The following is a 57,671-nucleotide window of genomic DNA, read 5'->3' as shown; positions in this document are numbered from 1 at the left end:
CCGAAGCCATCATGACAATGAATGCCAGCGCTCCGGGCAGTTGCAAGGTGAATTTCGAGACATATCCCTGCCAACTGGAAAAAAGAACAATGAGCCAATGAAGCATCGGATGATCATAGCTGATTTCACCGGAAGGCATCTTAGGAAGTACCCATTCACCGGATTTCAACATGGCTTCGGCTACGGCAGCATCCGCCGAGTTGGCCGTACTGCCTAATTCACTTAATCCTAACCAAGGTAATACAGAAATAATACAGATGAGAATGATCATCGTGATCGGTTTCTGCAAATACAAATATTGTAAAGTTGGTGTACGCATAAATTTCTCCTAATTTATAAATAGTACAAAGAAACACTTTTTTGGCGACATAATTGGCCTTTTAGTGAACTTTTACATGCCCAATGATGCTTTTATCGCATGACGGATAACGTCTGCTTCGGCTTTATTCTCCCGTAAAATAGAAAGGACAAAGTCCAGATAATGTTCTTTGGTGCTGATCCCACATAATTGGCATACACGGCTTTGCGGTAACATGCCTTTCTGATTATATACCCGAAGAATATTGTTGTAATCGGCCGTTTCAATATACATCTGAAACGAAGTCTTGATTTGGCTATAAATATCTTCTACTCGAATACGTTCATGGATCTCTTCCACCTGGTCGTTCAACTGTTCGAACGAATGGATCTTACAGTTCAATGCCATTTCCAGTTTCTTTTTTACCTGATGCTTGGCATGAAGAATGACCTGATCTTCCAAGTCTTTCTCAAAAAGACGGATGACATTCTCTTTTACCTGTCGGAAGATTTCATCCGGATTCTTCATCAACCGGCCGGCAACCGATTTGATGACGTCTTCCAGCATCAGCAAGTTTTCTACCTCTGCCACACTGGGAACAAAGATATGTTGTTCGTTCAGGTAACGTATCTCGCCTTCTGTCCGGCGGTCACGGTCAACGATACCCATACTTTCCAGCATATGAAAGTCTTTTAACTGACCGAAAGCCTTGGTCGTTTCGATTACCTTCTGGCATCCGCCCATCGGTTTCACCATATAATCTGGAAAAACAAGCGAATACAACCGGTTGTCGATACTGTTATTGTCGGTTCCTTCGATAAAAAGAATCGGCTTACGGCTGCCCAATACTTCCATGTAAAGTTCTTCCGGCAGACTTTTATTGTTTTCGATCAATTCGTAGTCCCATATCTGATGATCCGCGTCGTACGAACGAATCCATAGTCGCTTGCAGGAACGACGGGCCAAGGCGAAATCTATATCATGTGTCAGATAGACAAACGTACAGTCGGGCCTCAGTTCTTCAATCTTATCCCACAAAAGGTTCTTGATGGAGCTATGCAACAAGGTTTCGGGCTCTTCAATAACCAACAAGGCATTAGCCGGAGCATACAGACCTGCCGCAATCAGATAAAAGACCAGTTTCTCACTATCACTCATCCGGCCGGCCGTATAAGAATTACAACTGCGTTCGGCCGAAGTCAGTTCGATAAAACCAGACTTACGTACCAGCCGGTTGTGCGGAAACATCTGTTCCCAAATCTGCTGGATGACATCAATCTTGGTAGCAGGAGGCTCCAGTCCGGCATTCAGCTTGCAGGCTTCCTTATAATTGACGGCCGCCTCAAACTCTTCCCGCTGTAACCGAAGGATCATCTTCTCGTATTCTGTGATCCTAGGCAATAGCAAACGCTCCTTTATCAGCATCTGCAATTGCATCCATTCGTCCGACGGAGTATGTTCATCGGGCTGTCCCGTAATAAAAAGGGCATGCAACCCGGATATCTTCAAGGCCCGATCAGCATAACGGGTCAACAAAGCCCGGCCAAAAGAAGACTTTCCCGCGCCGTTCGTACCAATCACCACCAACGAATTGGCCGAAATGACCGGTTCTTCCTTATTTATATTGAGAGGTAATTGAATTTCCATAGTCTAAATTCATTGAATACCCTACAAAGTTATAATTTTCCCTGCATGTCAAAGCATATTCATCTGCAAAAATCACCCTGACGGTTTCTTCATACCCCCTATTTTATTTTGTTCGGCCAGCCTGCCAAAAACAGAAGTCCTGCCGATATATTCTTTAGTTCACGACGCGGATTACTTAGTTCACGTCGTGGATTACTTAGTTCACGCCGTGGATTAAGTAGTTCCCGACGTGAACTAAAGAATTAGCCGTTTATTTTTTATTTTATGAACCAGGAGAAACAAGTTTTGGGAAGCAGAGATGCAGAAAATCCCCCAATGATACCAAACCGGACATGATAAGAGCTCTTTTGACAAATATGCCATCGAACAATTCAATAGAGTAAGCGGTTTATTAATCGGAATGAAGTTAGCATGAAACCGCGGGGAACAATAAAATCATTTTTGACGCTTTATTTTTACTATTAAAAAGTAATTGGAGTTTCAAAAAAATACTAACTTTGGACCAGACAAGTAACAAATTTGTAATGTACATAAATTATATAAAAGGAACATGGATACAAAAATTCAAGAATTAACCGAAAAAATCTACCAAGAAGGTGTAGAGAAAGGTAACGAGGAAGCTGCTCGTATCATAGCGGAAGCCGAAGCTCGTAAAAAAGTTCTGATAGAAGAAGCTGAAGCAAAAGCAAAGGAAATTGTAGCCAGTGCAGAAAAACAAGCTAACGAGCTTAAGAAAAACACAGAAGCCGAGTTGAAATTGTTTGCTACCCAATCTATTGAAGCTTTGAAAAGTGAAGTAACCAACCTGATTACCGGTAAGATTGTTGGTGATAACATCAAGGCGGTTGTTACAGATGCCACTTTTATGCAAAAGGTTATTCTGGAGTTAGTCAAATCTTGGCCTAGCAATGAAAACCTGGTAATACAGTCGGCCGATGCAGAAAATCTACAAAAGTATTTTCTGGCGAATGCCAAAGACTTATTGAACAAAGGTGTAACGATCGAACAAGTTAATGGCAAGAAAGCTTCTTTCTCTATCATGCCCGCCGACGGTTCATACAAGGTTTCATTTGGAGAAGAAGAATTTGTTGAATTTTTCAAAGAGTTCTTGCGCCCACAGTTGGTTGAAGCTCTTTTCTAACAAATCAGCACAATGAGTAAATATTATTGCTTAATAGCAGGTCTCCCTGACATTACGCTCGACGATAGCAGACTCACCTACTCGGTTGCTGATTTCAGGAATGAATTAAGCGATATACTGACGCGCAAGGATCAAAAGCTGATCGATCTGTTCTTCTTGAAGTTTGACAACAAGAACCTGATCAACCAGCTGAAGAATCCGGATCAGGACATGGATCCGCGGGGAAGTATTACATACGATGAATCACATGCCTTATATCAGGCCTTGAAAGAAGAAGAAGCAATCCCCAAGAACAAGCATATTCCTTCTTATTTCATAGATTTCTTCCGTATGTACCTGGAAAGCGAAGCCAAAGGTGATGTCGCTACCATTTCGTGGGAAGACCGCCTCGCTGCATTATATTATGCTTATGCCATGAAATGCGGGAATCAGTTCGTAGCAGACTGGTTTGAGTTGAACCTTAACATTAATAATATGTTAACCGCCATTACCTGCCGTAAACACGGATTAGACAAATCCCAATATATCGTAGGAGACAATGAAGTGGCTGAAGCATTGCGTACATCGAATGCCCGTGATTTTGGTCTGGGTAACGATGTAGAATATCTACCTGCCTTGCAACACATAGCGGAAGAATCCGATCTGATGCTCCGGGAAAAGAAAATAGACACGCTGAAATGGAACTGGCTGGAAGAACAAACCTTCTTCAAGACGTTCGACATTGAAAGTGTCTTTGCTTATCTGCTCAAACTGGAAATGATTGAACGATGGGTAAGCCTCGATAAAGAAACCGGCGAAAAGACGTTCCGTGAGATTGTAGGTGCAATGAAAAAAGGCAGCGAAAATGCCTTGGAGGAATTTAAAAGAAATAACGAAAAATAATTATGGCAACGAAAGGAATTGTAAGAGGAATCGTTTCGAACTTGGTAACCGTTGAGGTTGACGGACCGGTTTCTCAGAATGAAATCTGTTACATTTCGGTTGGCGGTGTCAAACTGATGGCCGAAGTTATCAAGGTAATAGGTAAGAATGCCTTTGTGCAGGTATTCGAAAGTACACGTGGTATGCGTGTAGGCGATAGTGCCGAATTCCAAGGACACATGTTGGAAGTAACATTAGGTCCGGGTATGCTGTCGCGCAATTACGATGGTCTGCAAAATGACTTGGATAAAATGGAAGGTGTATTCCTGAAACGTGGCGAATATACATTCCCTTTGGATGAAAATAAGAAATGGGCTTTCAAGCCGCTGGCTCAGGCAGGTGAAAAAGCCATTGCCGGTACTTGGTTGGGCGAAGTGGATGAAAACTCGCAGCCGCATAAGATTATGGTGCCTTTCACTTTCAAGGGAGAATATACCATCAAAAGTGTAGCCGCTGAAGGTGAATATACAATCAACGATACGATTGCCGTATTGACAGACGCAGAAGGCAACGAAGTGAAAGTAACCATGGTTCAGAAATGGCCGGTTAAGAAAGCCATCACTTGCTACAAAGAAAAACCGCGTCCATTCAAATTGTTGGAAACCGGTGTTCGTACCATTGATACAGTCAATCCGATTGTTGAAGGCGGTACTGGCTTTATCCCGGGTCCGTTCGGTACCGGAAAGACCGTTTTGCAGCACGCCATTTCTAAACAGGCAGAAGCGGATATCGTGATTATCGCTGCCTGCGGTGAACGTGCCAACGAGGTTGTGGAAATCTTTACGGAATTCCCGGAATTGGTCGATCCGCATACAGGACGTAAGCTGATGGAAAGAACCATTATCATTGCCAATACGTCAAACATGCCGGTGGCTGCCCGTGAAGCTTCTGTTTATACAGCCATGACCATTGCTGAATATTACCGCAGTATGGGATTGAAGGTTCTGCTGATGGCCGACTCTACTTCTCGTTGGGCTCAGGCATTGCGTGAAATGTCTAACCGTTTGGAAGAATTGCCGGGTCCGGATGCATTCCCGATGGACTTGTCTGCCATTGTAGCCAACTTCTACGCCCGTGCCGGCTATGTCGTGCTGAATAATGGTTCTACAGGTTCGGTTACTTTCATCGGAACCGTATCACCGGCCGGTGGTAACCTGAAAGAGCCGGTTACAGAAAACACGAAAAAGGTAGCCCGCTGTTTCTATGCCTTGGAGCAGGAACGTGCCGACCGCAAACGTTATCCGGCTGTTAATCCGATTGACAGTTACTCTAAATATCTGGAATATCCCGAATTCCAGGAATACATTGCCCAGCATATCTCTCCGAGCTGGATTGAAAAGGTAAACGAAATCAAGACCCGTATGTTGCGTGGTAAGGAAATTGCCGAGCAGATCAACATCTTGGGTGACGATGGTGTTCCGGTAGATTACCACGTTACGTTCTGGAAGTCTGAACTGATCGACTTCGTGATCTTGCAACAAGATGCCTTCGATGCTATCGATGCCGTCACACCTCTGCCCCGTCAGGAGTTTATGCTGGATAAAGTTGTTTCCATCTGCCGTACCGACTTCAAGTTCGATACCTTCCTCGAAGTAATGGACTACTTCAAGAAGATGATCAATATCTTCAAGCAGATGAACTACTCTGAGTATGAAAGTGAACAATTCAAGAAGTTTAATCAGGAATTGGATGCTTTGTTAAAAGAAAGAATGTAATAAAGAATAGCAGTATGGCAACAAAAGCATTTCAGAAAATATATACAAAGATTACCCAGATCACCAAAGCGACTTGTTCGCTGAAAGCAACCGGTGTCGGGTACGACGAGCTGGCTTCTGTAGATGGAAAACTGGCTCAGGTAGTAAAGATTATTGGAGATGAAGTAACCTTGCAGGTATTCTCCGGAACAGAAGGAATCCGCACCAATGCTGAAGTAGTATTCATGGGCAAAGCTCCTTCGTTAAAAGTAGGCGATCAGCTGGCCGGTCGTTTCTTCAATGCGTATGGAGAACCGATCGACGGCGGTCCTGTTCCTGAAGGTAAAGAAGTAGAAATCGGCGGTCCGTCAGTAAATCCCGTTCGTCGTAAACAGCCTTCTGAATTGATCGCTACGGGTATTGCCGGTATCGACTTGAACAACACGTTGGTTACCGGACAGAAGATTCCGTTCTTCGCCGACCCGGACCAGCCTTTCAACCAGGTAATGGCTTTGGTAGCCATGCGTGCCAAATCAGATAAGATTATCTTGGGCGGTATGGGTATGACCAACGACGACTATCTGTTCTTCAAGAATACATTTAGCAACGCAGGTGCACTGGACCGTATCGTAAGTTTCATCAATACAACCGAAGACCCGTCAGTTGAGCGTATCCTGATTCCGGATATGGCATTGTGTGCTGCCGAGTATTTCGCCGTAGAAAAGCATGAAAAGGTATTGGTATTGCTGACTGATATGACCAACTACGCCGATGCCTTGGCCATTGTATCTAACCGTATGGACCAGATCCCGTCTAAAGATTCTATGCCGGGTTCATTGTATTCAGACTTGGCCAAGATTTATGAAAAGGCTGTTCAGTTCCCGGACGGCGGATCTATTACGATTATTGCCGTAACTACTTTGTCGGGTGGCGATATCACACACGCTGTTCCTGATAATACCGGATATATCACAGAAGGACAGTTGTATCTGCGTCGAGACAGTGATGTCGGCAAAGTAATCGTCGATCCGTTCCGTAGTTTGTCTCGTCTGAAACAGTTGGTAACCGGTAAGAAGACGCGTGAAGATCATCCGCAGGTAATGAATGCTGCCGTTCGTTTGTATGCAGATGCAGCCAATGCAAAGACGAAGATGGAAAATGGTTTTGACCTGACCGATTATGACAACCGTGCTTTGGCCTTTGCGAAAGACTATTCATCGAAGTTATTGGCTATCGACGTAAATCTGGATACAACCGAAATGCTGGATGTAGCATGGGGCTTGTTCGGAAAATACTTCCAGCCGGCTGAAGTCAACATCAAACAGGCATTGGTTGATAAGTATTGGAAGAAATAAGAGAGGTTATGTTACCTGATACAGGCATCAGGCTTCAGGTAACATCAAATCAAATGCGAATTATACATTAATAAAATGGCGATTAAGTTTCAATATAACAAAACATCACTTCAGCAACTGGAAAAGCAACTGAAGATGCGTGAACGCTCGCTTCCTACCATCAAAAGTAAGGAAAGTGCGTTGCGTATTGAGGTGAAGCGTACCAAAGACGAAGTGAATCAATTGGAACTTCAGCTTGAACAGGAGATCCAGAGCTACGAAAGCATGGTGGCTTTGTGGAATGAGTTCAATCCGTCGCTGATAGCGGTTAAGGATGTTTCTCTTTCCACCAAGAAGATTGCCGGTGTGATCGTTCCGGTTCTGGATGAAATTGAGTTTGAGATAGGCCGTTACAGCCTGTTTAATACTCCGGCTTGGTTTACTGATGGCATCGGGTTGCTCAAGAAGCTGGCCCGCACAGGTATCGAAGCCGAATTCTCCGGAATGAAGCTGGAGTTATTGGAGCATGCCAGGAAGAAAACGACTCAAAAGGTAAACCTGTTTGAGAAAGTTCAGATTCCGGGATACAAAGATGCTATCCGCAAAGTGAAACGCTTTATGGAAGATGAGGAAAGTCTGTCAAAGTCTTCTCAGAAGATTATGCGGGCTAATCAGGAGAAACGGAAAGCTAAAGAAGAGGAGGTTGGCGTATGATTGTAAAAATGAACAAACTTACATTCCTGATTTATCATAAGGAATACGAAGCCTTTCTGGAAAAGCTCCGTGCATTGGGTGTTGTACATGTCGAAATCCGTCAGAGTGGCGAAGTGGACGAATCGCTTCAGAAGCTCTTACAGAAGCATACGTCGTACAAGACACTGCTGAAGGAAATGACGTCGTGGGCCAATCAGGCTGAAGGACAAGTGGAAACGGCAGCAGCTTCACAGGCATCCATTGAAAAGACGTTTGAAGGTTATAATGCCAAGCAGCAAAGTATTCAGTTGCTTTCCCAGCAGATTCCTGTACTGGAGAGAGAAATTGCCCAGATGGAAGTTTGGGGAGAATTTGACTGGAATCTTATCGACAAACTGAAAGATAACGGCTGGATCATCCAATTCTTCAATTGTCCGGAAAAGAGTTTCGACGAGAACTGGCAAGACGAATATCATGCTCAGGTAATCTCCCGAAAAGGCGGACAGTGTTATTTCATTACAGTCAATACGGTTCCCGTTGAACTGGAAGCAGAAGCTGTCCGGTTGCCTAAACACAAGTTGTCGGAACTGATCAATCAGCATCAGGAACTGAATAAAGATCTGGATGAAGCCAAAAGACAACTCGCCCGTTTCTGTGCAGCTCATCTGCCAGTAGTAGAAACGGCAATCAATCAGTTGCAGAGTGATATCGAACTGCTTGAAGTCAAATTAGGCGGAGAGAAAATGGCTGATGGTTCGGTTGTATTATTGGAAGGCTGGGTTCCGGTTGATAATACGGAAGAAGTACGCAATATGCTGGAAGCAGAGGGTATCTATTATGAGATACGTCCAGCCGAGAAAGAAGACAATGCTCCGATCAAGCTAAAGAATAATTTCGTCACTCGTCTCTTTGAAGTGCTGACCAAAATGTATGGCTTGCCTGATTATGGTGAGTTCGATCCGACACCGATGCTGGCTCCTTTCTATGCTTTGTTCTTCGGACTTTGCGTAGGTGATGCCGGATACGGTTTGTTATTGGTAGCATTGGGCTTTTATCTGAAGAAGAAAGTCGGCCAGTCCATGCAGGGAATCATGAACCTGCTTATTACATTGGGAGCAGCAACAACCATTGTCGGAGCTTTGGTTGGAACCTTCTTCGGTGTTGAACTGGTAAAACTGGATCTTCCGGAATGGATCAAGAACACAATGATCACAGGCAAGTATGGCGATACAGGCTACGACAAGACCATGATCTTCGCCTTAATGGTAGGTATGTTCCACATTTGCTTTGCCATGGTTGTCAAAGCGGTTTGCGCTACAGCCCGTTACGGATTCAAGAATTCACTCTCTGCCTGGGGATGGCTTCTGTTCGTTGGTGGTTCCGTAACCATTGGAACATTGAATTACCTAGGTGTTATTACCATGGACGCTTCCAAGATGGCTTTCATCGTAATTGCTGCCGTTTCGGCTATTGGTATTTATCTGTTGAATAATATCCGCCGTAACGTCCTGATCAATGTGGGAGCAGGTTTGTGGGATACATACAACATGGCTACTGGTTTGATGGGCGACTTGCTATCTTACCTCCGACTATATGCCTTAGGCTTGGCAGGCGGTATGTTGGGCGGCGTATTCAATAATTTGGGAATGCAGTTGCACGACAGCATGGCTGATTTCCTTTGGGGCATTCCGGGCTGGATTTGCTTCGGTTTAATCTTCGTATTCGGACACGGACTGAACATTGCTCTTTCTTGCTTGAGCGGTTATGTACACTCCATCCGTCTTACATTTGTAGAATATTTCAAGAATTCAGGTTATGAAGGAAAAGGTTCGGCTTACAAACCTTTCTCTTCGATTAAAGACAAAGAATAAACAAAGATTTAATAACAATTTAATTTTATAATCATTATGGACGTAACATTATTATTAGGCTATTTGGGCTTAGGCTTAATGCTGGCCCTGGCAGGTATCGGAAGCTGCTATGGAACAACAATCGCAGCAAATGCAGCAGAAGGCGCATTGAAGAAAGATCCTTCTAAATCAGCAGGCTATATGATTCTTTCAGCCATGCCTGCTTCTCAGGGTTTGTATGGTTTCGTTGCTTTTATGACAGCTGGTGAAATCACTCCTGAAAATGCGCTGTTGAAGTTTGGTATGGGATTAAGCGTTGGTCTGGTATTCTTAATCTCTGCCGTTCGTCAGGGACAGCTTTGTGCTAATGGTATCACAGGAATGGCTCAAGGTCATGATGTTCAGACTAACACCATGATTTATGCCGCTCTTCCTGAATTCTATGCTATCTTGGCACTGGTAGGTACGTTCTTGGTATAAGACAAGGCTTACATTCAGGAATATTCTTATTACGGCATCCGTAACCTAGCTATTACGGATGCCGTAACTTTACTAGTACGCCTGATGACCATCAGAGGACAATTCTGACGACCTTCAGTGAGTGATCCTGACGACCATCAGGGAACAACTCTGATGACCAGCAAGCGTTATAACAGGATAAATAGGTGAGTTTATCAACTCAAATCGAAAGAACTGAATAGTTATTGAAACGATCTAACACCAGAAAGAAAATGAATCGGAAACTATTTACTTTACTATGTTGTGCAGGCTTTATGCTTGTTCCGCATTTACAGGCTCAGACTTACGATCGCCTTCCGGGTTACGTGCAGGCTGAGAAATTTACCAAAGACAAACTTTCCAAGATGCTGTTCTCGACAACTGTTGATCCGCACTGGTTCCAACAGGGAAATTGCTTCTGGTATGAATACAAAACAAGCAAAGGCAATGTATGGTATGTTGTTGATCCGGCAGCGCGGACTAAAAAGACGTTGTTTGACCAGGATAAAATAGCGGCTCAGCTGACTGAGATCGTAAAAGATCCGTTTACAGCCCAGCAATTGCCGATCCAGAAACTGGAAGCACAACCCGACGGACGTACTTTTACGTTCCAAATCACTTCTACCCAAGATGCTCCTAAAGATACGACCGACAAGAAGAAGAACAAGAAGCAGGTATTTTATTTCTCCTACGATTATCCGACACAAAAGCTGACTTGGCTGGAAGATAAAAAGGAAGACACGAAGTATCCGGAATGGGCTTCTTTTTCTCCGGATGGCCAAACGGTTGTCTATGCCAAGGACTTGAATCTGTATCGTATGTCAAGGGCCGATTACGAAAAGCTGAAAGAGAACGAAAAAGACAGTACCGTCGTAGATGTCCAGCTGACAACTTTCGGCGAAAAGGATTTCGGCTTTGGTCAGCCTTACAGTCTGCTGAATACGGATACGCTTTGCAACGGCAAACGGAAACGTGTCTATGGAATTGTCTGGTCGCCTGATTCCCGTTACTTTGCTGTGACGGCAACAGACGAAAGAAAGGTAAAAGACTTGTGGGTGATTAATTCAATGGCTTCTCCCCGACCGACTTTGGAATCCTACAAATACCAGATGCCGGGCGAGAAAGAAGCTCCCGAAGAACACTTGTATCTGTTCGATATGCAGAACAATACGTATAAGGAAATCAAGACTTCGGCTTATAAGAACCAGACAATCAACCTGGCCCGTAAGCCACGCTTGCAGAAACAACGCGATATGCACGAAGTCCCGGTAGAATGGTTAGGCGACAGCAATCATTTTTACCTGACACGCTCCAGCCGCGACTTGCATCGCATTGACATTTGTTCTTATACCATCGGACAAGATACTATTCGTCCGCTGATAGAAGAACGGATGAATACTTATCAGGAAGTGCGTCCGCTGGCAACTATCCAGAACGGGAAAGAACTGATTCATTGGAGCGAGCGTGACGGTTGGGCACATTTGTATCTGTATGATGGCGAAGGAAACCTGAAGAACCGCATTACTTCCGGTCCGTGGCATGTGGATCAGATTGTGAAAGTGGACGAAAGCCGCCGGGTAGTTTACTTCCTGGCTAACGGAAAAGAAGAAGGTGAAAATCCGTATTATGAGCATCTCTATCGGGCTAATCTGGATGGTTCGGGTGTGCAGTTGGTTACCAAAGGGAATTTCTTCCATACAGTAGCGATGGACGACCAGGCTCAGTTTGTGGTGAACAATTATTCGCGCGTCAATACCGTTCCGAAGACGGATCTGGTAGATAATACAGGTAAAACGATCATGTCGCTCGAAGAAAGTGACTTCTCTCAGCTGTTTGCTGCCGGATATCAGTTCCCGGAACCGTTCCAGGTGAAGGCTGCCGATGGCGTAACCGACTTATACGGAGTTATGTATAAGCCATTCGACTTTGATTCCACCATGGTTTATCCGGTGATTGATTATGTGTATCCGGGTCCGCAGGTAGAAGCTACCGTTTATCCGTTTACACGTATGAGCGTCCGGACCGATCGTTTGGCACAAGCCGGCTTCATCGTTATCACCGTAGGTAACCGAGGCGGACACCCAAGCCGTTCGAAGTGGTATCATAATTATGGTTACGGCAATCTGCGCGATTACGGATTGGCCGACCAGAAAGCCGCTATCGAGCAACTGGCCAACCGCTACTCGTTCATCGATATCAACCGTGTAGGTATTCATGGGCATTCGGGAGGCGGATTCATGTCAACGGCTGCGATCCTGCAATATCCGGATTTCTTCAAGGTAGCCGTTTCGTGTGCAGGAAACCACGACAACCGTATCTACAACCGCTGGTGGAGTGAGACACATCACGGCGTGAAAGAAGAGATTACCGAAAAAGGTGATACAACTTTCATCTACAACATCAAGACGAACGAAGAGATTGCCCATCAGCTGAAAGGTCATCTGATGCTGGTACACGGAGACATTGACAACAATGTCCATCCGGGCAATACGTTGCGTGTGGTAGATGCATTGATCCGCGCCGGAAAACGCTTCGACATGCTGTTGTTACCACAACAGCGCCACGGCTTTGGCGATATGGATGAATACTTCTACTGGCGAATGGTAGATTATTTCTCTAACCATTTGTTGGGAGAACAGGAAACATCTGTCGATATTCCGAAACGATAAAGAACAGTACAAGAAGAGCCACGGCTGTCGGAAGGAATCATTTCCGAAAAGCCGTGGCTCTTTTTATGCCTTGACCACAGAAAGAACTGCAATCGTCTCTCCTATTTCTTATCGGCAGTTTTGGCTGCTGCCTGCTGCAAATACAACGTCTTCAACCGGCATTCTTTTGACTGCCCTGCCCGATTGGTCAGGCGGAAAGCAGTCACTTCCTTTCCTTCCAGTTTTACACGATAAACAGATTCCCACAAATTGGCCAGTTGCACTTCTGTCCAGTTGCCATCTGCCTGTTGTATTTCCACTTTGATCCAATCCAATTGTTTGTCGCCCAAGTCCAGACGCAATTCAGTAGCCGGAACGGTTCCGCCCAGTGCTAACGTCAGCTGTCCGCCGTCCTGCCACTTCAAAACTTCATTCAGCGGAGAAACCGTTATTTTCGTCTTGTTCCGCAGAAATACCGGCAGGTTTTTAAGCTGCTCAACATTACTTTCCAACTTATAAGCCGAGTAGTTCAACGTAGTTGGCAACTCTGCCTGGAACCGGTGGTTGTATTCATCCGTCAAGTGCGTAAACAACTTATCAATAAACGGCTTCAGCACCTTTGATCCGGTCTTGATGCCCGGTTGCTGTACTTCCTGGTTCATGGTCATATCATATTTATACCACGCATGCTGCAAGGCCCGCAAATGACGATAACTCTTCAGAAAGGCTTCCTGATATTGTTCCTGCCAGGCTTTATACAGGTTCATGACCTCGATACCCATTTCTCCCAGTGTCTTAAACTGATGGAACCAAGGATCGATCTCGGCCGTCAGGTACGGATTATCTTCATTCGCCATCAAAAGATCTGCGGCATACACGATATTCTCGAACTCGGTGCGCACTTCGTCTTCCTTAAAAGTAGCCGTATGCTGAAGGACTTGCTGCAAAAACTCATCCAGAACAGGTTTTATCCGTACAGATTCATCTCTTTCGAAATGATGCACATTCGTACCCGGATCGGCATTGTGTTCAGCAAAGAGCTTGAAAGCATCGGCATCCGTTGGCATCAGCTCTTTCAACACCAGGTTCCACGACTTCTCACCGTCGAATGCTTCCATGTTCCAGCAATAATCAGCAATACCGAAAACGGCTACTTTCGATGCTTCGGCATGCTCCATCGGATTGGAGACAAAGCCCGACATCTTGTCGGCAATATGCAGGCTGTTTCCGTAAACCGGACCAAGCAGCAGATGATCCATAACGTAATCGTTCACCGGATAATTCCACCAGATAAAAGCTTTCCGTTTGATCCGTTCATTGATCCAGTCCATATCTTCCTGCTGGATATTGCAGATCACCGAATTACCCGTCCACATAATCGCGATGTCCGGATTTAGTTTCGATCCCAGTGTTTCAAGATACTGATTCTTCGGATCGGTCCATTCCCGGTTATATTCCGTCGGACACATGATCAACGGCTTCACATCCGGCTTCTGATGGATAAAGTGCTCATTGATATAATTCAGCAGCTCCACCTGTTTATCGGCCTTGGCTCCTTCGCCGCTGATATCATCAAAGAAGACGGCAAATGCCCGGACTCCCAGCTGATACATCGACTCGAACTTCAGAATCACCGAATCACGGTCGGCCTGATTCCAGCGAATATCCTTTCCCGGATGAATGGCCCATACGAAATCCAGTCCGTTGTTGCGCGCCACACGAGCCATTTCCCGTATTTCCTGTGCTTCCTTTTCCGGATAAGGCTGCCGCCAATGCGGCGAACTGTGATACGGATCGTCTTTTGGTCCGTACAAATAGATATTCATCTTGTTCGCCCCATAATAACCAAACATCCGCAAATGAGTTTCGAAATCCATGGGTTTCCCGTAATAACCTTCCACGATTCCACGGAAAGGCACATCCGGATAATCCGTAATCTCCAGCTCCGGGATAGACGGCTGCTGCAACAGTTGCTTCAACGTCTGAAGTCCGTAAAATGTTCCACGCTCGTCTCTGCCGGCAACAATAATCTCATGGTCTCTGACCCGCAGATAATATCCTTCACTTTGTTGCGGAACCCGTTTCCGAACAGAACGGACGGAGCGGTCACCGGCTTCGCCAACAATTAACTTCCAATATTTCCCTTGTTCCTTTTGTTTCGGCAACAGATTCTCGGCAAACCGTTGGTTGACAGTATCCGTCTCATTCAAGCCTTTGAAAAGAAAAATGCTTGGCTTTTGGTACTTGTCTTTTCCCAAGACACACGACTGAGGTGTTGGTGAAAGTTCTGGTACCTGTCCTATTGCCACTGTTGCAAACAGCAAACATGCTGTTGTAATCCACGTCTTTTTCATATATCTTTCAATAAGAACCACTTTTTTCATCTACATTCACAAAGATACGAAGTTCATTTGGATATTTTTTTATTCCGCCCATTTTATAAAAGAAACTTTTTTTGAATTTTTCTTCTCAAGAATTTGGAATATTCAAAATAATCCGTACCTTTGCACTCGCAATACGGAACTAGCTCAGTTGGTAGAGCACTGGTCTCCAAAACCAGGTGTCGGGAGTTCGAGCCTCTCGTTCCGTGCCAACAAAAGCTTTTCGGTCTGACACCGGAAAGCTTTTTCTTTTAGTAACCATTCCTTCCCTTTGAAGAACAAAATGTCCAAATTCCTTCGTTTCTACTAACACAACTTTGATATAATTAGGCATAAATAATTGACTTCAAAGCCTTAAAAGATGATTTTCGAGACTTTCAAACCCGTTTTTAAGGAGTTTTGCAGACAAATCCTACCGGTTTTTTAGAAAAAGACCTTACCTTTTCAACATTTCATGCCTACCTTTTTCATAAAACATAGGCATGAATTTTCGAAAAGATGCCTAGGAGTTGACGAAAAAGATGGATTTATTCCCTGTTTTCAGATGATAATTCGTTTTTTACCCTTCGTTTTAGTATCCAAAGGCTATTTTATTCAAAAAAATGGCTCAAAAACAAAACCTAGAAATTTCAGCATATTTCATTGTAAATAAATTAATTAAGCCATAAAAACCGTTTTTTAACCCCTTCAAAACTCGAAAATTTTCGACCCACCTGTACTTTGCATCGAAATACGCCCGTTTTGAGAGGGTTCATTTGACAAATTGCTAATCCATGACAAATAGACAAATCGGACCCAAACAAGAAAACAAACAGAATAAACGACCGCTTATTCATTTTTTTCTTTTCCGCCCGGAAGAAGAAAAACAATTCTATATCAGCATATTCAGTAAATATGAAATAGAAGAATGAAAAATAATTTGCATTTTTTCGATCAAAAGTATTGCAAATTCAAAAATAAGTCCTACCTTTGCACCGCATTTGAGAAATAAACATTCTCAATGACAAAAACAAACAATGCCTCTTTAGCTCAGTTGGCCAGAGCACGTGATTTGTAATCTCGGGGTCGTTGGTTCGAATCCGACAAGAGGCTCAAAACAATTGAAAATTGATAATGGAAAATTGAAAATTAATTCTTTATTTTTCAACCTTTACTTTTCAATTATCAATTTTAATTAGGGCAGTTACCAGAGTGGCCAAATGGGGCTGACTGTAACTCAGCTGGCTTACGCCTTCGGTGGTTCGAATCCATCACTGCCCACTTTCTTTGAAATATGATTTGCCTCTTTAGCTCAGTTGGCCAGAGCACGTGATTTGTAATCTCGGGGTCGTTGGTTCGAATCCGACAAGAGGCTCAAAATAATTGAAAATTGATAATAGAGAATTGGCAATTTACAATAAAATAAATTGTCAATTTTTAATTTTCAAGTCTCAATTGATTAGGGCAGTTACCAGAGTGGCCAAATGGGGCTGACTGTAACTCAGCTGGCTTACGCCTTCGGTGGTTCGAATCCATCACTGCCCACATCTCCTTCTCCTATTCATATTCACAACAATCATTTTCCCAAATACAATATTTCGGATGCGAATGTATTCATTGCGTCTAGAATATTTTTTCTGTCTAAGAATTGACAGAATCCGCTTTGATTTTCTAAAATACTTTCCTTACTTTTGGAATAAATTCTGAAAAGTATCTTATGAAGCGGATTTCAATTGTTATCAGTTTCTTTTTTATACTCATAAACTCCCTGCAAGCACAGCGAGTCGGATTGGTATTAAGCGGCGGTGGTGCCAAAGGCGCAGCCCATATAGGCGTTATTAAAGCCTTCGAAGAGAATGAAATTCCTATCGATTACATTACAGGTACGTCCATCGGAGCAATCATTGGCAGTTTGTACGCCATGGGTTACACGCCCGATGAAATGCTTCAACTGATGCTATCGAAAGAATTTGGCTATTGGCAAACCGGAACGGTGGAAGATGATTATATGTATTATTTCCGGAAACCCGATCCGACGCCCGAAATGGCACACTTCTCCATCGATATGTCCGATTCCTTGCAGATAAAGACCAACTTCTTGCCTCAGAGTCTGATTAACCCCATTCAGATGAATCAGGCTTTTATGGCTTTGTATGCGCAGGCAACAGCCAAAGCAGCCTGGAATTTTGACAATTTGTTTGTTCCTTTCCGCTGTATCGGTTCGGATATCTATAACAAAAAGCCGGTGATCTTCAAAAACGGAGATTTGGGAGAAGCGGTTCGTATCTCCATGACGTTCCCTTTGTTCTTCAAACCCGTGTGGAAAGACAGTGTCCCGATGTTCGACGGAGGTATTTATGATAACTTCCCGGTTAAAACGATGAAAGAAGACTTTCACCCAGATTTCATCTTCGGAGTGGCCTTGAGTACCGGTAAAAGCAAACCTTCCAACAATCCGTACAATCAGATAGAAACCATGATCATGCAGGAAACCAACTACGAGGTAGATGAAGAAGACGGCATGATTATCCGCTTTAACATGCCGGATGTTTCCTTACTCGACTTCCAGAAAGCCAACGAGATCATGGAAATGGGCTACAAGCGCACCATGAGTCTGATTGATTCCATCAAAGGACGGGTACACCGGAGAATGCCTCTTGACTCATTAAACCTGCGACGGAAACAATACAAGGAAAGTCTGCCGCCTCTGGTATTCAAGAATATCTATATTACCGGCGTATCAGAGTCGCAGCAGAAGTACATCGAATCGCAATTGCACCGCGACATTAACCAGGAATTTTCGATGGAAGAATTCAAGCGGGCTTATTTCAAGATGCTGGCCTATTCGAAGATCAAGGAAATTGTTCCGAAGGCGATTTACAACCGGGTAAACAAAACATTCGACCTGCATTTGTACATCACGATGTCCGACGAGATAAATATCGGTCTGGGAGGAAACATTTCATCCCATCAGGCCAACCAACTCTATTTAGGTCTTGGTTACCGTTATTTAGGACGATATGCGGCTGATATGAATGCAGACTTTCAGGTAGGAAACTCTTTCAGCGGCGTGATGCTGAACGGACGCATGTATCTGCAAACGCGCATTCCTACGTATATCAACTGGCAAGGTGTGTTCTCCTACAAACGTTATTCGGAAAGCCAGTCGCTGTTCTACGAAGATGTCGTGCCGGCTTTCATCAAGCAGCACGAACTGTACATGAAGCTGAAGCTGGGTTTCCCGTTCCTGAACCGGGCAAAAGCAGAAATCGGTTTTGGCTACGGCCAGTTAAATGACTATTATTACCAGAATACCGAAGTCTCGTTTGCCGACCGGGATTATGAACACAGCCGTTATAACCTATTCTCGGGATCGTTGAATATCGAACAGAACTCATTGAGTACGAAGGTTTACCCGATCTCAGGAGTGAAGCGGTCATTGAATGCCCAGTATATCACCGGAACCGAGAAATACAAGCCTAACGTAGCTACGGAACCAACCAAAAACAATACCCACAGTTGGCTCCAGATGAAAGCCCATTGGGAACAATACCACGAACTGAGCAAGCTGTTTAATCTGGGATATACCGGAGAGCTGGTTTTATCCAGCAAGAACCTGATGGAAAACTATACGGCTTCTATCCTGCAGGCACCGGCATTTACACCGACTCCGCACAGCACGATCGTATTCAACGAAGCCTTTCGTGCCAACCAATATGCGGCACTGGGCGTCTCTCCGATCCTGAAGTTGGGCAAGTTCGTCCATTTCCGGCTAGATCTATATGGATTTTTGCCGCTCTACGAAATCAAGAAACATACCGAAGTATTAGACAACAATTACGTGATGACCTTGCCTTATTACGGGAAGTTCCTCGATTCATTCAAGTATATGGGAGAAGCAGCCTTTGTGGTTCACCTGCCTTTCACCAGCATCAGCTTGTATGCCAACGGATATAGTTATCCAAGCAAGAACTTCAATTTCGGTATTAACATCGGTTATCTCCTATTCAATCCGAAGTTACTGGATTAAGCCGCCTGTGTATTACATAAAAAAACGGAAGCATTCTCTTGATCAGAATGCTTCCGTCATATTCATATAAAATGAAATTCCCTTGTTGGCCGGATCTTTTCCTAAGTCAAGACGGAAATTCTTTCCCGGCTGTACTTGGATTCGGAGACCGGCACCATAGTTGAGTTTCCATTTATTCCAATCAACAAAAGGCGTATTGCCAATGGTTCCTGTTCCGACCCAGGCTACGAAACCACACTTCGCCCAGAAGTTTCCGCTTTTATACATGGCCGGACTACCAAACATGTGGCGGTATTCCAAAATCCCGTAGGCCATCGATTTATCCCGATATTGTCCGATGTAATATCCGCGGAGATCGAAAGGCGAACCAAACGAAGGCAATTCGGAAAAAGGAACATTGCCTACTCCTATCTGTGTTTTGGCAATCCACGCCAGCGTACTGCGCGGACGGAAAACGTTCTTGAACTGACGATATTCCAGTTCGAACAACTCATAATTATAAGCACCGCCCAGATACTTGCCGAAGAACTTAGCCATTCCGCTCACCAGCATACCCGAAGTAGGCGTTGCCACATCATCACGTGTATCGTATTGCAACAAACCGCCGACACCAATATTCACATATTTCGGTTTGAACTTCAGGAAATACGGATCGGCAGCCATCACCGGATTCACATCACTTGCTTTCGTCAGATTCAATTCAAATAAAGTTCCGGCAAACAGGTTCGGCTTGACTTCCCACACAAAACGCGGATAGAATTGGAAATACGTCCGATGATATTTCGTGGTGGAGTCGCCACGCTGAACATTCTCTATGCTTTCGTATCCTTTTCCATAATAATGGGCAGGCTCGTTGCGGAAACTGTAATTGACGTAAATACGGAATTTGTTCTCATTGAAGAAAAGAGTTCCGGCTCCGGCCAGGACAAATGTACCATTCAAGGAGATAGCGAAACCGGCAGGGATAAAAGATCGTTTGGTAATGGAGTCGTTCCGATGAAAACGGAAACTCGACAATACTGCACCGCCCACACCCAGGGAACTTTCCGGCGTATAAGACGGACCACCCAAAACAGACCACCAAATATTCTTCGTTTCCCGAATCGAATCACGACGCATCTGCTTGTAATAACGCTTCATCTGTTTTTCTGTCATCGGCTTACCATCCAACATCAACACCGGTTTCGATACCGTATCGGGTACCGACTCGGAAACAACCGCTACCGAATCCGTCCGAACGTCCTGGGCTTCCGTCGAATGACTTACCAGGAATCCGCCTAAAACGGTCAGAATAACTATTTTTCTTAACATGCTATACTTGTTCGATTTTGAATGCAAAAGTAGAAAGATAAGTCGCTCGTTCCAAATACCTTTTTATATTTTTCATGAGGGCGGGAGAAAAACGAAACTTCCTGACAGGTTTTATGGAGTGTATTCAGGGCAAACAGCCGTCGGGTTAGTCCAGGTGATTCTTTCTGTTGGATATAAAAATGCCCTGAGACGAATCCCAGGGCAAATATATGATTCATCTTATGGCATCGGAGCTGCTGAAGGCGGCGGAGTGGCTGTTCCCCACGACTTGTTTGCCTTCGGTCCCATTTCAACTTCCAGCAAACCGCCATCCATGATATCGCTGTGGTTAAACCAAGCCTGATTCAGTTCTTTGCCATTCAGGCGGGCCGACTGGATGTATTTGTTTTCCGGCGAAGCATTGTTTGCCTTGATCTCAAATATCTTGCCATTACTCAGGTGCATCTTCATACTGGTGAAGACCGGACTACCGATATTATACGACGGCATTCCCGGAGTGACCGGATAAAATCCCATCTGACTGAAGGCAACAAAGGCTGACATTCCGCCACCGTCTTCATCACCCGGCACGCCCATCAGGTCGTTTCGGAACCATTGTGTCAATAAGGTGCGGATACGTTTCTGCGTCATCCAAGGCTTTCCGGCATAGTTATACAGATACGGAATATGCAAACTCGGTTCGTTGGCCATCGAATACATACCCACATTTCCGGTATGATCAGGCAATGTAGAATAGAATTGCCACTTCGACATGCCCAATGGCGTATTGAACATATCATCCAATGCAGCGGTAAACTTATCGTTTCCACCCACAAGCGAAATCAAGTCGCCGATGTTGTGCTGCACATCCCAACGATAGATATAGCCATTGTTTTCATCATAATAATCGCGGGCACCCAGACCGCCGTCATAACGGTAATCCAGCGGAGTAATGAATTTGCCGTCTTTATCTTTCGGATGGAAGAATCCGGTCTCAGGATTAAATACATTCCGATAGTTATACGAACACTTCAGGTAGTAATCAGCTTCGTCCTTCTTGCCTAATTCCTGGGCAATCTGTCCGAGACACCACTGATCGTATGCCGTACCCAAAGTCACAGCGATCGGCTGACGTTTCTCCCACATAGATACATTCTCTACCGTTTCCTTTTCGCCCGGACGCAAAGCCGGAATATAACCATGTTCCTTATAGAACTGGTCGAGCCAGCCGGCCGGTTTGCCCGACCACGGAATCAAGGTCTTTTCTTCCATTCCTTTGCGGCAAGCCTCATAGGCTTTGGCCAGATCAAATCCACGGACACCTTTCCGGTAAGCATCAATCACCGTTGCTACACCATGATTTGAGTTCATACGACGAGAATCACCGGTTACTTCCGGGAATGTTGGCATCCAGTTCGTACCCATCTGTTCGGCCATCAGCAAGAAAGAATTAACGATGTCTCCTTCGCGTTCTGCATCAATCAGGGCACGCAACGGATGTGTAGCACGGTAAGTATCCCAAATCCAGTCATCTACATAGAACGGACGTCCGCCATCTTCATGTATTTTTCCATCATAAGCACTGTAATAACGTCCATCTTCGCTGATACAAACCGGGCGTTCAAAGCAACGATACAGCGAAGTATAAAAGACTGTCTTGTCGTCTTCAGTACCACCTTCAACCTGGATCTTGTCCAACGCCTGGTTCCAGGCATTCTGTCCGGCTTTGGCCACTACGTCCACATCATAAGCAGCAATCTCACGTTGCAAGTTCTTTTTCGCCTGTTCTGCATCAATAAATGAAACGCCATAACGAACACCTACTTTGCCAACATTGACCGGGAAAGCCATCACAACCGCAGCATTCTCGCCTTCTTTCTTCAGGACATCCGTCTTTACGGCTCCATCAGTTAAGGTTCCGACCTTTTCGGGTGTCTTGTCGACTTCCGCATACAGATAGACTTTCGTGTTTCCTTCAATATACTGGAAACCACTCACGGCATTGCCATTCACTTCGATCTCTCCTCTTCGTGTATTGAATACGAGATAAGAAGGAGCCTCATTCTCGAAAGTCAGGCTATACACCGCACTTTGCCGGGACGGAGCAAAGTCCACATCGACATTCGGTTCGTCCAAATACACCTGATAACGGTATGGAGTCAGCTTTTCCTGGTCATAGCTCAACGGAACAACCGGCCGCAAGCCGCTTTCGTCTCCTTGATACGGACTCAGGTTAAAGGCAGAACTTCCGCGATGGCTGGTTACAATCAAAGGTAAACCACCTAACCGATCACCTGTAAAATCGGCTCTTTCGGGATAAACACGCATCATGCTGTTCGGAAGATGTACGGTCGGATACGTCGGCACCAGCAAATGGCTGATGTTACCCATGTATGGATTCACATACTCGATGGGCGACTTCATGGCTCCGGCTTTGTTGTTTGCCTGCGGAGTACACGAACCCAGCAGGAACAGAGAAGCCAGAACGACCAATGTTGATTTATATACTTTCTTCATATAATAATGATTTTATATTTCTAGGGATAAAGATAATAAATTAGGCACGATTCAAATCGATTTCACTTATCATTATCCAATAAAAGTGCAAATCCATATAAATCGTGCCTGACTAAACAGAAGTATAGAGAATTTTCCGAATTACTTCTTCTCAGTAGAGAAAGAATATGGGAAATCGGCTGTCTGGATTCCGCGCTGCTTGTTCGGCTGGTCATCCATTTCTATATCCAATACCGCACCCTTCATCAAATCGTTATGATCCAGATAGTTCTTCGTATAATTCTGACCATTGAACTTCAAGGATTTGATATAGAAGTTTTCAGCACTGTTGGCCGGTGCATTGATCACCAGCGATTTTCCATTCTCGAAATGCAAGGTTGCCTTCTTGAACAACGGAGCTCCCATCACATACTGGGTAGTTCCCGGACAAACCGGATAGAATCCTAAAGCTGAGAAGACATACCAAGCTGAAGTCTGACCGTTATCTTCATCACCGCAATAACCGTCCGGTCCTGGAGTGTACATCCGGTTCATTACCTGACGCAACCAATACTGTGCCTTCCAAGGCTCGCCTGCATAGTTATACATATAGATCATGTGCTGGATAGGCTGGTTTCCGTGTGCATAGTTACCCATGTTCATTACGGTCATTTCACGGATCTCATGAATCACACCACCATAGTAGCTGTCATCAAAGATCGGCGGAACGGCAAATACTGAATCCAGCATCTGGACAAAGACATCTTTTCCACCCATCAGGTCGATCAATCCCTGCGGATCGTGGAAGACTGACCAAGAATAGTGCCAGCTGTTTCCTTCAGTGAAAGCATCACCCCATTTCAGCGGAGAGAACGGAGCCATAAACTTACCGTCTTTATTCTTACCACGCATCAGGTTGGTTTCCTTGTCGAACAGGTTTTTGTAGTTCATTGCCCGCTTAGCGAACAGATCGATTTCTTTCTTCGGACGTTTCAAGTCTTTCGCCAGCTTGTAAATACACCAGTCGTCGTAAGCATATTCCAATGTGCGAGCTGCATTTTCATTGATCTTGACATCATACGGAACGTATCCCAATTCATTGTAATATTCATAACCCAGACGTCCGGTTGAAGAAGCCTTCGGATGAACATTCTCCGTTCCGTGAATCAATCCTTCGTACAATGTCTTCAGGTCTTCTACCTTCACACCCTTCATATAGGCATCGACCAGAACAGAAGCCGAGTTGTTTCCTACCATACAGCCGCGGTGACCCGGACTTGCCCATTCGGGGAAGAAACCACTTTCCTTATAGGTATTGATCAGACCTTCCTGCATTTCCTTGTTGACCGACGGGAACATCAGGTTCAGGAACGGGAACAGACAACGGAATGTATCCCAGAAACCTGTATCGGTGTACATATATCCCGGCAATACCTGACCGTTGTACGGACTGTAGTGAACCACTTTTCCGTTTGCATCCAGTTCATAGAACTTACGCGGGAACAACAACGAACGATACAGACAAGAATAGAACGTACGATACTGGTCGAGGTTTCCGCCTTCTACTTCAATCTTGCTCAAGACATCGTTCCAGGCTTCTTTTCCTTTCTGTACCAACGTATCGAAACTGTCATTGCCCAACTCCTTCATGTTGATGGCAGCCTGTTCATAGCTGATGAAAGAAGAAGCTACTTTGGCATGAACAATCTCACCTTTCTTCGTCTTGAAACCGATCACAGCACCTGCATGATTGGCCTGCTGTTCTACGTTTCCTTCGCTTAATGTGCCATCAGCAAAGGTAGCCTTATAGGTGAAAGGCTTATCAAACTGAATGATGAAATAGTTCTTGAAGTTATCAGGGACACCACCACTGTTCTTGGTTGTATAACCAATGATCTTGTTTTCTTCCGGGATGACTTTTACATACGAACCTTTGTCCAACGCATCCACTACGATGTATGAATGATCATTCTCTGGGAAAGTGAAACGGAACAAAGCAGCACGATCGGTCGGTGTCAACTCTGTTACGACATCATGTTCGGCCAGATATACCTTATAATAATAAGCCTTGGCTATTTCTCCTTTGTGAGAGAACCAGCTGGCGCGCTTATCCTGATCGAACTCCGGACTGCCTACAACCGGCATGATGACAAACTGCCCGTAGTCATTGATCCAAGGACTCGGCTGATGTGTCTGTTTGAAACCGCGAATCTTGTTCGCTGTATAAACATATTGCCAACCATCTCCCATCTTTCCCGTCTGCGGAGTCCAGAAGTTCATACCCCACGGACGTGCGATAGCCGGATACGTATTACCGGTTGACAACTCAAAAGTAGACTGAGTACCAACCAGCGGACTGACGTACTCAACAGGGTCGAATGTTTCTGCTGCACTCACAAACGAAGGACAACTCATCCAGGCTAAAGAAGCAGCAAGCATTACCGACCAGAAACTTTTCTTTTTCATGATACACTTTACTTGTTTTCTGTTATTATTTCTATTTGGCTATATTCAGTGAAATGGTCATTATCCGTCTAAAGAACTTTTCCTGAATACACACAACATTTTTGACAAAGGTAGCAAAAAACCAACAGAATACAAATTTAGGTATTACGAAACGTGAAAAAGCCGGCGTATTTTCATCAATTCCCGGCGTATTTCGATAAAAAGCCGGCGTATTTTGGAGAAAAGGTCGGCATGAATTTTCATCACTGCCCAATCTGTTTTGAAAAACTTTCTGAAACATCTGAAATTAATCCATAGATGATAGGTTGAAAGAATATATTTTGTATTTTTGCACTATAAATAAACAAGACAAATTCGAAACCTTTTCGTTAAGAATTTGTTTTACAATAAGAATAACTAAAAAATTAATGCTCTATGAACGTGCTTACAAATGAAAAGCTGACTATTGTTGGTGCAGCAGGTATGATTGGCTCTAACATGGCTCAAACAGCTATTATGATGGGTCTTACTTCAAACATCTGTTTATATGACCCGTATGCTCCGGGTTTGGAAGGTGTTGCTGAAGAATTGTTCCATTGTGGTTTCGAAGGTGTAAACATCACTTTTACATCCGACATCAAAGAAGCATTAACAGGTGCTAAATATATCGTTAACTCAGGAGGTGCAGCTCGTAAGGCTGGTATGACTCGTGAAGATTTGCTGAAAGGTAATGCAGCTATCGCTGAAGAATTCGGTAAGAACGTAAAACAGTATTGCCCGGATGTTAAGCACATCGTTGTTATCTTCAACCCGGCTGATATCACTGGTTTGATCACTTTGTTATATTCAGGTTTGAAACCAGGTCAGGTAACTACATTGGCAGGTTTGGACTCAACTCGTCTGCGCAGCGAATTAGCTAAACACTTCGGTATCTCTATGGACGCTGTTGAAAACTGCCGTACATACGGTGGCCACGGCGAACAGATGGCTGTATTTGCTTCTACTGCTAAAGTTAACGGCAAACCGTTGACAGATATCATCGGTACTGACGCTTTAACAGCTGAACAATGGGCTGAAATCCAGCAGAAAGTAACTAAGGGTGGTGCTAACATCATCAACTTGCGTGGTCGTTCTTCTTTCCAGAGCCCGTCATACGTTTCTATCGAAATGATTGCTGCTGCTATGGGTGGTAAGGCATTCCGTTGGCCGGCTGGTACATATGTATCTAACGATAAATATGACCACATCATGATGGCTTGGGAAACTTCTATCGACAAAGACGGTTGCCACTGCGCTGCTTTGAACGGTACTGCAGAAGAACAGGCTGCTTTGGATAAGAGCTACGAACACTTGTGCGCTTTGCGTGATGAAGTAATCGCTATGGGCGTTCTTCCTCCAGTAGCTGAATGGAACAAGTTGAATCCGAACATTAAATAATCAGGCTTCTGATTTTTATTCATGACAATAAAAGGTAACTCTGTAGGTTCTTATCTATCGGGTTACCTTTTTTATTTTAATCTATCATGATCATGCAACAGATAAAAGCTGCTTTATTTGATTTTGACGGTGTCCTGGCTGATACCGAACCTTTATACGACCAGTTTTGGGATGATGCCGGCATCCGTTATCATACAGGCATTCCGCATTTCGCGGCTGTCATAAAAGGAACAACCATGTCGAACGTCATGAAAAAGTATTTTTCAGACCGGCCGGAAGAAGAACAACGGAAGATCCAGGCAGAATCGGATGAGTTCGAGAGCCGCATGCCTTTCCCGCCAGTTCCGGGTTCGCTGGAGTTTGTCAGAATGCTGAAAGCACACGGAGTTCAGGTCGGACTCGTCACCAGCTCGGAAAACAGAAAGATGAAAAGGGCTTTTCAGGAAATGAATCTGGAAGGACTGTTTGACACCTTCGTCTCTGAAAACCGGATCACGAAAGGGAAACCAGACCCAATGTGTTATTTGCTGGCTGCCGAAGACCTGAAGCGCAAACCCGAAGAATGCATCGTTTTCGAGGATTCGTTTGCCGGAATCAGCGCTGCGACCAATGCAGGCATGCGTGTCATCGGTTTAAGTACCACCAACTCGGAAGACGAGCTGAAAGACAAAGTGTACAAAGTCATCCCGAACCTGCTGCATTATACATTCGAAGATTATCTTTCATGGCAGGAGTAAGCGGTGTTCTCTCCTGAAAATACAAGGGGACATGATTCTTACGCATTCTTTTTCCTGAGAACAGAATCCTGTGCCCCTATTTTCTCTTTACTTGAAGAGGAAAGTCCAATCGGAACCAGCCGGACAACAATAAGTCTGAATGCCTAACGATTCGGCAGCCTTACAGTTGGCGGGCGAATCGTCGATGAAGAAAGTCGACTCGGGTGTAATCATTGAGTCTTGCAAGACAAACTTGAAAATCTCCACATCCGGCTTCTGCATGTGAAGCTCATAGGAAAGATAAATCCGGTCGAAGAAATCATCCACTTTATGCCCTTTGTAATGGAACCGGTTCTGCTCAGACCATTGCCAGTGGATACTGTTTGTATTGCTCAATAAAAGAATATGGTATTGCTTGCGCAACTCAAGAAGCCAATCTAACTTATAATCCGGAATATCACCCAGGATGGAAACCCAGGCATCGTCAATCTGCTGGTCTGTCAAATCCTGATCCGATAAACGGCGCATACTGGCCCGGAAAGCTGCCGCAGAAATATTTCCCGATTCCAGCTGCATATACAACTCTTTCTGGCGGTAATCATCCAGTACACTTTCGTGGATACTTTCAATGCCTAATTTCTCAAAAGCTTCCCGGCAAGCCGTACGATCCAGATTGATCAGCACGCCTCCAAAATCGAAAATCAGATTCTTGATATCTTTCATCATAACCGCACTCTAATTTTATAAACCTACCCGATTCTAAAGAATTTCAATGGAGATTAAATCTTTCGGGTAAAAATAATAAAGATAATCCGATCATAAGCGAATTTTACATTTTTTATTCCATCTTGTCTGATCCGTTTTTCTCCGTCAGACTGGAATGTTTTTCTTGATAATAGCAGATAAAAACCAATTATCCATTCATTATTGAAACACTATTTCTATCTTTGCACCTCGTTGAAACAATTATCCTGATTAATTATGATGAAGAAGTATTTCGTTGCAACAGCCATGGTGTTGCTTCTTTCGGCTTGTGGTGGGCATAAGCACACGCCTTTCGACACAAAAATGCATGCAAGTCTTGAACGGTCGCTGACATGGCGAACGGATTCAACCGGAATCTGGGAAACGGCCGGATAGTGGAACTCGGCCAACTTGCTGACGGCTGTCATCCGCTATGCGGAAGTGACCAAGAACAAGAAAGAGATCGTTCCGGTCATCGAAGACGTGTATAACAAGGCAAAACATTATCCGATTGCCGATTCGACCGGCACTGTCGTTCGTTATTGTGATAATTTCATCAATGATTATTATGATGATGAAGGCTGGTGGGCTTTGGCTTGGATCAACGCTTTCCGTCTGACAAACGACAAGAAGTATCTGAACATGGCCGAAACTATTTTCGAAGACATGACAACCGGCTGGAGCGACGATACCTGTGGCGGCGGTTCGTTCTGGAAGAAGAATCCGCTGGAATACAAAAACTCCATCGCCAACAACCTTTTTGCCCTGACGGCTATCCGTCTTTACAACGAGACCGGAAAACAGCAATATGCCGACTGGTTCAAGAAGGAAGTAAACTGGTATTTGCAGACGGGCATGTACAACACCGAAATCCATCAGATCGAAGACGGATTGACCAAAGACTGTACGCCTAACCGCGGATCGCATTACACCTATAACCAAGGTGTTGCCATCGCCGTGTTGGCCGAGATGTACTTGCATTCGCACGACAAGAAATACCTAAATATGGCAGAGAAGATTGCACAGGCAACTATCACGAAAGAAATGGTCAACGAAGAAGGCATCTTGTGCGAGATGAATCCGCAAGTAGCCAAAAGTCGTGACGGTGTGCAGTTCAAGGGAATCTTTATCCGTCACCTCGGCTTTTTATATAAGGTAACCAATAATCCGATCTACAAGGAATTCATTATCAAGAATGCCGAGTCGATCATTTCACGCAATTACGACCCACAGACAATGAGTTTCGGCTGTTATTGGTACGGTCCGTTCCAGGAAGCCAACGCTGCCGCTAATTCAAGTGCCCTGGAATGTGTCATCGAGGCAAAAGCCATCTATTGATAAATCATTTTCCGGTATAAAAAAGAAGGTGTGTCAAATGAGTTGATCATTTTGACACACCTTCTTTCTTTTTACCACTTGCATTTCACCTGGACGCCTTCCGGACTGTTCTCGAAGGTCAGCAACAAGGTGCGGCTGGCTTCGTCCCATTCCGAAGTGGCTTCCTTTATATCTTCGCCTTCGGCATCTTGGATCTTGACTTTCTTAGGAGCAGCCGGCAGCAGGACACGCATCACATTGGTGGTTTCTGCTGGACTTTTGGCCACGAATGAATAGGAAGCTTTCTTCACCTTCTCATCATAGACACGTGCGGCTCCGCAAAGAACCTGAGGTTGATCAGGATTCTTCACCTGATCGAGATTAATCAGGAAGGCCTGTTCGCCCGGATTGACGGTCTTCTGTGCCAAAACCGGCAACTGCGGATCGAAGAGGTCGATAAAACGTCCCTTCAGTTGATAAGGCTTGTCGCTGACGCTCTCGTCCATCACCGATACCAATTCATACATGCCGCGCTTCAGGTAGAAGTTGTTCTTGAATTCCAGCTTTCCGGCCTTCGCCTTGTCTTCATACATCCGTTTGACGATCTCGACATAAATCCGGTCACCGTCTTCTTTCATGACATATTGCTTCGGATCTTTCCGGAATACATACACTGTTCCTTTACCACAGGCATATTCGCCCTCGCTTGCATTCGGCTTGATGCCCATCAGCTGGAAAAGATGTTCGGAAGGAGCCCGGAAATGGTTCTCTCCCTGATTCCACCATTCCTGTACTTGCTGGAAAGAATCGCGGTCGGTCGCACTATACACCAGTACGCCACCTTTCTTCACCCAGTCGGCAATATACTGGTGAGCTTTCTCGTCGAGCGGCTTCATGTTCGAATAACTCATCAGCAGGACTTTCGTGTCTTTCCAGTTCTCGGGATAAGAGACATTCTCGATGTGCATCAGATGAACCGGTACGCCACGCTTCAGGAAAGGAAGCGCCTGTCCATAGAAATTCGAGAGCTGCGGATCATCATATCCGGCCACCGGCTCGGGTGTGCGCTGGAACATCAGCGAATTGGCCATCAAGACACTCAGTCCTTTCGATCCGGATATCTCGTTGTTGGACAAAGGAATCTGATTGAGGGCATTGATCATGACTTGCATCTGTGTAGAATAGAAGCGCGGGATGCGGATCTTCTCGTCGCTGTCGGCGCTCTTCTTGTACAAGCCTTCATAGATACGTTCGGGCCAGGGCATCACTTCGTAATTGTCGTTATCCGGATAAAGCAGCTTGGCCGTGAAGGTCGCTTCGTAATTCTTCTTGTAGTCGGCCCAATCGCGTGGCCAGTCTTCAATCGGATCGGTGAGGAAGAATACCTTGCGTCCGGTCGGCGCCGTCATGGATTCCATACATCCGTATTCCAGAAAGGCATTCTCGAAGACACGCTCCTTCTTCACTCCGTTATAGTAATTCGGCTCGCGGGAAGTTCCGGTCCAGACCTGGGCGATGTATCCATCCACGCAAGGCAAGGAAGCCAGGCTGGCTTCAGGACTCACGATCTGCCACTGGGCATAATTCACCAGCGAATGTGTAGGCACATAGCAGCGTACATTCATTCCTTTCGACCGTCCGTATTCTTTCGCATACGTAAAGCATTCGTTCAATGCCCGGTAATATAACTGGTATTTCAGCTTGTTGGAGAGATATGTATTCTCGGCCGATTCATGTTGCGGGCGCCAGTCGAAACCATAATATTCTTTCCATTCGCGCTTGAAGGCTTCGCTATATCCGGCCCGTGCCCAGAATTCGGGTTCTTCCAGATAGATGGCGTCAATGCCGGCATCGATGACCCGCTTGATATGCTTTTCCTTCATATACTTGATGAAGTTCTGGCTCGGAACAATATAAGGAACCATGTGGCCGTGCCATATCGTGTCGCCATGGCGTTCCACCTGTCCTTCGTCGAGGTGCATTTTCCCGTCCCATTGGCCGGTGAAGTAATCTTCATAACCGCCCCAGGCAATGCCAGTCATAAAATGCGTGATATAGCCCCGGTCTCGCCATGACTGGACACGCTCTTCGAATGAAAGGGCATTTTTGTCTTTGTCGGAAGGATTTCCACCTACGCCATACACAATCGCTACATCGGCCCGGTTGTCCATGGTTGCTCTCCACGGCTGACTGGTCTGAAAAGCCGTTTTTTCCCGTTTGACCTGCTGGCTCTCCTGCTTATCTGCCGGGGTTTGGCATCCCGTCGTAAGCGCAGCCAGCAAAACACAACATACTGCTACTTTTTTTACGTCTGCTTTCATCGTCATTTCAAATTTAAGTCAACTTATTTCTGCTGAAATACGCTGTTTGAGCCTTCCCTTCCGATGGAATCAAAGGTCTCAATCTATTAGCACATCTACACAAATACTACTTACTGAACTTACCCAGAATCTGCGATTGCAAGGCGGCGGCTTTGTCAATCGAGCTCCGGTCAGTCGCATCTATTCCATACAATCCGGGATCCGGAATCCGCAATTCGGTTCCAATCGGGATATTGTTCGGATCGGATATGATATCCTGATTGTATTGATAGATATAAACCCAGAAAAACTTATGTCCATAATACTGCTTGGCAAACGATGCCAGCCGATCGCCGGCCTTGATCGTTACCAGAGCCAATATGCCAGACTTGGGTGTTTCTTCCGGTTGGTTTTCTTCCACTACGGGTGGTTCTGCAACCACTGAATCGGCGGCAAGACTGGCCGAATCAGGCGGCGTCACTCCTGTCGAATCTGCCGGAACGGGATTCATCCCGGCCTCAGGAGTCGGATTTCCGACTTCTGCCATAGGCGGTTCCCAGTTCTTGTTGACTGTCGTCCGTCCGCTCAGGCAAACAATATAGACGATGCCCAGCACAATAACCACAAACAGACAGGCAATCGGGAACAACAGCTTGCGGGAAGCGCTGCGCCGTCTTTTTCTTCTGTACTCTTTATAACCTGAAACCGAAGGCACTGGCTCTGCCTGCTTCGGCTCGGCTTTTGCTTCTTCTTGCGGAGTTGTTTCTGCTTCGACCTTCGGCTCCGGTTCGGCCTCAACTTCTGGTTCTGGCATTGTTTCTGTTTCCGCTTTCGGTTCGGCTTCCACTTCTTCTTGCGGAGTTGTTTCGGCTTCGGCTTTCGGCTCCGGTTCTGTCTCAACTTCCGGTTCAGGCGTTGTTTCTGTTTCCGCTTCTGATTCGGCTTTCGCCTCTTTTTGCGGAACAGCTTCCTCTTCTACTGCCGGTTCCGGTTTCACTTCCGGTTCCGGAGTCTGAGGCGCCTCAATGGCTTGTTCGGGGATTCCATCCGGCAATATTTCTTCGGAAGAATCGTCTGCCGCCTCTTCTGCCCCACTTGTCTCTGCCGAAACATCGACATCCGAGAAATCGACTTCCTCATTCAGTTCGACCGTATCAAAGAGAGAAAAAGGCTTGTTCACCAGCTCCTTCAGTTCTTTATCCGGAGTGAAGGTGAATTTATAATGCGACGGAATGACAAAACGCTCTCCCGAATTGACCGACACACTGGCGCGTTCCTCCACCCGGATAATCTTAAAGGTACCCAGTCCTTTCACTTTCACCAGTTTGTCGTTGTACACGCCTTCACTGACCACCGCAATGAACTCTTGCAAAAAGCGCAAAGCCTCTTCCGTGCTTTTGCCTGTCTGCTCAGACAAAATCAAGGCCAAATCTTGTATGGAAAGTCGGTTATTCATTGTCTTCCAATTCTTTTAGGCGTCCTTTCATAGCGGAGGATGGTTTGAAGACCGGAACTAATTTGGGCGGGACCAGATAACGTTTGCCATTGGTCGGATTCACTGATATACGTTCCATCTTTTTCCGGACATCAAACTGTCCGAATGCAGACAAATTCACAGAATCGCCTTCCATCAACTTCGTCCCGATAGCCGAACCCAGGGCAGAAAGCATTTCTGTGACTTCTTTGGAAGTCCATCCCATGCGTCCGGCCAGTTCCGCTATTACTTCTTTACTTTTCATGGAAGATGTATTTTGTATATCAGTCGCTATATTAGTCATTTTTCAGTTATCTTGCAAACAAATCAACATTTATTTTAATAAAGCTTTACCATATAATTCAAAAGCCTGCGCATCTTCTATCTGAACCTGGTAAAATTGTCCCGGATGCAAGACATCGTCTTTCCGGATCAGCACTTCCGGATCTACTTCGGGCGAATCAAATTCGGTACGGCCAATGTAGAAATCCTCTTCTTCCCGATCCAGCATCACTTTAAACACCTTGTCGATCTTCGACTGATTGACTGCCAGCGAGATACGTTCCTGGATACGCATCAGGCTGTCCAGACGTTCTTGCTTGACTTCCTGCGGGATATCGTCTGTGTAATGTTTATAGGCATAGGTTCCTTCTTCATGGCTGTATGCAAAGGCGCCCATCCGCTCGAAGCGTGCTTTCCGGACAAACTCCAGCAGCTCTTCAAAGTCAGCATCGGTTTCTCCCGGGTGTCCCACCATCAGGGTTGTCCGCAAATGGATGCCGGGCACTTCACTGCGCATCCGTTCTATCAGCTCGTAGGTCTCGGCCTTGGTGATGTTCCGTCGCATCAGCTTCAGCATATTGTCGCTGATGTGCTGCAAGGCGATATCCATGTATTTGCATACATTCTCGCGCTCACGCATCACAGGCAGCAGATCCAAAGGGAAATGAGTCGGATAGCCATAGTGCAGACGAATCCATTCTACTCCGGGAACATCCGAGATGCGTTCTACCAGTTCGGGCAGTGCCATCCGCTTGTACAGATCCACGCCATAGAATGTCAGGTCCTGGGCAATCAGCTGGAATTCTTTCACGCCACGACCGACCAGCAGCTTCACCTCGTTCACCAGATCTTCCATCGGGCGAGACTGGTAGGCTCCTGTAATAATGGGTATCGAACAATAGGAGCAAGTGCGGTTACAGCCTTCGCCGATCTTCAGATAGGCATAATGCTTCGGCGTCGTCAAGATCCGGTCGTACGCCAGTTCCTGATGATACGCCTTTCCCAGGTCAGAGATCAGCTCTTTCCAGTTAAACTTCCCGTAGAAACGGTCCACTTCGGGCAATTCTTGTTCCAGGTCGTGCAGGAAACGTTCGGATAGACAGCCCATGACGAACAGTTTGCCGATTTTACCTTGTTTCTTGGCCTGCCCCAGCTCCAAAATCATTTCGATGGATTCTTCCTGGGCGTCACCGATAAATCCACAGGTATTGACAACTACGATCTCGCCGTTAATCTTATGCGGATCATGTTCTACCTTATAGCCATTCACAGCAAACTGGCGCATCAGTTGTTCCGAATCGACCAGATTCTTCGAACAACCCAATGTAATGATATCAACTTTATTCTTTCTCATAGAAACTTCTTTATCTATCTAAACAAATTTACACCCGGGAGGTTTTGTAACACACCCGGGTGCTTTCCATTTATTTATCCTGCTTGTCTTTCGGAATACCTTTATAAGAGCATTATTCGCCAAACAAAGAATTGACAAATTCGCGTTTGCGGAATACTTGCAGATCTTCTATTCCTTCTCCCAGACCTATGTATTTTACCGGAATCTTAAACTGGTCGGAGATACCGATCACGACACCACCTTTGGCCGTTCCGTCCAGTTTGGTAACAGCCAGCGCATTGACTTCCGTGGCTGCCGTGAATTGCTTGGCCTGTTCGAAAGCGTTCTGTCCGGTCGAGCCATCCAGCACGAGCAAGATCTCATGAGGCGCATCCGGCACCACCTTCTTCATCACATTCTTGATCTTCGTCAGCTCGTTCATCAAGTTGATTTTGTTATGCAGACGGCCTGCCGTATCAATAATCACCACATCGGCATCGTTGGCCTTGGCCGAGCTCAACGCATCGAAAGCAACCGAAGCCGGGTCTGAACCCATTTTCTGTTTCACAATCGGAACACCTACGCGCTCACTCCAGATCACCAACTGTTCGACGGCTGCCGCACGGAAAGTATCGGCTGCACCCAAATATACTTTCTTGCCGGCTTTCTTAAACTGATAGGCCAGTTTTCCAATCGTCGTTGTTTTTCCAACACCATTTACGCCAACCACCATAATCACATACGGTTTCTTGTCTTCCGGCAGTGCGAAACCTTCCCCGTCTTCTGTCTTGTTCTCCGTCAGCAGATTCGCTATTTCATCACGCAGAATGCCTGTCAGCTCCGAGGTCGTCACATATTTGTCTCGTTCCACACGCTTTTCGATACGGTCTATGATTTTCAGCGTTGTTTCCACACCAACATCCGAAGTTATCAAGACCTCTTCCAAATTGTCTAATACCGCATCATCTACCTTGCTTTTACCGGCAATAGCTCTTGTGATTTTGGTAAAAACATTTTCTTTTGTTTTGGAAAGGCCTTTGTCGAGCGTTTCTTTTTTCTCTTTGCTGAAAAAACTAAATATACCCATATTTTAACCTGTTAATTATTTTCCTTGATTATGTGTGTGTAAAATTACAAAAATTGTTATAATTACATCTTTTCCAATCGTGCAAATTTTAGAAAAAGTTGTTTTTGACCCGAATTATCAAATTCGATAAGCGCTTTTCGGTTATTTCCGTCTCCATCGAACGACAAGATCACGCCTTCGCCAAAACGACCGTGGCGGACCCGCATGCCGATCTGGAAATCAGAAAAGTCTTGTTCTGCCGCCGACGAAACCGGTGCTGCCGTCATACGGGTCAGCTTGCGCGGACCGGCCGACGGTGTTTCCCGCATCTGGGCCTGTTGCAACGGAGAGGTAAAAGCGGGACGGCTTTCCGGCTTCCTCTCAGAAACAGAAGAATCGGCTTCCGGCCTTCTGTAACCGTCTTCCGTCTCCAGATATTTCAGATCGATATCCCGCAGGAAACGACTCGGAATACACATCGTTGTCTGTCCGTTCTTGAAGCGGCTGCGGGCAAACGACAGCGTACAATGACGCTCGGCACGGGTGATCGCCACATAGAACAGGCGCCGCTCTTCTTCGATCGCCCGCGGATTGTCTTTCGACATGGCCGACGGGAACAGTTCTTCTTCCAGTCCGACCACGAAAACGGCACCGAACTCCAGTCCTTTGGCGGCATGCACCGTCATCAGTGTCACCTTGTCGGTGTTTTCGTCTCCTTCCTGGTCCTGGTCTGTCAGCAACGATACTTCTGCCAGGAAGTCGCCCAGCGATACTTGTGTATTTCCTTCTTCCTGACGGATCTGGCAAAACTCGGCAATACCTTTCAGCAATTCCTGCAGATTCTCGAATTTGCCGATGCCTTCCGTCGAATGATCCTGCGCCAGCAGGGCTACGATGCCACTTTCCTTGACAATGGCCGTGGCGATCTCGTCAGCCGGCAGCTCCTGATTGCGTTCCCTGAACGAGTCGATCAGTTCCCTGAAAGCCGCCAGCTTCTTGGCTGTTCCCGCATTGACAGGCACGGCATAATCAGACAAAGATTGGAGGACTGTCCACAGACTCACGCCATAGGTCGTTGCAGCCGAGACCAGTTTGGATACGGTGGTATCTCCTATTCCACGCGTCGGATAATTAATCACCCGCTTGAAGGCCTCTTCATCGTGCGGATTAATCACCAGCCGGAAATAAGAAATCACATCCTTCACCTCTTTTCGCTGGTAGAACGACAAGCCGCCATAAACCCGGTAAGGAATGTTCCGCTTGCGCATGGCTTCTTCCAGGATACGCGACTGGGCATTGGTGCGATACAGGACGGCCATATCTGCATAAGGCATCTGGCGCCTCATTTCATGCACGCGGGCAGCCACGGCATAGGCTTCTTCGTAGTCGGAATACGAGGAAAGAACCTGTAGCTTGCTTCCTTCTTCCTTCTCCGAATAGACTTGTTTCGGTATCTGGGCGGTGTTCTTCCGGATCAGGCTGTTAGCCGCATTGACGATATTTTGGGTAGAACGGTAGTTCCGCTCCAGCTTGAAGATCTGGCAACCCGGATAGAGCTGCTTGAACTGAAGGATATTGTCGATATTGGCCCCGCGGAACGAATAGATACTTTGTGCGTCGTCGCCCACCACACACAGGTTACCGCGCCCTTCGCACAGGCGTTTCACAATCAGATGCTGGGCGAAGTTGGTATCCTGATACTCGTCCACCAGCACATACTGGAAATAATCGCGATATTTTCCCAGCACGTCCGGATGATCCCTGAACAACAGGTTCGTCTGCAACAGCAGGTCATCGAAATCCATCGCTCCGGCCTGCTGGCAACGGTTCTGATAGCGGGCATAAATATCGCGTACCAGAGGGATCTTGTTTCTCAGGTCATCTTCTATCAGCTGCTTATTCTGTTCATAAGCCTTATACGTGATCAGCGCATTCTTGGCATTCGAGATGCGGCTCTGTATCATCCCCGGACGATACACCTTGTCGTCCAACTGCATTTCCTTGATGATCGACTTGATCAGGTTCTTCGAATCGGTCGCATCATAGATCGTAAAATTGGAGGTGAATCCCAGTCGCTCTGCCTCCCGCCGCAAGATACGGGAAAAGATCGAATGGAATGTGCCCATCCAAAGCCGGCGGGCAGTTTCTTCTCCCACAATCCCGGCAATACGTTCTTTCATCTCCCGGGCAGCTTTGTTCGTAAATGTAAGGGCTAAAATACGATGCGGGGCAAAGCCTTGCTTCAGCAACCAAGCTATCTTATAGGTCAGCACCCGCGTCTTGCCAGAACCGGCTCCCGCAATGACTAGGGCCGGACCATCCAGATAAACCACGGCTTTCTGCTGACTTTCGTTTAATTCTTCCAGATATTTTTCCACTATACATCTTTGTTTCAAGTATGCAAATTTACATAAAACTCCCGAATGAGAAATACTGCCATCCATTTTTACGCGGATCGGCGGTCCAAGAAGCCTTCAGCCGACTCATCATTTTTTCCCCGCCTTTATTGAATTATTGGAAAGAAACCGGTACTTTTACCCTGTTTTTTACTTAAAATAGCAACACTATGATTTGTTTTCCCAACGCAAAGATCAACTTAGGGCTCAACATTGTTGAGAAACGCCCGGATGGTTATCATAACATCGAAACGGTATTTTATCCGATCCCCATAAAAGACGCTCTCGAAATAACCGAAGCGCCGGCCACCTCGTTTACGCAGACCGGTATTCCGGTGGATGCTCCGGTCGAAAAGAACCTGGTCATGAAGGCGCTGCGGGCCATCAAGCAAAACTACACGGTGCCCGAGCTGCAAATCGGACTGCTCAAGGCCATTCCTTTCGGAGCCGGCTTGGGTGGCGGTTCTGCCGACGCGGCTTTCATGCTGAAGCTGGTCAACCAATTTGCGCATCTGCAAATCAGCGACGATGAGCTGGAACGGATCGCCTCGACCATCGGTGCCGACTGTCCGTTTTTCATCCGCAACCAGCCGGTGTTTGCCACTGGCATCGGCAACGTGTTCCAGCCCGTCCGGCTATCGCTGGCAGGATGGCACCTCTGTCTGGTCAAGCCGGATGTAGCAGTCTCTACGGCAGCCGCTTATGCGCAGGTGAAGCCTTCCCGTCCGGCTGTCTCGCTCTGCGAAATCATCAACCGCCCTGTCAGCGAGTGGAAAGACCTGATGGTAAACGATTTCGAAGGCAGTGTCTTCCCGGCTTTCCCGGCCATCCAGTCTGTTAAGGAAAAACTTTATGCGGCAGGAGCAGTCTATGCTTCCATGTCCGGCTCCGGCTCGTCTGTCTTTGGTTTATTCCCATCAGAAACCCATCTGAAATCGCTCTTCCCCCATTGCTTTGTCTGGGAAGGAGAATTGGCATAGGGTGGGAAATGAAAACACAATTACCCTTGTTGTCATGATGAAAGTAAATAGGATTCCGCCCGACATAGAACAATCTACCCGCGAAGAACGGCTCGCTTTTGTGCAGAACGAATGGAAATGCCTGGGCAACTGCGAGCTGTGCGGCAAGTGCCATATCCTTAAAGGAAGGGACGAAGAACTGCTTTATGCCGACTATATCGACGGGAAAAGGTCGTATATAGATGTCTCGTCTGAAATCCGGGGATTGTCCTGAATGTCAATGGCTCTTCTCTCCTATTTATACAACACCATCTTCCGGCATCGTCCTTGCCGATACGAAAGGTGTAGAAAGCGTTTCCGCCGATAGACAATCGCCTGATCAAAAGGCAAGCCGCTGTCGAGTAAGACTTGCAACAGGTGTTCCGGACCTGATGCACAGTAACAGTCGGCGGCTTCGCCCTTGGTGTGCTGACTGGTGGGAACGCCGCCCACCAAACGGTTTACTTCCTGATTTCGAAAGCCGCTGGTGATAGCAATGGCTTCGCCTACTCGTTCCCGAAGCGGCTGTAATAAATGATCTACTAACTGCTGAATGGCCTCGCGCTGTTCGGCATCGGGTTCATTTAAAATACCCCGTTCAATAGCCATCTGACTATGGGTAAATTCTGCCAACGTAAAGTTTTTCGATAGTTTCATATGGGTATAAATGTTTGATTTTTATTTCAATACTACATTCGTACTTTTGGCTTGACCAAACTGTGTACGTTCTTTTGGCTTGACCCAAAAGAACCAAAAAGTCAAGGCTCACACTCCGGAGGCTACGGCCTCGGTCGCTGCGCTAAAATCTCGGAAAACTCGCCTTCGGCTCAAACAGCCGAGATTTTTTAACGCTCCGCTCGGTCGACCGCTTAACGCCTCCTTCGTTAGGCCAAATCAATGGACAATTGACAATTGAAAATTATTTTTTCATCCTCATTTATCAATGGAACAGGCTACGCGACGGTAGAGGCGCAGCGCTGCTGCGCCTCATAACTTCATTTCACAACCAAATGGGAATCAACAAAATAACGAATGAATTCATTATATTATTTGTTGTTTTATCCTGTCGCGTTACCCGGAGGCGCAGCACGCTGCGCCTCTACATTCATTTCCTATTACCACTTCGGTTGAAATTGAGTGATTAATCATTGGAAATTACAGGTTATGGATAATTTTATCCGGAAAACAGACCTTGCGACGGTAGAGGCGCAGCGCTGCTGCGCCTCATAACTTCATTTCACAACCAAATGGCAATCAACAAAATAACGAACAAATTTATTATGTTATTTGTTGTTCTATCCTGTCGCGTTACCCGAAGGCGCAGCACGCTGCGCCTCTACAATCATGTCCAATTGTCAATTGTCAATTCTCAATTTTCAATTGATGAAGTTGTCAATTCTCAATTGACTTACGTTTATATTTATAGTCCACCCCGAATAAAGCACCTGCAAATGTAGAGGTTTCGCCAAAGGCAACCAGAACCGAAGGATCTATTTCTCCTTGTGGCGGTATCCAAAAACCCAAGAACAACAGGGTTATTCCTGTAAGGCATAACAGGGTGGCTATGATTAATTGTAGTTTCATATCGCTTTTTCTTGTTTTAATTCGTAATCATATTCGTATTCGTTCTTTTGGCTTGACCCAAAAGAACCAAAAGGTCAAGTGATTGCCCGTTCTTTTGCCTTGATGCAAAAGAACCAAAAAATCAAGGCTCACACTCCGGAGGCTACGGTCTCGGTCGCTGCGCTAAAATCTCGGAAAACTCGCTTCGCTCAGACAGCCGAGATTTTTTAACGCTCCGCTCGGTCGACCGCTTAACGCCTCCTCCGTTAGGCCAATCCTTCTTCTGTCAGGATTCGGTCGTTAACAATGGACAACTGAGAATGGACAATTGAAAATTATTTTTCCATCTTCCATTTATCAATGGAACAGGCTACGCGACGGTAGAGGCGCAGCGCTGCTGCGCCTCATAACCTCATTTCGCAACAAAATGGGAATCAATAAAATAACGAATGAATTTATTCTATTATTCGTCGTTTTATCCTATTGCCTGGGTTGGAGGCGCAGCACGCTGCGCCTCTACAATCATGTCCAATTTTCAATTCTCCATTTTCAATTTTCAATTGTTTTGCACCTCTACTCGCTTCCCTAATTGTCAATTGTCCATTGTCAATTTTCAATTGACTTACGGTTCTCCTAAATGACGAAAAACTAACTCTACCTGGCGCGGTGTAAACACTCGCTGCCCTTCTTTGTATCCGGTTTCAGTCAATTCGTTTTTCAAGGATTCGTTCCGGTCAATCCAACGCCTAAACTGCGTTATTGCTGCTCTGGGTGTACTGTTTGTAAAGTACAGAGCGGCCAATTCCTTTGTGTATAATGTTTGTGTTTTCATATACACAAATATAATCATTATCAATAAATTAAACAATATTATCCGGCGTTTTTTATCTGCCTGGCGACTTGTTTTTGATCCAGATCCAACCAAGCAATATGAGAAGCCCGATCATGAAGCTGATTCCAATTATTGGCCCTTTCCAGCCGATATCCCGTTCCGTATGTACTACCTGATTGTGTCGTTCCTGCTGCCATTGGTTGATCTGGTTTTCGTATTGATATACCAATTGCATCAGACTGTCGCAACGGGATTCGACAAACAGGGTGTCGTGCACCAGCCGGACAGAAACATTAGCCTGTCCGCTACTTTGGTGAAAGACGGCTGCCGGCGGCAAGTCTTGCAAGGCTGTTATCGGGATGGCCAAATTCGCTTCGCTCATCGGAACAACTTGCGTCTGCAAAGTTTCCCGAAAAGACAACTGTCCCCAATCCGCCTTCTCTTGGTTTACTACGGTTTCTTTACTGGCGCCACACGCCATCAGTGCAAATGCGCACATCCCAATGGAAATCATATTCGTTTTCATCATGCTATTAATTATGAATTGTTGTTTGATGCAAAGGTAGAATGCCGGATTTCGGCACTGTTGACTTATGTGTATTTTCGCGTCAGTTTCGGTATATTTTGGTATTTTTCGGTCAGTTTTTGTCTGTTTTCCATACAGAAAATTCATGCCTATGTTTTCATTATTTCATGCCTATGTTTTTACCATTTCATGCTTATGTTTTTGTCAATTCATGCCTATGTTTTTATGAATCCATACAGACTTTCTTCCTATTTTCTTTACCTTATTTTATTTAATATATAAATATGATATTAACTAAATGAATTTAAATTGAGAAAACCAGCTTTAATCTTAAAATAATATAAAATGAAAGTAAAACACTAATTTATATATTGTTTTGTTTGGTATTTAAAAAAGTAATATTTACATTTGTAGTGTTGACAAAGAGATGATGATCTAGTACATTATTAATTTATTTATTTTTAATTTATACAACTAGTATGAAAAGAACGAAAGAAAACAACGCCTTGGCATTCCAGCCTATGGAAAATTTACAGAGCGCCTTGAATCTGTCTGTTGCAACAAACGCAGAACTAAAGAAGCGAGGAGAAGATCTTTTGAAAAACGTAAACAACGCTGCCAAATCTGAAAAGAAAGAATTTGCGGTAGATTTATCCGAATTCGTACAGGATTGTAAAGGTGAGGTTGCTCGGATGCGCTCGTCCAGAAAACCAATCACCGACCGGCTGATGGCCTTGCAGAAAAAGTTTACGTTACTGGAAAACGAGATTGATCCGCTCAAACCAGGTTCAATCGGTGATGTCTGCCAAAACTGTTTACGTGAATTGCTACGTCAGGAATGGGAAGAGAACAAACAGGTAAAAGAACAGTTGCAAACCAATTACGAACGCCAGTTAAAACGGATTGACAAGCGGAAGGTTTCGGACGAAAAGAAAGAAGAAGCCCGCTTGAATGCCCGTAAGAAATTACTGGAAGAAGAACGGAAGCTTTCGAACATTCAGATTCAGAAACTACCGGTGCCGAACGATCCGCTGGGATTTATCGAACTCTTCAAATTCTGGTGGGAACAAAAAGGACAGTATTTACCTCAGGATGACATGGAACGTTTCTTTAAACTTCCGCTCACCTTCGCTCGCCAACAAGCACAAAAAGGAGTTTTTATTGATAGTCAATATATTGAGTACCAAGAAACGCCATTGTTAAATTGACAATTGTCCGTACTTTTGGCTTGACCCAAAAGTACCAAAAGGTCAAGGCTCACACTCCGGAGGCCAAATCAATGGACAATGGACGATTGACAATTCATTCAGTACGGATTTCACGGAATTTATTCGTTGAACATACCCAATGCGAGTAGAGGCGCAGCGTGCTGCGCCTCCAGCCAGCGCGACAGGATAAAACGACAAATAACACAATAAATCCATTTGTTTTTATTGATTGTCATTTGGTTGTAAAATAATTATCCATTGTCAATTTTCAATTGTCCATTGAATTGTGCTGCGCCTCCAGCCTAACGAGACAAGATAAAACGGCAAATAACACAATAAATCCATTTGTTTTTATTGATTGTCATTTGGTTGTAAAATAATTATCCATTGTCAATTTTCAATTGTCCATTGAATTGTGCTGCGCCTCCAGCCAACGCGACAGGATAAAACGGCAAATAACGCAATAAATCCATTTGTTATTTTATTGATTATCATTTGGTTGTAAAATGAGGTTTTGAGGCGCAGCACGCTGCGCCTCTACAGTCGCAAGGCAAGTGCCATGGATAAATGAAGGAGAAAAAGAAAATTGTCAATCGTCAATTATCAATTGTCAATTGGACCGGCCTCGTTCTGGTGAGCGTTAAGCGGAGGAACGAAGTGGAGCGGCCGGAGCGTCGCTGTCTGAGCCGAAGGCGAGTTTGCGGCGCGCACAGCGTAACGTAGTGACGGAGTAGCTCAGCAGACGCAGCCTTGACTTCTTTGGTTCTTTCTGGGTCAAGCCAGAAAGAACGGACAATCACTTGACCTTTTGGTTCTTTTGGGTCAAGCCAAAAGAACGAACACAAAATACAAAAACAAATAAATCAGCTTATTATGATTACAGAAAAGAAATTCATGCTGATCTCCATACGAGATAACAAATTGAAAGTCAAAGTAGATCAGTACAATCCGGAAAACAACGACGCCTTTCAAAATACCTATATGAATGACGCCCCTATCCATGAAGAACTAGGTCTTGCCATGCAAAACTTACTTTTCCATGTTGAACAACTCACCCATAGCAAAATTCCCGGTTTATATGTAGATGGTTTTTACCGCCAGCCAAGCGGTAATTCGGAAATCATTAACATCTATGCCGGTTTGCGCACCGACACCACGTGCCCAATCAACCTGGCTGTACGTGTCAACACCGGCAAGGATACGTATGAATGGTTGGAACGTTTGATGGATGATCTCTCATTCTGCGAACGCGAAGCTCTTCTGTATATCACGGAAGGCAAACGGTTTGAATCGGATTCGTTTATCAACATACAAGCTAATTGATATGGACGATGAGGTTAGAGACCGGATAATGCCCGGTTGTTTGATCGGTACGGCAGCAGCCAGCTGCTTCTTCGATTTGGTGGACGGCGAACGTGGTTCGCGACGTTATCAATACAATTCCAAGCAAAACGAATTCGGCTATTTTTATGAGTCATGGCAAGACCGATGGGTTGTTTTCGACAACCGCATGGGAGCACTCTTTGTCACGACCTGTAAAACAGTCGACGAAGCAACTGATTATTTGATCGATGGAGAAGAACTTTTCGCCCCTTGAACGGGAAATCTATCACCTGACAGGTTTGGAAACCAAGCGTGAATACCGTTTTCACCCGACGCGCGAATGGCGTTTTGACTTTGCCATACCGGCAGTCCGCGTAGCGATCGAAGTGGAAGGCGGCGTTTGGAATGGCGGTCGCCATTTCCGGCCCGAAGGTTATTTGCGGGATATGGAAAAGTATAACGAGGCAGCCGCTTGCGGCTGGCTTGTTATACGAACCATTCCGTCCGAATTATTGCGGGTGAAGACGATTCAACAGATAGTACGCGCCTGCCGGCGGACTGTTCTATTGGCTTGATCCCAATCGTATTCGTTCTTTTGGCTTGATGCAAAAGTACCAAAAGATCAAGATCGTATTCGTTCTTTTGGCTTGACCCAAAAGAACCAAAAGGTCAAGGCTCACACTCCGGAGGCTACGGTCTCGGTCGCTGCGCTAAAATCTCGGAAAACTCGCCTTCGGCTCAGACAGCCGAGATTTTTTAACGCTCCGCTCGGTCGACCGCTTTACGCCTCCTTCGTTAGGCCGAAGCAATGGACAATTGACGATGGAGATTGACAATTGAAAATTATTTTTTCATCCTCATTTATCAATGGAACAGGTTTCGCGACTGTAGAGGCGCAGCGCTGCTGCGCCTCATAACTCCATTTCACAACCAGATGGAAATCAATAAAATAACGAATGAATTTATTATGTTATTCATTGTTACATCCTGTCGCGTTATCCGGAGGCGCAGCACGCTGCGCCTCTACAGTCGCGGAGTAAGTGTCATGGATAAATGAAGGAGAAAAAGAAAATTGTCCATTGTCAATTATCAATTGTCAATTGGACCGGCCTCGTTCTGGTGAGCGTTAAGCGGAGGAACGAAGTGGAGCGGCCGGAGCGTCGCTGTCTGAGCCGAAGGCGAGTTTGCGGCGCGCACAGCGTAACGCAGTGACGGAGTAGCTCAGCAGACGCAGCCTTGACTTCTTTGGTTATTTCTGGGTCAAGCCAGAAAGAACGGAGAAAAGAACAGAGAAAAGAACGAAGAAAAAAACAAACAATAACAAATTAATAATCAAACAAAAAGAAAAAAATATGGCAAGACCAGTTAAATTGGGATTAGATTATTTCCCAACAGACACCGATATTCTGAAAAACATAAAAATCAGAAAATTAATACGTAAGTACAGAGAATTGGGATTTGTTTTATATCTGCAACTCCTGACGGACATTTATCGTAATTCCTACTTCATCGAGTTGAGCGATGAATACATCTTCGACTTGGCGGATCAGTTTCACAAACGAGACAAAACCATCCTGGAAATGATAGACTTTATGGTGGAAGTTGATCTCTTTAACAAAAATTTGCGAAACTCACTAATTTTGACATCGCCTTCTATCCAAAAGCGATATTTTGCGGTTAAAGGCAATAGCTACAAGGGATTAGAAAAAGACTTATTGTATATTTTAATCCCATTTTCGACCGAAAAACCCCCAGTTATTTCGGGAGAAACTCCACAAAGAAAAGGAAAGAAAAGTAAAGTAGAGGAAAGTAGAGAAAATCTTATTAGTAGTGATAGTTGTCTTACGCGCGCGAGAGAAAATTTTGAAACCATCGAAATAAAGTCTCCTTTTATACAAGAGTGCGAGCAGAAACGAAGAGAACTGTTTGCTGATGAAGAATGGCTTTATTCGATTTCAATGATGAGCGGAAAAGGACATAAAATACTCGATTTATTACCACCAGTCATGCATATTTTTGAAATGCACCTGATTAGCATTGGTGATACTGGGACCATTCTAAACATCAATGATTACAAACGCAGATTTCAAAATTGGTGGCGATGTTTAAATTTCGCTTCCGCGAAAGAAATCATGGAACAAAATCAGAAAAACAAATGTTCCGCGCCGCGAACGGTACAAAAAACATCCAAAGTGGAAGAAGCGATGGCTGTTGCCGAACGTGCTTCTGAAATGGCTTATCAATTAATGCAACAAAACCCATTATGAATCTAGATATATTTACCAACAAGATGCGGATGGCGTTTCAAACGCCCCGCATCATTGACATGACACCGCGTGATTTGTCCGCATTCATAACCAGTCAGATCGTACAAAGCTACATCATGATTGGTTATCAGACCTATAACGAAAAAGACATCTGCGTGCTAACGGCCAAGTTAAGTTCCGATTTGCAAGAATCATATCCTTATTTGCATCGTGGCGAAATCGTGATCTGTTTCGAACTGGGCGCCAAAGGCGAGTATGGCGATTATTCGGGAGTCAACTTACGCACATTTTGCAAATGGCTGAAAGCCTACAAAACCAGCGACTTGCGCTATCGGATGATCAAGCAGATGGAACAGGAAAAGGAAGTCAAAGCCTTGCCGGCGGTGAGCCGCGAATACAATGAGGAAAAAATGAACCTGTTGATCATCAGACGGTTTCACGAATACAAGAATTGCCCGGACTTGGAAATTCCGTTGGCAAGTATTCTGTATAAAGACTTGCAAAGCCGTGGCTTTATCCGCAACAGCCTGGAAGAAAAACTCAACGCAATGGCGCAGTTTTCCCGCTGGCGGCCACAAAACACGCTGCACATCAGCGAAGATGATCGTCAGGCCATGATCAAGCTCAAAGCCCAGGAATGGCTCTTGAAACAGTATTTCAATTCATTGGTGCGCTTGCCGTTTGAAAGTTGAAACTTCTTCAATTGAAAATGGAGAATTGAAAATTAAAAATTAATGATGGGAAATGACTGTAGAGGCGCAGCGCTGCTGCGCCTCTTGCGGGCGGTAAAAAGTAAATAAATAAACCTATGTAAATACATATATGCGCAAAAGTTTATTTACTTACCGGTTTTGAAATTCAATAAAGTCAACCTATCTTTGTGTAGGTTCATTAAAAGAGAGATATAATGATGTCACAAAAATCAGATATAAAAGAAATTATGGAACAGATCGTACAGTTTACCCAAGACAGAGACTGGGATCAGTTTCATAACGGAAAAGATTTGGCTTTGGCTTTATCCATTGAAGCTTCAGAGTTAAACGAGGCTTTTCTATGGAAACAACCGGAAGATGTAAATATTGATAAGGTTAAGGAAGAACTAGCTGATATTCTGAATTATGCTTTCTTGATTGCCGACAAATACAATTTAGACATCAAAGAAATCATATTATCGAAATTAGCTAAAAACGCAGAAAAATATCCTGTTGACAAATCCAAAGGCAACGCAAAAAAATACACTGAATTATGATCGTATACCACGCCAGTAAGAAAGGATTCATTAAAGATGTCTTCAATAATACCATTGCGGATGACATTGATCATGCTTTTTTACTTCATTTGGGAAGACATACTTCTCCCAATGAAAAATTATCATGGAAAAACTCCATGATGCATATGTATAAAGTCATCAATACTCCTGACATTCCTGATACTTCGACAATTGCCATCGAGTATCAGATACCGCTTACTTCTAAGCGAATTGACTTTATCATTTCCGGAGCAGACGAGAATCAACGTTCCAACATAATCATTATCGAACTAAAACAATGGGAACAAGCCAAACTGTCTCAAAAATCCGGTATCATACAGACACGTTTTCAACACGGTGAAAGTGAAACAGCGCATCCTTCTTATCAGGCCTGGTCGTATGCTTACATGCTTCAAAACTATAATGAAACCGTACGTGAGCACGGCATACAACTTTTTCCGTGTGCCTTTTTACATAACTATCAGGAAGATCGTATTATTGCCAATGATTGTTATGCAGAATATATTACGAAAGCACCACTCTTTCTAAAGTCGGATGCAGGGAAATTACAGGAATTTATCAAGCTGCACATCAGATATGGTTCGAAAGAAGATATTGTGTGGCTGATTGATAAAGGGAAACTACGTCCGTCTAAGCAATTGGCTGACGCATTAAGTTCTATGCTTCATGGAAATAGAGAATTCGTATTGCTGGATGACCAGAAAGTCGTATACGAAACCGCATTAAGTCTGGCTCGTGAAGCGGCAAAAGGGCCCAAACAAGTTCTCATTGTTGAAGGCGGACCTGGCACAGGAAAAAGCGTCGTTGCCGTCAATCTTCTGGTTGAATTGACCAAAGAAGGAGTCGTTGCCCAATATGTATCCAAAAATGCTGCCCCACGAGATGTTTACACCGCCAAGCTGTCAGGAAGTTTCAGGAAAAGTTACATCTACAATTTGTTTGTAGGGAGTGGCAGTTTCATTGATACGCCACCAGATACCTTTGGAGCGTTGATTATTGACGAGGCTCACAGACTAAACATGAAAAGCGGTCTGTATAGTAATTTAGGAGAAAACCAGATTATTGAAATCATACAAGCCTCTCGTTTTTCTGTTTTCTTTGTAGACGACCGGCAAAAGGTACATATCAAAGATATAGGATCAAAAGCTGCTATTCAACGATTCGCAGAATCGTGTGGTGCTGTTGTACACACAGCCAAGCTAAGTTCTCAATTCCGATGCAACGGTTCAGACGGTTATTTAAGCTGGCTCGACAATACGTTGCAGATTAAAGAAACAGCCAATATCCGATTAGCCGCTGATGATTATGACTTCCAGATATTTTCTGATCCTAATCAGCTTTTTGAGACGATTAAGGAAAAGAATAAAATCAACAATAAAGCGCGTGTTGTTGCCGGCTATTGCTGGGATTGGAATAGTAAAAAAGATCCCAATGATTACGATATCATCATACAGGAGTTCAATTTCAAAAAGCGCTGGAATCTGAATACCGACAAAAATCTATGGATCATAGGAAATAACTCTATCGAAGAAATAGGCTGTATACATACATGCCAAGGTCTGGAATTAGATTATGTGGGTGTAATTATCGGACCGGATATGCGTTATGAAAACGGACAAATCGTTACTGATGTTACTAAACGCTCTGGCAATGATCAGTCAGTTAAAGGCTTTAAGTCACTTATCGCTCAAAATAAAAACAAGGCATTGCAAGATGCTGAAGAGATTATAAAAAATACATATCGGACGTTGCTCACACGAGGAATGAAAGGCTGTTACGTTTATTGCTGCGATAAACCGCTGGCAGAATATCTTGCAGCCCAACTCGAGCCACAACAAGCGCCAGTTCCTGAGATACGGATTGAACCTGAAGTCAATGACGAAGTTAAATACATCGACTTTTTACCCTTATATTCAATTCGGGCAGCTTGTGGTTATTTCGGGGAAGGAGAAATGGTTGAAGAAAGCGGCTGGATGAAAGTAGAAGGAATGGGAAAACTTAACCGTAATATGTTTATCGTACAAGCAGTAGGACATTCTATGGAACCACTTATTCATGATGGAGATTATTGCGTCTTTAGAGCTAATCCGGCTGGTAGCCGACAAGGAAAGATTGTTCTTGCGGAACACCACAATTATTATGATCCGGATTATACAGGCAGTTATTCTATTAAGACGTATACCAGTAAAAAATCTTTTGACGAACAAGGGAACTGGACTCACGAGGAAATTGTTCTACATCCTAAAAATCCAGACTATTCTCCGATCATCATCGAAGAAGAAAATGCGGACGAATTTAGAATTGTCGGAGAATTTATAGGTATTTTACAAGCATAGGTAAAATAAAACTGCAAGTCAGGAATTCTTTGGATTGTATATCAATAGCTTGAATTTAAACAAGATGATAGCTATCATACAAATAATTGCCTTACTGTAACGAGCATCTCCGAACAACTGGCACAGACTTAGATAAAATCTTGCCGCCCGTTTCGGCGGTGGCCGAGAAAAGAAGAAAGCAACAGTTATCGAAAAACTATCCGCATTCTTTGAGCGGTTTTTTGGGATTTCCTAATGCTTTTGTGAATGGTTTTTTAATGGTGGAATAAAGGAATAATTAAAGTAGAAAGATTATACGATGAAATATACTAAGGTGGTAATATTTTGGATTGCAATTCTCTTTTTGAATATAGTATTTGAGTCACAAATCAATGCATTTATAGATAAATACATTATGGCTCTTAATTATGCTAATATATGGGCAAAAGTACTATATGTTATTATAATGTTTTTCGCCGCTATTGAATTAGCTCGAAACATAAAAATTATTCATGCTAGTATTCTAATTCACTGTCTGTTCATTTCATTATTATACTTCTTATATCGGCAAAATTTGATTGAGCATCCAAATTGGAAATACGAAATACTATTTGATGATATAAAATATGCAGATGTCATATTTATTCCTTTGATCATTAGCATCGTTAAGTACGTAAAAAAATGGATGAAAAATATTTACAACAAGTTTCTTTCCAATAATTCAGCTTCTGAGCTTATAAGCAACAATCCCATACAATCAAAAAACGAGGATAAATTAAGCTATGCGAAAGATGCAGAGAATTTATTGAACATGCTAATTAAGAATAAAAAACGGACCTCTGATGGAGCTCTTATAATTGGATTAAGAGGTAAGTGGGGACAAGGGAAAACCTCATATTTCAATCTTATGAGAGAAGCTGCTCTATCTCGTAAGGATGTGATATTATTACGTTTAAATGTTTGGCAATGTAGCAAATATCAAACTTCTGTAAAGTCATTATTAAAAATTATTGCTGATGGAATAAATGATATTTCATTAAAGAATACTATTAATGAATATGCAAAAGTGATTATAGATGCCGATATATCATATTTATCTAAAATCTTATCAATATTCTATAGGAGTAAGAGCCCTGAAGAACTTTTTCAAAGTATCAGTAAACAAATAAAGGAATTAGATAAAACTCTGATAATTCAAATTGACGATCTTGATCGTCTAACGAGTGAAGAGGTTTTTGATATAATAAAACTTATAAGGGTTATAGCTAACTTTAATAATATTTTTTTTATTGTTGCCTATGATGAAGAATACATAAATAATTGCCTTAAGATGTTACATATAGATTCTTCTTACTTGGAAAAAGTATTTCATATTATTTATCCTCTACCAGTCGTAAGCAGGAATGAACAGCTTGAAACTATAAAAAAAGGACTTGTCAATTCATTGGTTTTGCTCGATGTCAATGCAGAAAAAATAATTACAGATTTCATGACCAGAATAGGTAATAATATCACTTTAAGAAACGCAAAACGTCTAAGTAATACAATCCAATGTGGTTTAACTGATTTGAAAGATGAAGATGGAATAAAACTGGATCTCTATGATTATATTCTCATCAACTATTTACAAATGATAAATTCCAATGCGTATTCTTTTTTAGCAAACCTTGCCGATACAGGCTTGTATGCTTATAATGATAAATGCCTTAAATGGAATATGAATAGTTATTCCTTAAATATGGATAAAGATATTTTAGACTTAATCAAGAACAATAATGAACAACTCTCAGAAGAAGAATATATAGAACAACGATTGAAAAAAGATGTGGGAGATGAAAATATAGAATTAACATATATAATTTTTAGAGAATTATTTGATCAAGAGCGAAATGGTGTAGCTCGAATTTGCTATATAAATTCCTATCAACTGTATTTCAACAGAACTTTTGATAAAAAGTTGGTTGAAAAAAGCACATTTAAATCAAGTTTTAATAATGGGCTAGATGATTTTAAAACTAACCTAAATAAATGGAATAAAGAAGATTTTGATCAGCATAATTTAATGAGGTTAATTGAGAATTTTCAATGCGAAACCGAAGAAAAATGGGAACAATTCTTCACTGCTTTATTGGAAATTACACCTAAATCAAGAGTTTGGACATCCCAACAATATAGAAGGAATGAAAAAAGGATTTTAATCCCAATACCAGGATGGGATCTGTTAAAAAGTAATCAATCAGTATCTTCTGATAAGAAACAAACATTAGGGAATGCATTATATCATTATTTCTATGAAAAAGAAATTCTCGAAAATGATTCATTAGAAATTCTTAAAAAGAAATTGACATTAGTACTTTCCTCAGATATGGAATACACCAATTTAATGAAACTATTCAACATCGCCCAAATTAGCTACAAAGACATATTTAATTTATACTGGAACCCTTATATACAAAAAGGTGGTTCTTATAAGGATTTTGATGAAGATTTCTGGTATATAGTTGATAAAGTTTATTTCAGTGATAGATTAGAACTTTGTGAAATAGCTAAAAAACATATAAAGCTTAATATCGACGAATTTATCGCAAATTATCCTATTGAAAGTATATTATATAGTCATTTGTATTTACAGGAATTATTTATTAACTACAATGAGTTAGGGCAATCAAATGGAGAATGGATTCCAAATTTTAAGCAATTTCTTATCAATATTGAAAATAAGTCACAGGCTCTTAATACTTATATTCAAAACTTAGAGAAACACTTATCTAATCCTAAGCAGTAATGTTCAATTCATAAATATAAGAATTCATACTTTATAAAATATCATCCACCATTCAATCATAACCTAACACCCGAGGCGCAGCGTTGCTGCGCCTCTACTTCGCATAATGAAGAATGCCGGTTTTTGTCTGCTCCAGTTGGCCATTTCCCTAAAACTTCCCCCTATTTCATCCACATTGATCCACACTGATCCCATTTGATCCCTTTCCGCCTACATTGAGATTCCATCTTAAATGGATAGCACCGCTGCGCTTCTACTAGCAAAACAGTGCCCCAAAAACGTGCGAAAACTTACCGAAAAATGCAGAAATTTACCGAAATATACCAAAATATACCGAAACTGACGCGAAAATACACATAAGTCAACAGTACGGTTTTCGGGCGTTGTACCTTTGTTGTGTGACAAGAGAGGAAGAGGCGCGGTTGCCGAACCTATAAAAGACTTGTCCTGATAAAGTTATGGCAATTTCTTATACGTTAGTGCAGAGAAAAGACATGAGTAAGGGTGCGTTGGAAGACGCGAAGTTGTATTATGCGTTGGCCGTTAACACGCGCCGGGTGGACTTCGACGATTTGTGCGATGAGATCGCTGAAACCTGTACGCTGACTTCGGCCGATATCAAGGCGGTGTTGGACCGTGTGATCTGGGCGATGGTTTCACACCTGAAGAACAGCGAACTCGTTCAGTTCGGAGATTTGGGTAATTTCCGTATCTCGGTCGGCAGTACCGGATCAGCCACACCCGAAGAGTTTAGTGCTTCGATGCTTCGCAAGCCGAAGGTGGTGTTCCATCCGGGCAAGCGCTTGCAGGAAATGCGCGATGTCGCCAAATTTGCCCGCTACACCGTCGATAAAGACGATGGCGCAGAAGGCGGCGGCGTGTAAACCCTGCCCTGTAATGATTCCGGCTTCCCTGAAGTCTGGCCAACTTGACCAGCTGCTTCCGGGAAGCCGGTTTGTTTTTATTAGTATGCCCACTCAAAGCGATACTTCAGATATACAGCTCACATTCTTTTCGTACACTACATGCCTTCTTCAGCATCATGTTTACGATTACAAGAAGCAATCCGTTCACCTTTCTTGCCTGATGCGGACATATTGAGACACAACGCATACATGATATACAAGCCTTCTTATCCACTTTTGCCGGATTGTTCTTGTCGATGGCACCAACAGGACATCTGGAAGCACAGAGACCGCATTGGGTACATGCCTTTGTAGCTTTAGGTACTATGCCGGCACCTGCAGCTTTTCGGTAAGGTCTGTTACCAGGTATTGCCGGAATAGAGAAATCATTTTCCGCCAGCTTCTTCCCAATCTTGCCGGCAAACGCTCTTAGATGTTCATAATCATCCTTGTCTGGCCTGTTCGTGGCATATTTATGAGCTATTGAGTGTTCTGCTATGGCTGCTATGGCCGATACGACCGAAAATCCAGCCTGTTGCACAATATCTTGAAGTTCAACCAAGGTATCTTCGTATGCACGATTCCCATACACGCAAACGATAATTGCTTTTGCCCCATTGCCCTGAATCTTTGCCATGCGCTCGGCAGCGATGGAAGGAACTCGACCACTATAGGATGGAACGGCAATTATAGCGATATCTTCATGAGTCAATGAGAATTGATAAAAATCAACACTACCATTTGACAAGTCAATAGCTGTAATGTTTTGACCTAATTCGTTGGCCAGAACACCAGCCACCTTTTTTGTTCCGCCAGTCGGACTGAAAGTTATTTCATAGATATTCATCTCTTCTATCTCCTTTATCTTTATGTTCTATTTTGTTTTACTCCACATGCCAAGAGGTAATATAATAAGTATTTTGCGGCAATTCGATATTTGCAGGTTCCATCTGCTTAAAACATCCCTTCAAGCCAAGTTCCAGAGCTGCCTGATGGAAATGAGACAAGGCAATGCCGGCATCCACCCTCTTGATGATTTCTTCTCCTCTCGAAATTCCAGACTTATATGTTACATAGAAATGATAATCACGTCCAGACTTCAACACACGCCAAGGTTGTGTATTCTTGTCAGACGGAGCCTGTCTGAGCATTTCCAGTGGTTCAGTATAATCACCGGCCATATCTTTAGAAAGAGGTGTCTGAAAATTATCCAAAAAGAATAAGTTACACCATTCCTTTCGGCTGGAAGAACGCATGGCAGTCCTCATCAGCGATTCCGTCATACTGCGCTTGGCAGCCGGATATCCGACAGGAGAAATGGCCGGAAACAGTTCATCTTTGGGAATTCCCATTGCAGAAGCAAAACCCTCTCTGTTGAATGTTGCTGCCAACCAGACTGTACCCAGCCCTAATGCCGTTGCTTCCAGAATCAGATTTTCAAACTCGTATCCGGCAGCTACATGAGCAAGGTCTGTATCAGGGATAGAAATACCCAAAAAAGTACTTGCTCCTTTTATTACTCCATATGTACCAAGCTTTTCACCTTCGGAAGCCAGCTTCTTATCGATCATATACTTCTTCACCGGCATTCCAAAAGGATTTTCAAGGCTATCCATATAGCCTTGAAGCCTTTCTCTTACATCAGGTTCAAGCTCCTTGTCCTGGTAAGTACGAACACTACTGCGTTTCTTGATTGTTTCGATTATTGGTATAGGTAATTTTTTACACATTTTTATATCCTCCATTACATGTTAATGATAATCTTTCCATTTAGTTTCCCATGAGCCATAAGCCCAAGTGCTTCATTCACCTGTGACAGAGAGAATGTTCTTGCATCAATATCAGGCATGATATGGTATTTTTCCACGATCTCTGTTACCCGTTTAAGCTGGTCTCCACTTGAACGGACAAACATAAAGCGGTATTCTTTTTCTTGTTTACGAGCCTTCGAGTCGAATTTACTTCCGGCAAGCGTGAACAGAAGTCTCTTGAACCATGAAAAGCCATTCTGTTTGGCAAACATCTTGTTTGGGGCTGTTCTCAAACTGAGTAGCCGGCCTCCTTTTTTTAAGACAGACAGCTCATGTTCAAATTCATTTGCCCCCAAAGTATCAATCACATAATCCAGATCGGATAAGATTTCCCAATAATTTTCCTTCTTATAATCTACATATTGATCTACTCCCATTTTTAGGAGTTTATCTTGGGAACGTGTATTTCCGGTCACGACAACACGCAGTCCCATTGACTTGGCTATGGGTACGGCAATTTGTCCGAAACTGCCGGAAGCGCCTGTTATCAACAGTGTCTTTCCGGATTGGACCTCAAGTTCTTCAACAAGTCCTTGATAGGCGGTCAAACCGGCCAGCGGTATTGCGGCAGCAGTTATAAACTCATAACCTGAAGGCATTTTAGCCAAGGCTTCATGATCAACAACAACGTATTCAGCAAAAGCTCCTATATTATTTATCGGGAGTCGTGTATAAACCCGGTCACCGACACAAAAATCTTTTACGTCATCACCCACCTTTTCCACAATACCGGAACACTCGTTACCCAATGTAAGAGGCATCCGGTAATCCTGTACCAGCTTTACACTTCCTGTCAGTTGAAGAATATCCAGCGGATTTACGGCAGCAGCCATAACTTTTACAAGAACGTCATTCCCCTTTGGCTCCGGGATGGGAACTTCATTGATCGAAACCTTAATTTCTTTCAAGTATTTCTTGATTTGAGCAGCTTTCATTTTACATCAGCATTAAAGTAAATACGATTAATCATTAACAGAAACCGTTTTTTTACGGTCACTCATAATATCATCCATATGTTCGAAAGACCATTGGAGTAGCGAATCGAGGATCGGCTTCAAAGATTTTGCTCTTTCTGTAAGAGCATATTCCACTCTGGGCGGTATCTCTGAGAATATCGTTCTTGTAATATATCCGTCTTCTTCCAAGGTACGAAGTGTCATTGACAGCATTCTCTGTGAGATATCCGGCATTTGCTGTTTCAATTCCATAAAACGCATGTTTTCCTTACCAGACCTGTCCAAAATATAAATAACAAGTAATGCCCATTTGTCACATAATCTTGCCAGAATATTCCTCACCGGACAACCTGGGAACATGGAATCTTGTATAGTTGACCTTTTCATGAATTCCTAAAATCCGCAACTATCATCCAATACACGATTAAGGGTAGATTTATGAGTCGTTAGTAGCAGCTTTCAGTAAAAAGCAACAGCACAACATCAATATGTAGCCACCATC

Annotated in this window: 45 protein-coding genes, 5 tRNA genes and 1 pseudogene (1 of these 51 running past the window's edge); 30 read left to right on the top strand and 21 right to left on the bottom strand. The window is 44.0% G+C overall.

The genetic code is table 11. From position 1 onward, the window contains the following. Both MUN53_RS06490 and MUN53_RS06485 read right to left on the bottom strand, forming a co-directional pair. A protein-coding gene (locus MUN53_RS06490) for an ArnT family glycosyltransferase (RefSeq protein ID WP_022455672.1) crosses the window boundary here: on the bottom strand, window positions 1–319 show its beginning. The gene continues 989 nt to the left of window position 1, outside the view; the window shows 319 of its 1,308 coding nt (coding positions 1–319); the start codon lies at window positions 317–319; its stop codon lies beyond the left edge, outside the window. Window positions 320–391: 72 nt separating this feature from the next. Continuing rightward, the gene (locus MUN53_RS06485; protein WP_022455673.1) at window positions 392–1,945 is read right to left on the bottom strand and encodes a DUF4435 domain-containing protein; all 1,554 of its coding nucleotides are present in this window, start codon (window positions 1,943–1,945) and stop codon (window positions 392–394) included. Between the two features lie 550 nt (window positions 1,946–2,495). Here MUN53_RS06485 and MUN53_RS06480 point away from each other — a divergent pair. The 8 genes from MUN53_RS06480 (at window position 2,496) to MUN53_RS06445 (ending at window position 12,745) form a co-directional block, all read left to right on the top strand. Further along, entirely contained in the window at window positions 2,496–3,086 is a 591-nt protein-coding gene (locus MUN53_RS06480) for a hypothetical protein (protein ID WP_243324071.1), read from the top strand. A 12-nt stretch (window positions 3,087–3,098) separates the two neighbouring features. Beyond that, complete coding sequence (locus tag MUN53_RS06475; RefSeq protein WP_022455675.1) at window positions 3,099–3,968, top strand: DUF2764 domain-containing protein; 870 nt, start codon at window positions 3,099–3,101, stop codon at window positions 3,966–3,968. 2 nt (window positions 3,969–3,970) lie between these two features. After that, a complete protein-coding gene (locus tag MUN53_RS06470; protein WP_243324069.1) occupies window positions 3,971–5,722 on the top strand; it encodes a V-type ATP synthase subunit A in 1,752 nt (583 codons plus the stop codon). A 14-nt stretch (window positions 5,723–5,736) separates the two neighbouring features. Beyond that, window positions 5,737–7,056 carry a V-type ATP synthase subunit B gene (locus MUN53_RS06465; protein ID WP_022455677.1) on the top strand — a complete coding sequence of 440 codons (1,320 nt, stop codon included), beginning with the start codon at window positions 5,737–5,739 and terminating at the stop codon, window positions 7,054–7,056. 75 nt (window positions 7,057–7,131) lie between these two features. Next, window positions 7,132–7,749: a V-type ATP synthase subunit D gene (locus tag MUN53_RS06460; RefSeq protein ID WP_022455678.1), complete on the top strand. Its 618-nt coding sequence runs from the start codon at window positions 7,132–7,134 to the stop codon at window positions 7,747–7,749. Continuing rightward, the gene (locus MUN53_RS06455; protein WP_243324066.1) at window positions 7,746–9,599 is read left to right on the top strand and encodes a V-type ATP synthase subunit I; all 1,854 of its coding nucleotides are present in this window, start codon (window positions 7,746–7,748) and stop codon (window positions 9,597–9,599) included. The genes MUN53_RS06460 and MUN53_RS06455 overlap by 4 nt, the downstream gene beginning before the upstream one ends. Before the next feature lie 36 nt (window positions 9,600–9,635). Beyond that, a complete protein-coding gene (locus tag MUN53_RS06450) occupies window positions 9,636–10,058 on the top strand; it encodes a hypothetical protein (protein WP_022455680.1) in 423 nt (140 codons plus the stop codon). A gap of 293 nt (window positions 10,059–10,351) precedes the next feature. After that, window positions 10,352–12,745, top strand: coding sequence for a S9 family peptidase (locus MUN53_RS06445; protein ID WP_394803048.1), 2,394 nt, complete (start codon window positions 10,352–10,354; stop codon window positions 12,743–12,745). A gap of 101 nt (window positions 12,746–12,846) precedes the next feature. Here MUN53_RS06445 and MUN53_RS06440 read toward each other — a convergent pair whose 3' ends face one another. After that, a complete protein-coding gene (locus MUN53_RS06440) occupies window positions 12,847–15,078 on the bottom strand; it encodes a beta-N-acetylglucosaminidase domain-containing protein (RefSeq protein ID WP_243324062.1) in 2,232 nt (743 codons plus the stop codon). A gap of 163 nt (window positions 15,079–15,241) precedes the next feature. On the opposite strand from MUN53_RS06440, the gene MUN53_RS06435 reads away from it, so the two are divergent. The 6 genes from MUN53_RS06435 (at window position 15,242) to MUN53_RS06410 (ending at window position 19,114) form a co-directional block, all read left to right on the top strand. Beyond that, a tRNA-Trp gene (locus tag MUN53_RS06435) sits at window positions 15,242–15,317 on the top strand. Window positions 15,318–16,123: 806 nt separating this feature from the next. Further along, window positions 16,124–16,197 (top strand) — tRNA-Thr (locus tag MUN53_RS06430). A gap of 85 nt (window positions 16,198–16,282) precedes the next feature. Then, a tRNA-Tyr gene (locus MUN53_RS06425) sits at window positions 16,283–16,365 on the top strand. Window positions 16,366–16,385: 20 nt separating this feature from the next. Then, window positions 16,386–16,459: transfer RNA gene (locus MUN53_RS06420), tRNA-Thr, on the top strand. 87 nt (window positions 16,460–16,546) lie between these two features. Continuing rightward, window positions 16,547–16,629 (top strand) — tRNA-Tyr (locus MUN53_RS06415). A gap of 172 nt (window positions 16,630–16,801) precedes the next feature. Continuing rightward, window positions 16,802–19,114: a patatin-like phospholipase family protein gene (locus MUN53_RS06410; protein ID WP_243324058.1), complete on the top strand. Its 2,313-nt coding sequence runs from the start codon at window positions 16,802–16,804 to the stop codon at window positions 19,112–19,114. Between the two features lie 42 nt (window positions 19,115–19,156). Here the strand turns inward: MUN53_RS06410 and MUN53_RS06405 are convergent, their stop codons facing one another. The 3 genes from MUN53_RS06405 to MUN53_RS06395 form a co-directional block, all read right to left on the bottom strand. Beyond that, window positions 19,157–20,425 carry a BamA/TamA family outer membrane protein gene (locus MUN53_RS06405; protein WP_243324056.1) on the bottom strand — a complete coding sequence of 423 codons (1,269 nt, stop codon included), beginning with the start codon at window positions 20,423–20,425 and terminating at the stop codon, window positions 19,157–19,159. Between the two features lie 219 nt (window positions 20,426–20,644). Continuing rightward, window positions 20,645–22,921, bottom strand: a complete 2,277-nt coding sequence (locus tag MUN53_RS06400; protein WP_243324055.1) for a GH92 family glycosyl hydrolase — start codon at window positions 22,919–22,921, stop codon at window positions 20,645–20,647. A 141-nt stretch (window positions 22,922–23,062) separates the two neighbouring features. Continuing rightward, complete coding sequence (locus MUN53_RS06395; protein WP_243324054.1) at window positions 23,063–25,366, bottom strand: GH92 family glycosyl hydrolase; 2,304 nt, start codon at window positions 25,364–25,366, stop codon at window positions 23,063–23,065. 414 nt (window positions 25,367–25,780) lie between these two features. Between MUN53_RS06395 and MUN53_RS06390 the strand changes: the two genes are divergently transcribed. After that, complete coding sequence (locus MUN53_RS06390) at window positions 25,781–26,782, top strand: malate dehydrogenase (protein WP_022455731.1); 1,002 nt, start codon at window positions 25,781–25,783, stop codon at window positions 26,780–26,782. Between the two features lie 92 nt (window positions 26,783–26,874). After that, entirely contained in the window at window positions 26,875–27,519 is a 645-nt protein-coding gene (locus tag MUN53_RS06385) for an HAD family hydrolase (protein WP_243324052.1), read from the top strand. Between the two features lie 87 nt (window positions 27,520–27,606). On the opposite strand, the gene MUN53_RS06380 is transcribed toward MUN53_RS06385, so the two are convergent. Then, the gene (locus tag MUN53_RS06380) at window positions 27,607–28,221 is read right to left on the bottom strand and encodes an HAD family hydrolase (protein WP_243324138.1); all 615 of its coding nucleotides are present in this window, start codon (window positions 28,219–28,221) and stop codon (window positions 27,607–27,609) included. 258 nt (window positions 28,222–28,479) lie between these two features. On the opposite strand from MUN53_RS06380, the gene MUN53_RS06375 reads away from it, so the two are divergent. Both MUN53_RS06375 and MUN53_RS06370 read left to right on the top strand, forming a co-directional pair. Continuing rightward, window positions 28,480–28,638, top strand: a complete 159-nt coding sequence (locus tag MUN53_RS06375; protein ID WP_243324051.1) for a hypothetical protein — start codon at window positions 28,480–28,482, stop codon at window positions 28,636–28,638. 12 nt (window positions 28,639–28,650) lie between these two features. Next, window positions 28,651–29,580: pseudogene (locus MUN53_RS06370) on the top strand (glycoside hydrolase family 76 protein); the annotation flags it as partial. A gap of 71 nt (window positions 29,581–29,651) precedes the next feature. Here the strand turns inward: MUN53_RS06370 and MUN53_RS06365 are convergent. The 6 genes from MUN53_RS06365 to MUN53_RS06340 form a co-directional block, all read right to left on the bottom strand. Beyond that, window positions 29,652–31,880, bottom strand: coding sequence for a hypothetical protein (locus MUN53_RS06365; RefSeq protein WP_022455735.1), 2,229 nt, complete (start codon window positions 31,878–31,880; stop codon window positions 29,652–29,654). Between the two features lie 106 nt (window positions 31,881–31,986). Then, complete coding sequence (locus MUN53_RS06360; RefSeq protein ID WP_243324047.1) at window positions 31,987–33,315, bottom strand: HU family DNA-binding protein; 1,329 nt, start codon at window positions 33,313–33,315, stop codon at window positions 31,987–31,989. Beyond that, window positions 33,308–33,598 (bottom strand): HU family DNA-binding protein, encoded by a 291-nt coding sequence (locus MUN53_RS06355; protein WP_243324046.1) that lies wholly within the window; start codon window positions 33,596–33,598, stop codon window positions 33,308–33,310. Before MUN53_RS06355 ends, MUN53_RS06360 begins: the two co-directional genes overlap by 8 nt. A gap of 69 nt (window positions 33,599–33,667) precedes the next feature. Beyond that, window positions 33,668–34,969, bottom strand: a complete 1,302-nt coding sequence (gene rimO, locus MUN53_RS06350; RefSeq protein ID WP_022455738.1) for a 30S ribosomal protein S12 methylthiotransferase RimO — start codon at window positions 34,967–34,969, stop codon at window positions 33,668–33,670. A 112-nt stretch (window positions 34,970–35,081) separates the two neighbouring features. Then, on the bottom strand, window positions 35,082–36,035 hold the full coding sequence (ftsY, locus tag MUN53_RS06345) for a signal recognition particle-docking protein FtsY (RefSeq protein ID WP_022455739.1): 954 nt from the start codon (window positions 36,033–36,035) through the stop codon (window positions 35,082–35,084). A gap of 62 nt (window positions 36,036–36,097) precedes the next feature. Then, window positions 36,098–38,392, bottom strand: a complete 2,295-nt coding sequence (locus MUN53_RS06340; RefSeq protein ID WP_243324044.1) for an ATP-dependent helicase — start codon at window positions 38,390–38,392, stop codon at window positions 36,098–36,100. A gap of 188 nt (window positions 38,393–38,580) precedes the next feature. Between MUN53_RS06340 and ispE the strand changes: the two genes are divergently transcribed. Continuing rightward, window positions 38,581–39,390, top strand: a complete 810-nt coding sequence (gene ispE / locus MUN53_RS06335) for a 4-(cytidine 5'-diphospho)-2-C-methyl-D-erythritol kinase (protein ID WP_243324043.1) — start codon at window positions 38,581–38,583, stop codon at window positions 39,388–39,390. 34 nt (window positions 39,391–39,424) lie between these two features. Then, on the top strand, window positions 39,425–39,643 hold the full coding sequence (locus MUN53_RS06330) for a hypothetical protein (RefSeq protein ID WP_243324037.1): 219 nt from the start codon (window positions 39,425–39,427) through the stop codon (window positions 39,641–39,643). A 20-nt stretch (window positions 39,644–39,663) separates the two neighbouring features. On the opposite strand, the gene MUN53_RS06325 is transcribed toward MUN53_RS06330, so the two are convergent. From MUN53_RS06325 to MUN53_RS06310, 4 genes are all read right to left on the bottom strand, one after another. Beyond that, window positions 39,664–40,065 (bottom strand): D-Ala-D-Ala carboxypeptidase family metallohydrolase, encoded by a 402-nt coding sequence (locus MUN53_RS06325; RefSeq protein ID WP_243324036.1) that lies wholly within the window; start codon window positions 40,063–40,065, stop codon window positions 39,664–39,666. Window positions 40,066–40,800: 735 nt separating this feature from the next. Continuing rightward, window positions 40,801–40,992 carry a hypothetical protein gene (locus MUN53_RS06320; RefSeq protein WP_243324035.1) on the bottom strand — a complete coding sequence of 64 codons (192 nt, stop codon included), beginning with the start codon at window positions 40,990–40,992 and terminating at the stop codon, window positions 40,801–40,803. Window positions 40,993–41,593: 601 nt separating this feature from the next. Next, complete coding sequence (locus tag MUN53_RS06315) at window positions 41,594–41,803, bottom strand: DUF4248 domain-containing protein (protein ID WP_243324033.1); 210 nt, start codon at window positions 41,801–41,803, stop codon at window positions 41,594–41,596. 52 nt (window positions 41,804–41,855) lie between these two features. Beyond that, window positions 41,856–42,332, bottom strand: coding sequence for a hypothetical protein (locus MUN53_RS06310; RefSeq protein ID WP_243324030.1), 477 nt, complete (start codon window positions 42,330–42,332; stop codon window positions 41,856–41,858). Between the two features lie 476 nt (window positions 42,333–42,808). On the opposite strand from MUN53_RS06310, the gene MUN53_RS06305 reads away from it, so the two are divergent. The 10 genes from MUN53_RS06305 (at window position 42,809) to MUN53_RS06260 (ending at window position 54,381) form a co-directional block, all read left to right on the top strand. Then, a complete protein-coding gene (locus tag MUN53_RS06305; protein WP_243324029.1) occupies window positions 42,809–43,537 on the top strand; it encodes a hypothetical protein in 729 nt (242 codons plus the stop codon). Between the two features lie 873 nt (window positions 43,538–44,410). Further along, entirely contained in the window at window positions 44,411–44,860 is a 450-nt protein-coding gene (locus tag MUN53_RS06300) for a hypothetical protein (RefSeq protein WP_243324021.1), read from the top strand. 1 nt (window position 44,861) lies between these two features. After that, window positions 44,862–45,134: a hypothetical protein gene (locus tag MUN53_RS06295; RefSeq protein ID WP_243323684.1), complete on the top strand. Its 273-nt coding sequence runs from the start codon at window positions 44,862–44,864 to the stop codon at window positions 45,132–45,134. Continuing rightward, the gene (locus MUN53_RS06290) at window positions 45,109–45,435 is read left to right on the top strand and encodes an endonuclease domain-containing protein (protein WP_243324019.1); all 327 of its coding nucleotides are present in this window, start codon (window positions 45,109–45,111) and stop codon (window positions 45,433–45,435) included. Before MUN53_RS06295 ends, MUN53_RS06290 begins: the two co-directional genes overlap by 26 nt. A gap of 777 nt (window positions 45,436–46,212) precedes the next feature. Next, the gene (locus MUN53_RS06285; protein ID WP_243324016.1) at window positions 46,213–47,127 is read left to right on the top strand and encodes a DUF4373 domain-containing protein; all 915 of its coding nucleotides are present in this window, start codon (window positions 46,213–46,215) and stop codon (window positions 47,125–47,127) included. Continuing rightward, window positions 47,124–47,819: a hypothetical protein gene (locus MUN53_RS06280; protein WP_243324014.1), complete on the top strand. Its 696-nt coding sequence runs from the start codon at window positions 47,124–47,126 to the stop codon at window positions 47,817–47,819. The genes MUN53_RS06285 and MUN53_RS06280 overlap by 4 nt, the downstream gene beginning before the upstream one ends. A 215-nt stretch (window positions 47,820–48,034) precedes the next feature. After that, window positions 48,035–48,376, top strand: a complete 342-nt coding sequence (locus tag MUN53_RS06275; RefSeq protein WP_243324002.1) for a nucleotide pyrophosphohydrolase — start codon at window positions 48,035–48,037, stop codon at window positions 48,374–48,376. Continuing rightward, window positions 48,373–50,733: a DNA/RNA helicase domain-containing protein gene (locus MUN53_RS06270; RefSeq protein WP_243323999.1), complete on the top strand. Its 2,361-nt coding sequence runs from the start codon at window positions 48,373–48,375 to the stop codon at window positions 50,731–50,733. Before MUN53_RS06275 ends, MUN53_RS06270 begins: the two co-directional genes overlap by 4 nt. Before the next feature lie 298 nt (window positions 50,734–51,031). After that, window positions 51,032–53,497, top strand: coding sequence for a KAP family P-loop NTPase fold protein (locus tag MUN53_RS06265; protein WP_243323997.1), 2,466 nt, complete (start codon window positions 51,032–51,034; stop codon window positions 53,495–53,497). 458 nt (window positions 53,498–53,955) lie between these two features. After that, on the top strand, window positions 53,956–54,381 hold the full coding sequence (locus MUN53_RS06260; RefSeq protein ID WP_243323995.1) for an HU family DNA-binding protein: 426 nt from the start codon (window positions 53,956–53,958) through the stop codon (window positions 54,379–54,381). Between the two features lie 106 nt (window positions 54,382–54,487). Here MUN53_RS06260 and MUN53_RS06255 read toward each other — a convergent pair whose 3' ends face one another. Genes MUN53_RS06255 through MUN53_RS06240 form a run of 4 tightly spaced genes read right to left on the bottom strand, consistent with a single transcriptional unit; the run spans window position 54,488 to window position 57,556 of the window. Further along, complete coding sequence (locus tag MUN53_RS06255; RefSeq protein ID WP_243323994.1) at window positions 54,488–55,249, bottom strand: 4Fe-4S binding protein; 762 nt, start codon at window positions 55,247–55,249, stop codon at window positions 54,488–54,490. Between the two features lie 37 nt (window positions 55,250–55,286). Further along, complete coding sequence (locus MUN53_RS06250; RefSeq protein ID WP_243323992.1) at window positions 55,287–56,132, bottom strand: nitroreductase family protein; 846 nt, start codon at window positions 56,130–56,132, stop codon at window positions 55,287–55,289. A gap of 14 nt (window positions 56,133–56,146) precedes the next feature. Further along, window positions 56,147–57,148 carry an NADP-dependent oxidoreductase gene (locus MUN53_RS06245; RefSeq protein WP_243323990.1) on the bottom strand — a complete coding sequence of 334 codons (1,002 nt, stop codon included), beginning with the start codon at window positions 57,146–57,148 and terminating at the stop codon, window positions 56,147–56,149. A 27-nt stretch (window positions 57,149–57,175) separates the two neighbouring features. Beyond that, entirely contained in the window at window positions 57,176–57,556 is a 381-nt protein-coding gene (locus MUN53_RS06240; protein ID WP_243323989.1) for a winged helix-turn-helix transcriptional regulator, read from the bottom strand. Between the last annotated feature and the right edge of the window lie 115 nt (window positions 57,557–57,671).

Source organism: Parabacteroides faecalis, from assembly GCF_022809355.1.
In the GTDB taxonomy this organism is placed as follows: domain Bacteria; phylum Bacteroidota; class Bacteroidia; order Bacteroidales; family Tannerellaceae; genus Parabacteroides; species Parabacteroides faecalis.
The sequence above is the reverse complement of the archived record's forward strand: the minus strand, read 5'-3'. Positions and strand labels throughout refer to the sequence as shown.

Excerpts from the sequence above, each read along its gene's own strand:
- MUN53_RS06485 (WP_022455673.1), bottom strand. The coding sequence starts at position 1,945 with ATGGAAATTCAATTACCTCTCAATATAAATAAGGAAGAACCGGTCATT.
- MUN53_RS06480 (WP_243324071.1), top strand. The coding sequence starts at position 2,496 with ATGGATACAAAAATTCAAGAATTAACCGAAAAAATCTACCAAGAAGGT.
- MUN53_RS06475 (WP_022455675.1), top strand. The coding sequence starts at position 3,099 with ATGAGTAAATATTATTGCTTAATAGCAGGTCTCCCTGACATTACGCTC.
- MUN53_RS06470 (WP_243324069.1), top strand. The coding sequence starts at position 3,971 with ATGGCAACGAAAGGAATTGTAAGAGGAATCGTTTCGAACTTGGTAACC.
- MUN53_RS06465 (WP_022455677.1), top strand. The coding sequence starts at position 5,737 with ATGGCAACAAAAGCATTTCAGAAAATATATACAAAGATTACCCAGATC.
- MUN53_RS06460 (WP_022455678.1), top strand. The coding sequence starts at position 7,132 with ATGGCGATTAAGTTTCAATATAACAAAACATCACTTCAGCAACTGGAA.
- MUN53_RS06455 (WP_243324066.1), top strand. The coding sequence starts at position 7,746 with ATGATTGTAAAAATGAACAAACTTACATTCCTGATTTATCATAAGGAA.
- MUN53_RS06450 (WP_022455680.1), top strand. The coding sequence starts at position 9,636 with ATGGACGTAACATTATTATTAGGCTATTTGGGCTTAGGCTTAATGCTG.
- MUN53_RS06445 (WP_394803048.1), top strand. The coding sequence starts at position 10,352 with ATGCTTGTTCCGCATTTACAGGCTCAGACTTACGATCGCCTTCCGGGT.
- MUN53_RS06440 (WP_243324062.1), bottom strand. The coding sequence starts at position 15,078 with ATGAAAAAGACGTGGATTACAACAGCATGTTTGCTGTTTGCAACAGTG.
- MUN53_RS06410 (WP_243324058.1), top strand. The coding sequence starts at position 16,802 with ATGAAGCGGATTTCAATTGTTATCAGTTTCTTTTTTATACTCATAAAC.
- MUN53_RS06405 (WP_243324056.1), bottom strand. The coding sequence starts at position 20,425 with ATGTTAAGAAAAATAGTTATTCTGACCGTTTTAGGCGGATTCCTGGTA.
- MUN53_RS06400 (WP_243324055.1), bottom strand. The coding sequence starts at position 22,921 with ATGAAGAAAGTATATAAATCAACATTGGTCGTTCTGGCTTCTCTGTTC.
- MUN53_RS06395 (WP_243324054.1), bottom strand. The coding sequence starts at position 25,366 with ATGAAAAAGAAAAGTTTCTGGTCGGTAATGCTTGCTGCTTCTTTAGCC.
- MUN53_RS06390 (WP_022455731.1), top strand. The coding sequence starts at position 25,781 with ATGAACGTGCTTACAAATGAAAAGCTGACTATTGTTGGTGCAGCAGGT.
- MUN53_RS06385 (WP_243324052.1), top strand. The coding sequence starts at position 26,875 with ATGCAACAGATAAAAGCTGCTTTATTTGATTTTGACGGTGTCCTGGCT.
- MUN53_RS06380 (WP_243324138.1), bottom strand. The coding sequence starts at position 28,221 with ATGAAAGATATCAAGAATCTGATTTTCGATTTTGGAGGCGTGCTGATC.
- MUN53_RS06375 (WP_243324051.1), top strand. The coding sequence starts at position 28,480 with ATGATGAAGAAGTATTTCGTTGCAACAGCCATGGTGTTGCTTCTTTCG.
- MUN53_RS06365 (WP_022455735.1), bottom strand. The coding sequence starts at position 31,880 with ATGAAAGCAGACGTAAAAAAAGTAGCAGTATGTTGTGTTTTGCTGGCT.
- MUN53_RS06360 (WP_243324047.1), bottom strand. The coding sequence starts at position 33,315 with ATGAATAACCGACTTTCCATACAAGATTTGGCCTTGATTTTGTCTGAG.
- MUN53_RS06355 (WP_243324046.1), bottom strand. The coding sequence starts at position 33,598 with ATGAAAAGTAAAGAAGTAATAGCGGAACTGGCCGGACGCATGGGATGG.
- rimO (WP_022455738.1), bottom strand. The coding sequence starts at position 34,969 with ATGAGAAAGAATAAAGTTGATATCATTACATTGGGTTGTTCGAAGAAT.
- ftsY (WP_022455739.1), bottom strand. The coding sequence starts at position 36,035 with ATGGGTATATTTAGTTTTTTCAGCAAAGAGAAAAAAGAAACGCTCGAC.
- ispE (WP_243324043.1), top strand. The coding sequence starts at position 38,581 with ATGATTTGTTTTCCCAACGCAAAGATCAACTTAGGGCTCAACATTGTT.
- MUN53_RS06330 (WP_243324037.1), top strand. The coding sequence starts at position 39,425 with ATGATGAAAGTAAATAGGATTCCGCCCGACATAGAACAATCTACCCGC.
- MUN53_RS06325 (WP_243324036.1), bottom strand. The coding sequence starts at position 40,065 with ATGAAACTATCGAAAAACTTTACGTTGGCAGAATTTACCCATAGTCAG.
- MUN53_RS06320 (WP_243324035.1), bottom strand. The coding sequence starts at position 40,992 with ATGAAACTACAATTAATCATAGCCACCCTGTTATGCCTTACAGGAATA.
- MUN53_RS06315 (WP_243324033.1), bottom strand. The coding sequence starts at position 41,803 with ATGAAAACACAAACATTATACACAAAGGAATTGGCCGCTCTGTACTTT.
- MUN53_RS06310 (WP_243324030.1), bottom strand. The coding sequence starts at position 42,332 with ATGATGAAAACGAATATGATTTCCATTGGGATGTGCGCATTTGCACTG.
- MUN53_RS06305 (WP_243324029.1), top strand. The coding sequence starts at position 42,809 with ATGAAAAGAACGAAAGAAAACAACGCCTTGGCATTCCAGCCTATGGAA.
- MUN53_RS06300 (WP_243324021.1), top strand. The coding sequence starts at position 44,411 with ATGATTACAGAAAAGAAATTCATGCTGATCTCCATACGAGATAACAAA.
- MUN53_RS06295 (WP_243323684.1), top strand. The coding sequence starts at position 44,862 with ATGGACGATGAGGTTAGAGACCGGATAATGCCCGGTTGTTTGATCGGT.
- MUN53_RS06290 (WP_243324019.1), top strand. The coding sequence starts at position 45,109 with ATGGAGAAGAACTTTTCGCCCCTTGAACGGGAAATCTATCACCTGACA.
- MUN53_RS06285 (WP_243324016.1), top strand. The coding sequence starts at position 46,213 with ATGGCAAGACCAGTTAAATTGGGATTAGATTATTTCCCAACAGACACC.
- MUN53_RS06280 (WP_243324014.1), top strand. The coding sequence starts at position 47,124 with ATGAATCTAGATATATTTACCAACAAGATGCGGATGGCGTTTCAAACG.
- MUN53_RS06275 (WP_243324002.1), top strand. The coding sequence starts at position 48,035 with ATGATGTCACAAAAATCAGATATAAAAGAAATTATGGAACAGATCGTA.
- MUN53_RS06270 (WP_243323999.1), top strand. The coding sequence starts at position 48,373 with ATGATCGTATACCACGCCAGTAAGAAAGGATTCATTAAAGATGTCTTC.
- MUN53_RS06265 (WP_243323997.1), top strand. The coding sequence starts at position 51,032 with ATGAAATATACTAAGGTGGTAATATTTTGGATTGCAATTCTCTTTTTG.
- MUN53_RS06260 (WP_243323995.1), top strand. The coding sequence starts at position 53,956 with ATGGCAATTTCTTATACGTTAGTGCAGAGAAAAGACATGAGTAAGGGT.
- MUN53_RS06255 (WP_243323994.1), bottom strand. The coding sequence starts at position 55,249 with ATGAATATCTATGAAATAACTTTCAGTCCGACTGGCGGAACAAAAAAG.
- MUN53_RS06250 (WP_243323992.1), bottom strand. The coding sequence starts at position 56,132 with ATGTGTAAAAAATTACCTATACCAATAATCGAAACAATCAAGAAACGC.
- MUN53_RS06245 (WP_243323990.1), bottom strand. The coding sequence starts at position 57,148 with ATGAAAGCTGCTCAAATCAAGAAATACTTGAAAGAAATTAAGGTTTCG.
- MUN53_RS06240 (WP_243323989.1), bottom strand. The coding sequence starts at position 57,556 with ATGAAAAGGTCAACTATACAAGATTCCATGTTCCCAGGTTGTCCGGTG.